51 protein-coding genes and 4 pseudogenes (2 of these 55 cut by a window edge) are annotated in these 57671 nt (G+C 70.5%); 29 read left to right on the forward strand and 26 right to left on the reverse strand.

Features of this window, described 5'->3' with window-relative positions:
- Window position 1: a 1-nt sliver of a DUF4956 domain-containing protein gene (locus GWK25_RS24510; protein ID WP_215452995.1), read on the forward strand. 677 nt of this gene lie to the left of the window's left edge; a 1-nt sliver of its 678-nt coding sequence is all that appears in the window; its start codon lies off the left edge, out of view; its stop codon straddles the left edge of the window (only 1 of its three bases is visible, at window position 1).
- Window positions 1–1797 (forward strand): CotH kinase family protein, encoded by a 1797-nt coding sequence (locus GWK25_RS24515; protein ID WP_215452999.1) that lies wholly within the window; start codon window positions 1–3, stop codon window positions 1795–1797. Before GWK25_RS24510 ends, GWK25_RS24515 begins: the two co-directional genes overlap by 1 nt.
- A gap of 86 nt (window positions 1798–1883) precedes the next feature.
- Window positions 1884–2630: a response regulator transcription factor gene (locus GWK25_RS24520; protein WP_215453001.1), complete on the forward strand. Its 747-nt coding sequence runs from the start codon at window positions 1884–1886 to the stop codon at window positions 2628–2630.
- Window positions 2627–4198 carry a cell wall metabolism sensor histidine kinase WalK gene (locus tag GWK25_RS24525; protein ID WP_215453002.1) on the forward strand — a complete coding sequence of 524 codons (1572 nt, stop codon included), beginning with the start codon at window positions 2627–2629 and terminating at the stop codon, window positions 4196–4198. The genes GWK25_RS24520 and GWK25_RS24525 overlap by 4 nt, the downstream gene beginning before the upstream one ends.
- Window positions 4199–4229: 31 nt before the next feature.
- The gene (locus GWK25_RS24530; protein ID WP_215453003.1) at window positions 4230–5066 is read left to right on the forward strand and encodes a fumarylacetoacetate hydrolase family protein; all 837 of its coding nucleotides are present in this window, start codon (window positions 4230–4232) and stop codon (window positions 5064–5066) included.
- 152 nt (window positions 5067–5218) lie between these two features.
- Entirely contained in the window at window positions 5219–6508 is a 1290-nt protein-coding gene (locus GWK25_RS24535) for a glycosyltransferase (protein ID WP_215453004.1), read from the forward strand.
- A gap of 17 nt (window positions 6509–6525) precedes the next feature.
- Complete coding sequence (locus tag GWK25_RS43690) at window positions 6526–7824, forward strand: glycosyltransferase family 39 protein (RefSeq protein WP_251829018.1); 1299 nt, start codon at window positions 6526–6528, stop codon at window positions 7822–7824.
- Window positions 7748–8785 carry a hypothetical protein gene (locus GWK25_RS43695; RefSeq protein ID WP_251829019.1) on the forward strand — a complete coding sequence of 346 codons (1038 nt, stop codon included), beginning with the start codon at window positions 7748–7750 and terminating at the stop codon, window positions 8783–8785. The genes GWK25_RS43690 and GWK25_RS43695 overlap by 77 nt, the downstream gene beginning before the upstream one ends.
- A 50-nt stretch (window positions 8786–8835) precedes the next feature.
- Window positions 8836–9579, forward strand: coding sequence for a response regulator transcription factor (locus GWK25_RS24545; protein ID WP_215453005.1), 744 nt, complete (start codon window positions 8836–8838; stop codon window positions 9577–9579).
- Window positions 9576–11111 carry a cell wall metabolism sensor histidine kinase WalK gene (locus GWK25_RS24550; protein ID WP_215453006.1) on the forward strand — a complete coding sequence of 512 codons (1536 nt, stop codon included), beginning with the start codon at window positions 9576–9578 and terminating at the stop codon, window positions 11109–11111. The genes GWK25_RS24545 and GWK25_RS24550 overlap by 4 nt, the downstream gene beginning before the upstream one ends.
- 444 nt (window positions 11112–11555) lie before the next feature.
- The gene (locus tag GWK25_RS24555) at window positions 11556–11783 is read left to right on the forward strand and encodes a hypothetical protein (protein ID WP_251830814.1); all 228 of its coding nucleotides are present in this window, start codon (window positions 11556–11558) and stop codon (window positions 11781–11783) included.
- A gap of 234 nt (window positions 11784–12017) precedes the next feature.
- A complete protein-coding gene (locus GWK25_RS24560) occupies window positions 12018–12737 on the forward strand; it encodes an IS6 family transposase (RefSeq protein ID WP_215453007.1) in 720 nt (239 codons plus the stop codon).
- Between the two features lie 236 nt (window positions 12738–12973).
- On the opposite strand, the gene GWK25_RS24565 is transcribed toward GWK25_RS24560, so the two are convergent.
- Entirely contained in the window at window positions 12974–13114 is a 141-nt protein-coding gene (locus GWK25_RS24565) for a hypothetical protein (RefSeq protein ID WP_215453008.1), read from the reverse strand.
- Between GWK25_RS24565 and GWK25_RS24570 the strand changes: the two genes are divergently transcribed.
- Complete coding sequence (locus GWK25_RS24570) at window positions 13107–13229, forward strand: transposase (RefSeq protein WP_215453009.1); 123 nt, start codon at window positions 13107–13109, stop codon at window positions 13227–13229. The genes GWK25_RS24565 and GWK25_RS24570 overlap by 8 nt on opposite strands.
- A 150-nt stretch (window positions 13230–13379) precedes the next feature.
- Here the strand turns inward: GWK25_RS24570 and GWK25_RS24575 are convergent, their stop codons facing one another.
- The gene (locus GWK25_RS24575; protein WP_215453012.1) at window positions 13380–14078 is read right to left on the reverse strand and encodes a GntR family transcriptional regulator; all 699 of its coding nucleotides are present in this window, start codon (window positions 14076–14078) and stop codon (window positions 13380–13382) included.
- Between the two features lie 71 nt (window positions 14079–14149).
- Between GWK25_RS24575 and GWK25_RS24580 the strand changes: the two genes are divergently transcribed.
- The 7 genes and pseudogenes from GWK25_RS24580 to GWK25_RS44810 all read left to right on the forward strand — a co-directional run.
- Window positions 14150–16975 (forward strand): aminotransferase class III-fold pyridoxal phosphate-dependent enzyme, encoded by a 2826-nt coding sequence (locus GWK25_RS24580; protein ID WP_215453014.1) that lies wholly within the window; start codon window positions 14150–14152, stop codon window positions 16973–16975.
- A gap of 72 nt (window positions 16976–17047) precedes the next feature.
- Window positions 17048–18682 (forward strand): amidohydrolase, encoded by a 1635-nt coding sequence (locus GWK25_RS24585; RefSeq protein WP_215453016.1) that lies wholly within the window; start codon window positions 17048–17050, stop codon window positions 18680–18682.
- Window positions 18679–19515 (forward strand): SDR family NAD(P)-dependent oxidoreductase, encoded by an 837-nt coding sequence (locus tag GWK25_RS24590; RefSeq protein ID WP_251829020.1) that lies wholly within the window; start codon window positions 18679–18681, stop codon window positions 19513–19515. Before GWK25_RS24585 ends, GWK25_RS24590 begins: the two co-directional genes overlap by 4 nt.
- Window positions 19516–22398, forward strand: a complete 2883-nt coding sequence (locus GWK25_RS24595; RefSeq protein WP_215453020.1) for an aminotransferase — start codon at window positions 19516–19518, stop codon at window positions 22396–22398. It abuts the gene before it with no gap.
- A gap of 29 nt (window positions 22399–22427) precedes the next feature.
- Window positions 22428–23861 (forward strand): aminobutyraldehyde dehydrogenase, encoded by a 1434-nt coding sequence (locus GWK25_RS24600; protein WP_215453028.1) that lies wholly within the window; start codon window positions 22428–22430, stop codon window positions 23859–23861.
- A 219-nt stretch (window positions 23862–24080) separates the two neighbouring features.
- Window positions 24081–24428, forward strand: a pseudogene (locus tag GWK25_RS24605) (IS5 family transposase); the annotation flags it as partial.
- A gap of 94 nt (window positions 24429–24522) precedes the next feature.
- Window positions 24523–24744: pseudogene (locus GWK25_RS44810) on the forward strand (hypothetical protein); the annotation flags it as partial.
- 487 nt (window positions 24745–25231) lie between these two features.
- On the opposite strand, the gene GWK25_RS24615 reads toward GWK25_RS44810, so the two are convergent.
- The 9 genes from GWK25_RS24615 to GWK25_RS24655 all read right to left on the reverse strand — a co-directional run bounded on the left by GWK25_RS24615 (window position 25232) and on the right by GWK25_RS24655 (window position 33878).
- Window positions 25232–25870, reverse strand: a complete 639-nt coding sequence (locus tag GWK25_RS24615; RefSeq protein ID WP_286014657.1) for a CoA transferase subunit B — start codon at window positions 25868–25870, stop codon at window positions 25232–25234.
- A gap of 20 nt (window positions 25871–25890) precedes the next feature.
- Complete coding sequence (locus tag GWK25_RS24620) at window positions 25891–26646, reverse strand: CoA transferase subunit A (protein WP_215453034.1); 756 nt, start codon at window positions 26644–26646, stop codon at window positions 25891–25893.
- Between the two features lie 46 nt (window positions 26647–26692).
- Window positions 26693–27400 carry an SDR family NAD(P)-dependent oxidoreductase gene (locus GWK25_RS24625; protein WP_215453035.1) on the reverse strand — a complete coding sequence of 236 codons (708 nt, stop codon included), beginning with the start codon at window positions 27398–27400 and terminating at the stop codon, window positions 26693–26695.
- Between the two features lie 38 nt (window positions 27401–27438).
- Window positions 27439–28410: a fumarylacetoacetate hydrolase family protein gene (locus GWK25_RS24630; protein WP_215453036.1), complete on the reverse strand. Its 972-nt coding sequence runs from the start codon at window positions 28408–28410 to the stop codon at window positions 27439–27441.
- Window positions 28411–28533: 123 nt separating this feature from the next.
- Entirely contained in the window at window positions 28534–29472 is a 939-nt protein-coding gene (locus tag GWK25_RS24635) for a VOC family protein (protein ID WP_215453037.1), read from the reverse strand.
- A gap of 12 nt (window positions 29473–29484) precedes the next feature.
- On the reverse strand, window positions 29485–30510 hold the full coding sequence (locus tag GWK25_RS24640) for an amidohydrolase family protein (protein WP_374200639.1): 1026 nt from the start codon (window positions 30508–30510) through the stop codon (window positions 29485–29487).
- Window positions 30507–31673, reverse strand: a complete 1167-nt coding sequence (locus GWK25_RS24645) for an FAD-dependent oxidoreductase (RefSeq protein ID WP_215453038.1) — start codon at window positions 31671–31673, stop codon at window positions 30507–30509. The genes GWK25_RS24640 and GWK25_RS24645 overlap by 4 nt, the downstream gene beginning before the upstream one ends.
- Before the next feature lie 256 nt (window positions 31674–31929).
- Window positions 31930–32901: a cyclase family protein gene (locus tag GWK25_RS24650; protein ID WP_215453039.1), complete on the reverse strand. Its 972-nt coding sequence runs from the start codon at window positions 32899–32901 to the stop codon at window positions 31930–31932.
- Entirely contained in the window at window positions 32898–33878 is a 981-nt protein-coding gene (locus GWK25_RS24655) for a fumarylacetoacetate hydrolase family protein (RefSeq protein WP_215453041.1), read from the reverse strand. The genes GWK25_RS24650 and GWK25_RS24655 overlap by 4 nt, the downstream gene beginning before the upstream one ends.
- 121 nt (window positions 33879–33999) lie before the next feature.
- Here GWK25_RS24655 and GWK25_RS24660 point away from each other — a divergent pair, with 121 nt between their 5' ends.
- Window positions 34000–34965, forward strand: a complete 966-nt coding sequence (locus GWK25_RS24660; protein ID WP_215453042.1) for a LysR family transcriptional regulator — start codon at window positions 34000–34002, stop codon at window positions 34963–34965.
- Between the two features lie 102 nt (window positions 34966–35067).
- Here GWK25_RS24660 and GWK25_RS24665 read toward each other — a convergent pair whose 3' ends face one another.
- On the reverse strand, window positions 35068–36339 hold the full coding sequence (locus tag GWK25_RS24665; RefSeq protein WP_215453043.1) for an MFS transporter: 1272 nt from the start codon (window positions 36337–36339) through the stop codon (window positions 35068–35070).
- Window positions 36340–36599: 260 nt separating this feature from the next.
- On the opposite strand from GWK25_RS24665, the gene GWK25_RS24670 reads away from it, so the two are divergent.
- Together GWK25_RS24670 and GWK25_RS24675 are read left to right on the forward strand one after the other, a co-directional pair.
- Complete coding sequence (locus tag GWK25_RS24670; RefSeq protein WP_215453044.1) at window positions 36600–36845, forward strand: hypothetical protein; 246 nt, start codon at window positions 36600–36602, stop codon at window positions 36843–36845.
- Window positions 36846–37114: 269 nt separating this feature from the next.
- Window positions 37115–37733, forward strand: a pseudogene (locus GWK25_RS24675) (LLM class flavin-dependent oxidoreductase); the annotation flags it as partial.
- A 32-nt stretch (window positions 37734–37765) separates the two neighbouring features.
- Here the strand turns inward: GWK25_RS24675 and GWK25_RS24680 are convergent.
- The 9 genes from GWK25_RS24680 to GWK25_RS24720 form a co-directional block, all read right to left on the reverse strand.
- Window positions 37766–38611, reverse strand: coding sequence for a class III extradiol dioxygenase subunit beta (locus GWK25_RS24680; RefSeq protein WP_215457553.1), 846 nt, complete (start codon window positions 38609–38611; stop codon window positions 37766–37768).
- A 1-nt stretch (window position 38612) separates the two neighbouring features.
- Window positions 38613–38969, reverse strand: a complete 357-nt coding sequence (ligA, locus tag GWK25_RS24685; RefSeq protein ID WP_215453045.1) for a protocatechuate 4,5-dioxygenase subunit alpha — start codon at window positions 38967–38969, stop codon at window positions 38613–38615.
- A 32-nt stretch (window positions 38970–39001) separates the two neighbouring features.
- A complete protein-coding gene (locus GWK25_RS24690; protein ID WP_215453048.1) occupies window positions 39002–39739 on the reverse strand; it encodes an SDR family NAD(P)-dependent oxidoreductase in 738 nt (245 codons plus the stop codon).
- Window positions 39736–40017 (reverse strand): muconolactone Delta-isomerase family protein, encoded by a 282-nt coding sequence (locus tag GWK25_RS24695; RefSeq protein WP_215453050.1) that lies wholly within the window; start codon window positions 40015–40017, stop codon window positions 39736–39738. The genes GWK25_RS24690 and GWK25_RS24695 overlap by 4 nt, the downstream gene beginning before the upstream one ends.
- A gap of 20 nt (window positions 40018–40037) precedes the next feature.
- Complete coding sequence (locus GWK25_RS24700; RefSeq protein WP_215453052.1) at window positions 40038–40754, reverse strand: alpha/beta fold hydrolase; 717 nt, start codon at window positions 40752–40754, stop codon at window positions 40038–40040.
- Window positions 40751–41794, reverse strand: coding sequence for an aromatic ring-hydroxylating dioxygenase subunit alpha (locus GWK25_RS24705; RefSeq protein WP_215453054.1), 1044 nt, complete (start codon window positions 41792–41794; stop codon window positions 40751–40753). Before GWK25_RS24705 ends, GWK25_RS24700 begins: the two co-directional genes overlap by 4 nt.
- 27 nt (window positions 41795–41821) lie before the next feature.
- Window positions 41822–42835 carry a PDR/VanB family oxidoreductase gene (locus GWK25_RS24710; protein WP_215453056.1) on the reverse strand — a complete coding sequence of 338 codons (1014 nt, stop codon included), beginning with the start codon at window positions 42833–42835 and terminating at the stop codon, window positions 41822–41824.
- A 145-nt stretch (window positions 42836–42980) separates the two neighbouring features.
- Entirely contained in the window at window positions 42981–43310 is a 330-nt protein-coding gene (locus GWK25_RS24715) for a hypothetical protein (protein WP_215453059.1), read from the reverse strand.
- Window positions 43307–44056, reverse strand: coding sequence for a PIG-L deacetylase family protein (locus GWK25_RS24720; RefSeq protein ID WP_215453061.1), 750 nt, complete (start codon window positions 44054–44056; stop codon window positions 43307–43309). The genes GWK25_RS24715 and GWK25_RS24720 overlap by 4 nt, the downstream gene beginning before the upstream one ends.
- Window positions 44057–44260: 204 nt before the next feature.
- Between GWK25_RS24720 and GWK25_RS24725 the strand changes: the two genes are divergently transcribed.
- Together GWK25_RS24725 and GWK25_RS24730 are read left to right on the forward strand one after the other, a co-directional pair.
- Window positions 44261–44944: a 4-carboxy-4-hydroxy-2-oxoadipate aldolase/oxaloacetate decarboxylase gene (locus GWK25_RS24725; protein ID WP_215453063.1), complete on the forward strand. Its 684-nt coding sequence runs from the start codon at window positions 44261–44263 to the stop codon at window positions 44942–44944.
- A 60-nt stretch (window positions 44945–45004) separates the two neighbouring features.
- Complete coding sequence (locus GWK25_RS24730; RefSeq protein WP_308404308.1) at window positions 45005–45658, forward strand: GntR family transcriptional regulator; 654 nt, start codon at window positions 45005–45007, stop codon at window positions 45656–45658.
- A gap of 158 nt (window positions 45659–45816) precedes the next feature.
- Here GWK25_RS24730 and GWK25_RS24735 read toward each other — a convergent pair whose 3' ends face one another.
- The gene (locus tag GWK25_RS24735; protein WP_215453064.1) at window positions 45817–47448 is read right to left on the reverse strand and encodes an AMP-binding protein; all 1632 of its coding nucleotides are present in this window, start codon (window positions 47446–47448) and stop codon (window positions 45817–45819) included.
- A 354-nt stretch (window positions 47449–47802) separates the two neighbouring features.
- Between GWK25_RS24735 and GWK25_RS24740 the strand changes: the two genes are divergently transcribed.
- The 3 genes from GWK25_RS24740 (at window position 47803) to GWK25_RS24750 (ending at window position 50675) form a co-directional block, all read left to right on the forward strand.
- On the forward strand, window positions 47803–49455 hold the full coding sequence (locus GWK25_RS24740; protein WP_251829022.1) for an ATP-binding protein: 1653 nt from the start codon (window positions 47803–47805) through the stop codon (window positions 49453–49455).
- A complete protein-coding gene (locus GWK25_RS24745) occupies window positions 49443–50090 on the forward strand; it encodes a response regulator transcription factor (RefSeq protein ID WP_308404494.1) in 648 nt (215 codons plus the stop codon). The genes GWK25_RS24740 and GWK25_RS24745 overlap by 13 nt, the downstream gene beginning before the upstream one ends.
- Before the next feature lie 354 nt (window positions 50091–50444).
- The gene (locus GWK25_RS24750) at window positions 50445–50675 is read left to right on the forward strand and encodes a hypothetical protein (protein WP_215453066.1); all 231 of its coding nucleotides are present in this window, start codon (window positions 50445–50447) and stop codon (window positions 50673–50675) included.
- Window positions 50676–51217: 542 nt separating this feature from the next.
- Here GWK25_RS24750 and GWK25_RS24755 read toward each other — a convergent pair.
- The 4 genes from GWK25_RS24755 to GWK25_RS24770 are packed head-to-tail and all read right to left on the reverse strand — an operon-like array spanning window position 51218 to window position 57068.
- Window positions 51218–51775, reverse strand: a complete 558-nt coding sequence (locus GWK25_RS24755) for a hypothetical protein (protein ID WP_215453067.1) — start codon at window positions 51773–51775, stop codon at window positions 51218–51220.
- Window positions 51772–53961 (reverse strand): hypothetical protein, encoded by a 2190-nt coding sequence (locus GWK25_RS24760; protein ID WP_215453069.1) that lies wholly within the window; start codon window positions 53959–53961, stop codon window positions 51772–51774. The genes GWK25_RS24755 and GWK25_RS24760 overlap by 4 nt, the downstream gene beginning before the upstream one ends.
- Before the next feature lie 24 nt (window positions 53962–53985).
- The gene (locus tag GWK25_RS24765; protein WP_215453071.1) at window positions 53986–55767 is read right to left on the reverse strand and encodes a hypothetical protein; all 1782 of its coding nucleotides are present in this window, start codon (window positions 55765–55767) and stop codon (window positions 53986–53988) included.
- Window positions 55764–57068, reverse strand: a complete 1305-nt coding sequence (locus GWK25_RS24770; protein WP_215453072.1) for an integrase — start codon at window positions 57066–57068, stop codon at window positions 55764–55766. The genes GWK25_RS24765 and GWK25_RS24770 overlap by 4 nt, the downstream gene beginning before the upstream one ends.
- 221 nt (window positions 57069–57289) lie before the next feature.
- Between GWK25_RS24770 and GWK25_RS24775 the strand changes: the two are divergent.
- Window positions 57290–57671: pseudogene (locus GWK25_RS24775) on the forward strand (OB-fold nucleic acid binding domain-containing protein) (its annotated part continues 1169 nt past the right edge of the window); the annotation flags it as partial.

The following is a 57671-nucleotide window of genomic DNA, read 5'->3' on the forward strand; positions in this document are numbered from 1 at the left end:
ATGGCCGGCGGCAGCGAGGCGGTCCCCACGGCCGCTGTGCGCAGGCCGCGGCGGATGCGGGACCGGGTACCCGTACGGCTGCGGCACCACTGGAAGCCGGCCGGCGGCGTCTGCGCGGGACTGGTGGTGATGCTCTATTTCTTCGGCGACGCCCGAGTCTCGCCGTACGTCACCTCCTCCTCCCGCGTGGAGGCGGACGCCATCACACAGAACGTCGAGGGCACGGTCGACCTGTACGACACCTCGGTCTCCCACTCCATCCAACTGGAGTACGACCAGACCGACTTCACGAAGATGATGAAGGAGTTCCGCGAGGACGGGACCAAGGACTACATCGAGGCCGACCTCACCATCGACGGGGTCTACCTCGAGGACGTCGGAATCCGCCTCAAGGGCAACTCCACACTGTCGTCCCTGCGCGGAAGCGGCCAGGGCAGGCCCGGTGGCGGCCGGGCCATGCCCGAAGGCGCCGAGCAGGGCGCCCCGGAGGCGCGGCAGGACGGCGCGACCGGGGGCCGGGACCGCGGCCAGGCCAATGGCGGCGGTCCCGGCAGGGCCGGTGGCATGGGGGGCGGGATGACGCAGTACAACCTGTCCGAGAAGAAGCCCGAGGAACTGCCCTGGCTCATCAAGATCGACGAGTTCGTCGAGGGCCGCGCCTATCAGGGCGAGCGGGAGATCTCGCTGCGCCCCGGAAGCAACGGGCAGGTTCCGGTGAACGAGGCCCTCGCGCTGAGCCTGACGGACACCACCGGTCAGAAGAACGAGCGGTACGCCTTCACGTCGGTACAGGTCAACACCCGCCCGGTCGCCACCCGGTTGATGGTCGAGAGCCCGGACACGGATTATGCGGAGTCCATTGCTGACGGCAACGGCGTGCTCTACAAGGCGCGGGCCGGCGGCAGCTTCGAGTACAAGGGTGACGACCCGACCGACTACGAGGAGTCGTTCGAACAACTCAACAAGGTGGGCAGTCAGGACCTGGAGCCGGTCATGAAGCTCATCAAGTGGGCAAACGAGGCGTCGGACGAGGAGTTCGAGAAGGAACTCGACCAGCACGTGGACGTCGAGTCCCTGGCGACGTATCTCGCCGCGCAGAACCTGCTCATGAACTTCGACGACATGGCCGGACCCGGCAAGAACTATCTGCTGTGGTACGACCTGGACACCAAGAAGTTCTCGGTCCTGGGATGGGACTACAACCTCACCTTCAACGGTGACGCGACCTCGGGCCCGGACGACGACACGGGCATGGGGGGTGCCTTCGGCGGTGGCGCTGGAGATGCCACTGGGCAGAGCAGCCAGGGCAGCCAGAGCAGCCAGAGCAGCCAGAGCAGCCAGGGCACAGGTGGCCAAGCCGCGCAGAACATGCCCTCCGGGATGCCGTCAGGAATGCCCGAAGGGACGCCCGAAGGAATGCCTTCGGGGATGCCCGAGAATCTGCCGGAAGGCATGCCGTCCGAAATGCCTTCCGGTCTGCCGGGCGGTCAGAACGGCCAAGGCGGTCAGGGCGGTGAGGGCGAAGGCCGTGGGTTCGCCGGCATGATGGGCCACCCGTTGAAGGAGCGCTTCCTGGACTCGGACACCTTCGATTCCGTCTACAAGAAGGCGTACAAGGAGCTGTACGAGAAGTTCTACGGCTCCGGGACCGCCCTGAAGGCGCTGAACGCCATCGCCGAACAGGCGGGGAAGGCCGGTGCCGACGGCAAGGAGCTGGACTCCGCCGTCGAGAAGCTGCGCAAGACGGTCACCGAGCGTACCGCGGCGCTGGCCAAGAACAAGGAGGTGACCGGCTGATCACCGGTGCCCGGACGGCGGTCCCCCGTGGGGCGCCGTCCGGGCGTTCGGCGCACTGCGAACGCCTCACCAGCAAAGGAAGGTCCATGCCCGTCGCGCCGTCGGCGCCCGCGCCACCCCCACACAATGTGCTCGTCGTCGAGGACGACCCCAGCATCCGCACCTTGCTCTCTTCCGCCCTGCACGCCGCCGGCTACTCCGTGAGCACCGCCGACACAGGCCAGACCGCCATGTTCGAGGCCGGTCGCGGCCAACCCGACCTGATCGTGCTGGACGTCGGCCTTCCGGACATCGACGGCTTCGCGGTGACCCGTCATCTGCGGGCTGAGGGCGTCTATACGCCTGTGCTGTTCCTGACGGCGCGTACGGACGTCGAGGACCGCATCATCGGCCTCAGCTCCGGCGGCGACGACTACGTCACCAAGCCGTTCCACGTGCAGGAGGTGCTGCTGCGCATCCGTGCCATCCTGCGGCGCAGTGACATGCCACCGGGCGGAGGGACCAGGAGGCCGCCGCTGCGGTACGCGGATCTGGTGTTGGACCAGCAGACCCACGAGGTGCGCCGGGCCGGGCTGCCCATCCAACTGTCGCCCACCGAGTTCCGGCTCCTGGTCTGCCTGCTTGCGCAGCCTGAACGCGTGGTGGGCAAGAAGGAGATCCTGTCCGAGGTCTGGCACTACGACTTCGCCGGTGACGCCCGCATCGTCGACACCTACGTACGCAACCTGCGGCGCAAGATAGACCGGTTCGAGCCCCAGCTCATCCAGACGGTCCGCGGTGTCGGCTACTGCCTGCGGGCCGCGCGCCCCGGACCGGGGGCGGCGGCGCTGTGAGGCGGTGGCTGCGCCGGCTGAAACCGCGCTCGCTGCGAGCCCGCCTGGTGCTCGGCGTCACGCTGCTGGCCACCTCGGCGGTTCTGCTCTGTCAGGCGGCAGGGCTCGCCCTGCTCCACTCCTGGCTGACGGACCAGGTCGACCGGCGACTGACCCGTTTCCAGCCGGTGCCCCAGCTTTACAAGGACGTGGCCGACGGCCGGACGGCGTCAGGGGAGCCCGGCAGGACGGGCGGCCTCCCTTCGGACTACCGGGTGTACTTCTACGACAGAGGCGGCCACCGGATCGCCATGTCGCTGAACGGCGACGGGGGCAGTGCCGGGCCGCGACTCCCGAAGGCGGAGGCGGAACTCGGCCTCAAGAACGGCCGCCCCGCCACGGTCGCCGCGACCGACGGCGGCAGTACCTGGCGGGTGATCGCCCGGTCCGGCACCGACGGCACCCGGGTCGTGGTGGCGCTGCCGCTGAAGGAGGTGGACGAGGCGACCTCCCGGATGCTGTGGTTCAGCCTCGCTATCGGGGTGGCCGTCGCAGCGGGGGTCGTCCTCTTCGGCACACTCGCTGTGCGGCTGGGACTGCGGCCGCTGGTCGGAGTCGAGCGCACTGCCAGGCGCATCGCCGAAGGTGAGTTGGAACTGAGTGTCCCGGACCGGCACGCGGTCACCGAGGTCGGCCACCTCAGCAGTGCCCTGAACACGATGCTCGACCGGCTGCGCAGCGCGCTGCGTCGCACCGAGGCGTCGGAGCAACGGCTGCGCCACTTCCTGGCGGACGCCGGCCATGAACTGCGCACTCCCCTCACGTCTCTGCAGGGCTTCGCCGAACTCCTGGTGCAGGAGCCGGAGATGAGCCTGGAACGACGCCAGGAGGCGCAGCAGCTGATCGTGCGGAACGCCGACCGGATGAGCCGTCTCATCGAGAGCCTGTCCCAACTGGCCAGGCTCGGTGAGGTACCCGCGACGCGGTGGCAACCAGTCGACCTCCTCTCTCTCGTGGCCGACGGTATCGCCGCCGTCGCCGTGCGCCACCCCGGGCGCAGCATCGGACTCGGTACTCTCGCCGACCCCGAGGACGACGCCCGTGCAAACGAGCTGGATGTCGTCGACGCCGTCGGCGACCCGCATCAGCTGGCGCAGATCCTGTCGAATCTGCTCACCAACGCGTGCGTCCACACTCCGACCGGTACACACATCCAGGTGCGCGTCGGCACCCTCCGAGTCCGCCCACACGGGCCGGGCACGACGGGACAGGGCCGCACCAGCGCCAACGCTCCGCTCACACCAGGCACTCGGGTCTGTGCCGTCGAGGTCGCCGATGACGGGGCCGGCCTTGCCGAGTCGCACGCGCGGCGGGTGTTCGAGCGGTTCTACCGCGCTGATTCGGCCGAGCGGGCCGCGCCGGCGGGGTCCGGCCTGGGGCTTGCGATCGCCGCCGGCGCCGCGGAGGCCAACGGCGGACGTCTGGAACTCGAGGCCAGGCCGGGTGAAGGCTGCACATTCCGTCTGCTCCTGCCGTATCAGCCCGCCGTTGCAGCGACGGCTGCCCCGGCTCCCTACACCTGCGTATAGGGCCGCATCGCTACCAAAAGGAGTGCCACCGGTGAAGCTCAGCACCGTACGACTGGGACAAGGCCGTACAGCCGCCGCACGTCTGCAGAAGAAGCACTGCGTGGTGCTGCCCTACCGGGACGTCGGGGCGCTGATCGCCTCCGGCGAGGACTGGCGGGCACGAGCCGCTGAGGAAACCGGTGAACGCCACCGGCTGGACGACATCTCCTACGCGCCCCTCATCACCCGGCCGAGCAAGATCGTTCGTGTGGGACCCAACTACGCCGCACGGGTACGAGAGACGGGCACCTCCTTCCCCACCGTTCCGGTGTTCTCCGTGCGGCAAGGCGGCGAAGGCGTTGCCGGTGCCCGCGACGCCATCTGCCTGCCGGCCGAGGGACGGAACGTGGACTGGGGCGTGGAGTTGGGCCTGGTGATCGGGTGCCGGACCCGTGGGGTCACGGCCCGGACGGCGCTGCGCCATGTCGCGGGCTACACCGTCGTCAACGGCGTCGCCGCGCGGAGCGACTCGGGAAGCGCCCCCGCGGCGGGACTGTCCACGGACGTCACCCTGGTGGGACCCGCCATGGTCACCACCGACGACGTGCCGATGGGCGGCCGCGGTCTGACGATGAGCTGTGTCATCGACGGGCGGGTCCGCCAGAAGGCGAACACCTCGCAGCTGATCTTCGACGTCGCCACCGTCATCGCCCAGGTCAGCACCGTGACCACGCTGCTGCCCGGAGACCTGATCACGATGGGCACACCGGCCGGACCCGGCACCGTTGGCGAACCCGAGGTCCTTCTGTACCCCGGTGCGGACATGGTCACCGAGATCAAGGGTGTCGGGGAACTCAGGAACTCCGTGGTGCGGTCGTGTCCGCAGTGAACCGTGGGAGCACTTTCGGCCATAGATCTGACTCCCCGTCAGTTCCCAGCATTCTTTCCCCGCCTCCACAGGCAGGGCGGCAACAGTGAGGCCGCGGCCCGGACCAGGGCCTCAGAGCCGCAGTCTGCCGTCCCCTCACGCCTGAGGAAGCCATGACTCCCACCCCCCACCTCACCGAGACCACCGCCCGCCCGGAGCGCTTGGCCCCGTTCCAGCAGGTCGAGCGGTCCCTTCATGCCCAGACCGGTACCGCGACGGTCGACATCGTCGTGCCGGTCCACAACGAGGAACGCGCCCTGCCCGGCTGCCTTCGCACACTCCACGCCCGACTGGCGGCAGACTTCCCCTTTCCGTGGCGGATCACTGTCGCCGACAACGCCAGCACCGACGAGACCCTCGCCACCGCCCGTCGTCTCGCCGAAGAACTGCCGGGCGTCGGCGTCGTCCACCTCGACCGCAAGGGCCGCGGACTCGCCCTGCGCACCGTCTGGGGCGCCAGCGACGCGGACATCGTCGTGTACATGGACGTGGACCTGTCCACCGGCCTCGACGGGCTGCTGCCGCTGGTCGCGCCGCTGGCCAGCGGTCACTCGGACCTCGCCATCGGTTCCCGGCTGGCACCTGGGTCGCGCACGGTGCGCGGCCCGCGCCGCGAGTTCATCTCCCGCTGCTACAACGGCATCATCCGGCTCACGCACGGCGTCCGGTTCACCGACGCCCAGTGCGGATTCAAGGCGGCCCGCACCGAGGTGCTGCGGCCGTTGCTGCAGGTGACCCGCGACGACGCGTGGTTCTTCGACACCGAGCTGCTGCTGCTCGCCGAGCACAACGGACTGCGTGTCCATGAGGTCCCCGTCGACTGGGTCGAGGACGTCGACACCAGGGTGGACGTGGTGAACACCGCCACCGACGACCTGCGGGGCCTGTGGCGCATGGCGCGGCTCAAGGCATCCGGAGGCGCTCGGGTCGCCGTACCGTCTCGCCCCGCACCGGCCGCCGAGCACCCCGACGCGGTCCTCGCACCCGCTGCCCGACGTGGCGCGCTGTCGTGGGAGGTCGGCTGCTTCCTGGCGATCGGCGTCGTCTCCACGGTCGGGCAGGCGCTGCTGTACTGGCTGCTGCGCGGTTGGTGGAGCCCGGCCGTCGCCAACCTGCTCTCGCTGTCCGTCCTCACCGTCCTCAACACGGAGGCGAACCGACGCCTCACCTTCCGGTACTCCACTGCTCCGCCCGCGCGGGCGCACCTGGGCGCCGGGGGCCTGTTCATCCTGGGGTACCTGGTCACCTCCGGTGCGGTGCTGTGGTTCAAGTCGATCGCCCCCGGGGCCTCGACAGCCGCGGAGACCGCGATCCTCGCCACGGCATCCGTCGCGGTCACCTGCGTGCGCTTCGCCGTGCTGCGGCTGGCCGTCTTCACCAGCGCCCCCCGCCGTACCCGTTGACGAGAGCGACTTCCGACATGAGCAATCCCACGCACCTCAAGCCCGTACCGGCCGCGTCGACCCCCGACGGTCCGCCTGCGTTCGTCCGCTCGCTGCCCGCCTGGGCGGCACCGGCCGCACTCGGAGCGATCCTCGTGCTCGCGGCCGTCCTGTACGGCTGGGCACTGGGTTCCCTGGGCTGGGCCAACAGCTACTACTCAGCGGCCGTGAAATCGATGGGGACGAGCTGGACCAACTTCCTCTTCGGCTCCTTCGACCCGGCCGGGGTGATCACGGTCGACAAGCCGCCGGCCGCGCTCTGGCCGCAGGTGATCAGCAGCAAGATCTTCGGGCTGCACGGCTGGGCGCTGGTGCTGCCTCAGATGATCGAGGGAGTGGCCGCGGTGCTCGTCCTGCACCGCACCGTGCGGCGCTGGGCGGGGGAGGGGGCGGCGCTGGTCGCCGCACTGGTGCTCACTCTCACGCCCATCACCGTGGCCATCAACCGGGACAACAACCCCGACACGCTGCTCGTCCTGCTGCTGGTGTCCGCTGCGTACGCGCTCACCCGCGCGTTGCAGGCCGAGGGCAGGACCGCGACCTGGTGGCTGTGTGCGAGCGGCTTCCTGATCGGGTGCGGATTCCTCACCAAAATGCTCGCCGCCTGGATGGTCATTCCCGCGTTCACCCTCGCCTGGCTCGTGGGAGGAAGCGGCCCCTGGATACCGCGAGTGCGGCGTCTGCTGGGCGCGGGGGCCATCCTGGCGGCGTCCTCCTTGTGGTGGGTCGCCATGGTCGCCCTGTGGCCGGGCGATCGCCCCTACATCGGTGGCAGCAAGGACGGTTCGGCCTGGGATCTCGTGGTCGGCTACAACGGGCTGGGCCGTGTCTTCGGCTCGAGCGACGGAATGTCCCAGAGCATGGGCGGGTTCGGCGGCGGGTTCGGCGGCGCGTCCGGCCTGGGCCGGTTGTTCAACGCGCAGGTGGGGCCAGATCAGCTGGCTGCTGCCGGTCAGCGCACTGGCCTTGGCCGTCGCCCTGGTCGGCGTGGTGATGCGCCGACGCGGCCTGCTGTCCGCCGACGCCCTGCTGCCGCCCTCCGGCTGGCTGCTGTGGGGGACCTGGCTGGTGGTCTGCGCAGCCGTGTACTCGACACAGAAGGGCATCTTCCACCCCTACTACACCACTCAGCTCGCTCCGGCGATCGCCGCCCTGTGCGGCGGACTGATCGCCGCCTTGACCCGTGTCCACCGTGCCGGCGTGCGCTGGGCGCCCCTGGTGGGCGTGGCCGCGGTCGTGGTCAGCGCGGTCTGGGCCGTGGCACTAATCCGCCGTGACTCCGACTGGAACGGCTGGCTGGTGTGGCCGGTCCTGCTGCTCGGCTGCGCCGCGGTCGTCCTGCTGCTCCTCGCGCGGCGGCGTGGCCGGCTGCTGACAGTCGCCGTGGGTGCCGCAGTCGCGTCGGTCCTGGTGGCCCCGGGAGCGTGGGCGGTCAGCGTACCGGGCTCGACATCCGCGATGGGCGGCTCCAACCCGACGGCCGGTCCGACGACGTTCGGCTTCGGCGGGGGCGGCCGCATGCCCCGGCAGAGCGGGAACGACGGCGACCTTCCCTCGTCGGGGATGCCGTCGGGGATGCCGTCGAGCTTCCCGGGTGGTGACGCACCTTCGGGACGGTCCGGTCAACCCTCCTCCGGCGATGTTCCTTCGGGAATGCCGTCAGGCATGCCGTCCGGTATGCCCACAGGGGGAGCGGACGGCATGCCCGGCATGTCCGGAGGCTCGACCTCGGGAGACAGCGACATGCCGTCACTTCCCGGCGGCGGCTCCGGCAAGACCCCGAGCGGACGCGGCGGCTCCGGCGGCGGCGCGGAACTCACCAGCGAGCAGCGCAAGATCCTCGACTACGCCGTGGAGCACGCACCTCAAGCCCGCATCAAGCTCTCCGTCGAAGGCGGTGCCATGGCCGTCAGTTCCTTCATCCTGGGCTCGGACGAGACCGTCATCGGCATGGGTGGTTTCATGGGCAGCGACAACGCGCCGTCGGTGGACCAGATGAAGGAGTGGACGAAGAGCGGGGAGCTACGTTACGTCCTGGGCTTCGACACGAACAGCGGCGGCAGGCCGGGCATGACCGGGTCGGGCAACTACAGCAAGCAGCGTTCCGACTGGATCGCCGACAACTGCACCAAGGTTCCGGCATCGGCGTACGGCGGCACGTCGTCGAAGAACAGCAACGGTAGTGCGATGGGCTTCGGAGCAGGAGCCGACGTGCTCTACGACTGCGCCGCCACGTAGGCGACGCCGGGCAACGGGGACCAACTGGGAGAACGGACCAGCATCACGTCATGACCGAGCAGTCCGCAACGACTCGTCCGCGACATCGGCTTCTCGTGGTCGAGGACGAGCCCAGCATCCGCACCCTGCTGGAGGCGACGCTCCGCCTGACCGGATACGAGGTGAGCAGCACCGACACCGGACAGTCCGCCCTCGTCGAGGTCGAACGCCTGCGACCGCACCTGGTGCTGCTCGACGTGATGCTGCCCGACCTGGACGGCTTCGAGGTGACCCGCAGGCTGCGGGCGGCGGGGGACGAATGTCCGATCCTGTTCCTGACCGCCCGCACCGGCACCGACGACCGTATCCAGGGCCTGAGCGTCGGCGGCGACGACTACGTGTCCAAACCGTTCAGCATCGAGGAGGTGCTGCTGCGTATCGAGGCCATCCTGCGCCGCACGGCACCGGTGGACGCGGCACTCCCACCGCCGAGCGTCCTGCGCTACGCCGACCTCGAACTCGACGAGGGCGCTCACGAGGTGCACCGCGCGGGACAGTACATCGCCCTGTCCCCGACCGAGTTCAAGCTCCTGGCCTACCTCCTGTCCAACGCCGGCCAGGTGGTGAGCAAGGTCCAGATCCTCGACCACGTCTGGGGCTACGACTTCGCCGGTGACGCCAGGATCATCGAGACGTACGTCCGCTACCTGCGCAGGAAGATCGACTCCTTCGAGCCGCCGCTCATCCAGACCGTGCGCGGCGTCGGCTACTGCCTGCGGCTGCCTCGCGACCACGAGGGGACGCCGGAGCAGTGATCCCCCGCCTGCCCCGGCCACCCGGCTCACTGCGACACCGACTGATCCTCGGCGTCACCGTTCTCGCCACGGCGGCGGTGCTGACCTCCCAGGCCATCGGCTACGTGGTGCTCCGCTCCTGGCTGCTCGAACGCGTCGACCAGCAACTGGTGGAGTTCCACCCCCCGACACCGGCCTTCTACGACGCCCTCCGTGGCGCATTCCCCGCGCCGGCCGAGCGTCTGGACGTACTGCCGTCGGATTTCCAGGTCTACTTCTACGACTCCTCCGGGCATCGCCTGAACAACTCCCTCGGCACGGAGGAGAAGCCGGGGCCCAGGCTGGCCGATCAGGCGCGGGACCTCAGCCTGAGGGACGGGCACCCGGAAACCGTGTCCGCCACCAGCGGTGACGGCCGCTGGCGGGTGTTGCTCATTCCCGGCCCGGACGGCATGAGCGCGGTGGTCACCCTGCCGCTCGACACCGTCGACGGCGCCACCTCGAAGCTGCTGTGGCTGAACGCCGTGCTGCTCGCCGTCACGATCGCCGGCCTGCTCGCCCTGGGCCGGTGGGTGGTCAGGCTGGGACTGCTGCCACTGACCAGAACGGAACGAACTGCTCAGGACATCACCGCGGGCCGGCTCGACCTGCGACTGCCGGACACCGACCCGCGCACCGAGATCGGACGACTCGGGCGGGTGCTGAACTCCATGCTCGACAAACTGCAGACCGCCCTGCTGGCCCGCGAGACCTCTGAGGCACGGCTGCGCCGGTTCGTCGCGGACGCCGGGCACGAACTGCGCACTCCGCTCACCGCCATCCAGGGGTACGCCCAGCTCGCGCTGCGTCCGGAGCGGCGCCCGGAGCGTGAGCTGCGGGAGGCCAACCGGTTCATCGCGCAGAACGCGGAGCGCATGAGCCTGCTCGTGGACGACCTCCAACTGCTTGCCAGCCTGGACCGCGAACCCTCCTACGGGAGGGAACCGGTCGACCTGCTCTCGCTCGCGGCGGACGCGGTGAGCGCGGCCGCCGTCCACAGACGCTCCCACCCCGTCGACCTCGGCCCGCTGTCCACTCCGGCAGATCCGGGCGGCACCGAGGAACTCGACGTGGCCGAGACCGTCGGCGACCCGCGCCGACTGGGCCAGATCCTGGAGAACCTGCTGTCCAACGCCCGCATCCACACGCCGCCGGGCACCCGTGTCCACGTACGGGTGGGCACGACAGAGACCGGACCCGGAACCGGCGGCACCGACCGGCCGGGACGCACCTCCGCCTCGCCGCCGCTCCCTGAGCGCCTCCCGGTCAGCGTGATCGAGGTGGCGGACGAAGGACCGGGCCTCGCCCCCGTCGACGCCGAGCACGTCTTCGAGCGCTTCTACCGGGCAGACCCCGCCCGTTCCCGCAGCCACGGCGGGAGCGGCCTCGGTCTCGCCATCGCCGCGGCCATCGCCCAGGGCCATGGCGGCCGTCTCGAACTCGATACCGTCTTGGGCGAGGGCTGCACTTTCCGCCTGCTCCTCCCCGCAGCCGACTTCGGGCGGTGCCGTTGATGAGTCGGTGCCTTCGGGTGCCAGAGGTGATGCGCGGTGCTCGACACGATCTCGGCGATGCACGCCCAGAGGGCGACTGGCCTGGGGGTTTCCGGAAGTGTCAGTCCAAGTTTGTGGAGCTCTTCGATATCCGCATTCCGCCACAGACGTCCTGCCCCCCCGTCCGCGTGAAGTCCGCCTGCCGAGGCGGCGTTCCGGGACGAGCGCGGTCAAGCCGCAGCCGACCAGGGTGAGCAGCCCGACAGACGCGGCAGTCAGTTCCGTCAGCGCGAAGTCGCTGCGGTCACCGTAGAGGTTGAGTGCAGAGCTGAGGGAACGTCACTCCCTGCTGCAAGACTGGAAGGCTTACGCGGACGCACAGGAATCTGAGTGGGCCGCCTCCGCTTCCGGTGTAAACGGCACCGGGTCTGGGCGTTCGTGATGGTGCTGCCCTGTTCACGGCACATGTTCGTGCGGTCGGTCCTGCACCTGGACCAGCACGCGTGGACCGAGGCACACGTCGCGGCCTTCCGCTACTTCGGCGGCGTCCCGCGCCGGCTGGTGCCGGACAACCTGAAGACCGGCGTCGACAAGCCCGGCCTCTACGACCCGAAAATCAACAAGGCGTATAAGTGCCGGCCGCTGGGCGGCGCGGCCCCGATGGCCGTGTTCGGCGCGGTCGAGGCACGATGAGCGTGATGGACACCGCCCTGCGCGAGTCCCTGAGGCTGTCTGGGATGCTGGAGACTCTCGACGCCAGCCTCGCCCGGGCCCACGGCGGCGAACTCGGCCACCTCGACTTCCTTCAGGTCCTCTGCCAGGACGAGATCGCCCGCCGCGAGACTGGCGCCTTCCAACGCAGGGCACTGTCACGTTGGCTGACTGGTGGGATGATCTTCTGGTTGATCAGGCGGGGAGGGGTCGTCGGTGGGGAGCGCGTCGCTGTCGAACAAGGGGCACCGGTACCCGGTCGAGGTGATCTCCCACTGTGTGTGGCTGTACTTCCGCTTCCCGCTGTCATTCCGCGAGGTCGAGGAGCTGATGCTCGAGCGCGGGATCGTCGTCTCCTACGAGACGGTGCGTCGCTGGTGCGCCAAGTTCGGGCAGGCCTACGCGGGCGCGCTGCGCCGCCGGCAGCCACGGCCCGGTGACAAGTGGCACCTGGACGAGGTCTTCATCAAGATCAACGGTGAGCAGAAATACCTGTGGCGGGCCGTCGACCAGGACGGCAACGTCCTCGACATCCTGGTGCAGAAGCGCCGGGACAAGGCCGCGGCCAGGCGCTTCCTCCGCAGGCTGATGAAGAAGACGCGCATGGTGCCGCGGGTGGTCGTCACCGACAAGCTCCGCTCCTACGGCGCCGCCCACCGCGAGGTCATGCCCTCGGTGGAACATCGCTCGCACAAGGGCCTGAACAACCGGGCGGAGAACAGCCACCAACCCACCAGACAGCGCGAACGCGCGATGAAACGCTTCCGCTCCGCGGGCGGAGCACAGCGGTTCCTGTCCGCGTTCAGCGGCATCTCACCCCACTTCCGACCCCGACGCCACCGGCTGTCCGCACACCACTACCGAGCCGATATGACCGTCCGCTTCGCCATCTGGGAGCACATCACCGGCGTCGCCAGCCTCGCCACCGCGGCCTGAACACAGCCCGGAACCAGGTCACACCACACCACACCACGACGCGCCGTCAGGCAGTCACACAGCCAACAACGTGACAACGCCCACGAGACTGCCGACCCCGTCCACCTGATGCGCGTCTTCGGGATCGCACCCGACACCGCGATGAAGTACGTCAAGGCCGCCCATCCGCACCGTTTCATCAAGGACCCCACAAAGGCGTGACGAGCTGGAAGCTGGTTCGCGGCCCCGCCTGTCACTCAGCGATGGGCCCGCCGACGTGGGCCAGCGTTGTCGGCCAACTCCTTGGGGGACAGCTCGCCGTCCAGGAATACGGTGTCGCTGGGCAGCGTGTCCATCCCGACCGTGCACGCCTCGATCTTGCCTTGAGGAGTGCTCATCGACCCCGAGGACCTGGCCGCCATCACCCCGTACATCACCAGCCGCATCCGCCCCTTCGGCGACTGGAAACTCGATTTGACCCCACCGGCGGCGCTGGATATCGAGGTGCTGTGATGGGGGGCGGCGATCTACTACCTATCAACAGCCCCGTTCGGTCCCATCTGGGATCCGTCCCCGCACCATGCGCTGACCACGGCGCAGGCGCAGGTGATCGCCGCCGCCGAGCTCGCAGGCCTGCTCGGGTCGTGAGGCGGCTCGTCGACGTCAGCTCGGGTCGGGCTGGGCCAGCGCCTTGACCAGCAGCTCCTCGTTCTGGCGGGCGTGCTCCTCGACCAGCCGCTCGGCGAGCCCGACGTCCCGTGACGCGAGTGCGGTGTAGATGGCCCGATGCTCCTCCAGCGCCTCGTCGGGTCGCAGCTTCGACTCGGCGTACGCCGACTCGAGCATCGCGATCGCGTAGCGCATCTCCACCGCGATCGCGGTGAAGAACTCATCGAAGCGCGCGCTGCCGAGGATCGCGACCACCGCGCGGTGGAACTCCAGGTCACAGCGGACGATCTCGGCCGCGACACCGGTAGCGGTGGCGCGGGCCAGCTCGTCGAAGGCGCGCTCCAGCTTCTCGAGCTTCTCGCCCGACGCCCGGCGCACCTCGCGTGCCGCCGCACCCTCGAGGGTCCGCCGGACACGGTAGAGGTCGCGGATGTCCTGCTCGGTGAACCGCACCACCCGCGAGCCGCGATGCCGGTAGTGCCGCACGATCCGCTCATGGGCGAGGATGCCCAGCGCGTCGCGCACTGTGCGACGGGAGACCTCGAACCGCTCCGAGAGGTGCTCCTCTCGCAGCTGCTCCTCGGGCGCGAGTGCGCCGGTCATGATCATTTCGCGGAGTACGGTCGCGAGCTCCTCGGCGGTGGTTCCCCTGCGGAGCGACGCGAACTGGTCCATCGAACCTGCGGCAGCCATGCACGCACTCTACCGGCGAAGGCACAGACATGTAGCATTGCTGCATTGGTCACCAATCAAGGAGTGCGCACATGAGCCACCCGGATATCCGCCCTCCGGCAACCGAGTGGAGCGCGGAGACCGTCCTCGAGTCGTTGCGCGACCGGTTCGGGCTCGACGGGACCGACCTCGAACCGCTGGGTGGCGAGCTGGACCAAAACTCCGTCGTCCGGCTCGCCGACGGCCGACGGGTCGTGGTCAAGGTCGCCTCGCCCGGCGCCGACGTGGCCCACATCGCCTGGCAGCACGAGCTGATGCGCCGCGCGGGTGCACCCGGACGGCTCGGCGGTGTGCTGGTCCCGACACCAGCGCGAGCGTTGAACGGCGAGACTGTCGTCCTGGTCGACGGAGAGGGTGGCCCGCGGGCGCTGACCGTGCAGAACTGGCTGGACGGATCGACCCTGGCCGGGCTCGGCCACCACTCGCTCGAGCTGCTCGCGGAACTGGGCGCGACAGCCGCCCGCATGGTCGCCGCGCTCGCCGACGCGCCGGGCCCTCCGACCGGCGAGACCCATCACTGGGACCTGGTCCGCGCGGGGTCGGCGGTCGCCGCCGGGCTCCCGGCGGTCGCCGACCCGACCCGGCGCGCGGCCGTGACCACACTCATCGAGCGCCACGCTGAGGCTTTGGCGACCCAGGTGGAGAAGCTGCCGGTGGCGGTGCTCCACCACGACCTCAATGACTTCAACGTGCTCGCCCGGCGCGCCCCCGACGGAACCCACCACGTGCACGCGGTCCTCGACTTCGCCGACGCCCTGCGAACCACACGAGTGAGCGAGCTCGCCGTTGCGGTCGCCTACGCGATGCTCCGTGAGCCCGACCCGCTACGCGCCGCCTCGACGGTCGTCGCTGGGTACGCAACCCACGGTGAGCTCACCGAGGCCGAGCTCGCGGTGCTGTTCCCCATGGCCGCCGCACGGCTCTGCGTCAACGCGGTCACATGGACGGCGCGCAGCGCGGGTCAGGAGTCCGGCTACGGCCAGGCTCGGATGCGGCACACCTGGCCCACCATCCAGCGGTTGGCGGCCATACCAGTCGAACTCGGGACCGCGATGCTCCGCGCCGCGGCGGGGCGCCCTCTCGAGCCGGTGCGCCCCCCGCGTCCTCAGGTGCGCGCGCTGGAACACAACACTCCTGACGACGTCGGTGGCCACCTCGAGCCGGCGGAGCGCCGGCGGCGGACCAGCGCCACAGGGGAGCCGGAGACGCTGCGGCTCGGGACCTCGGTCGACGCGCGCGCGCCGTTCGACGTGCGCCTCCCGGCCGACGGCGTCGTGGAGCCGGGCGGCGAGCCGGCGCTGCTGCTCCGTCATGTGCCGGCGGACGGCGCGCCGTACTGGTCGCGCTGGCACGGGGTGGCCCCACAGGACGGCGCGCTCGCGGCAGGTGCCTCGCTCGGCACGGCCACACGCCTCCAGGTCGGGCTGTTCCCGAGCCTGGCCGCGGCCCAGCTCGCGGGGCGGCTGGTGCCGGCCGGCGAGCTCACAGGCTGGGCTGCCGTGTCTCCCGACCCTGGACCCTGGCTGGGCCTGACCGTCGCCCACGAGCCCAGCCGACCCGACCGCGTCTGGGACGCCGCCCACGTGGTGGCCGCGCGGGACCGGCACTTCGCGCGCTCGCAGCGGTCCTACTACCGCCGTCCGATGAACCTGGTCTCCGGTCGGGGCAGCTGGCTCTACGACGACCTCGGCCGCGGCTACCTCGACGCGATCAACAACGTCACCCACGTCGGACATGCCAACCCGCGAGTGGTGGCGGCTGCTGCTCAGCAGTTGGGCTGGCTCAACACCAACAGCCGGTTCGTCTACCCCGGCATCGCCCAGTACGCCGAACGGCTCACCGCGCTGCTCCCCGAGGGGCTCGAGGTCGCCTTCCTCGTGTGCAGCGGCAGCGAGGCCAACGACCTGGCGATCCGGATGGCCCGCCAGGTCACCGGCCGCCGCGACGTCCTCGTGGTTGACGGCGCCTATCACGGCAACACCTCTGTGATCACCGGCCTCAGCCCCAACCGCTACAAGGGCCCTGGAGGCACCGGTCCGGATCCGACGACCCACGAGGTGGTGCAGCCCAACCTTTATCGCGGCGAGTTCGGCTACGACGACCCAGCGGCGGGGGAGCGGTACGCCGCGGACGTACGGCGCCAGGCTCGTCGCCTGGTCGCGGAGGGGCGGCCACCCGCGGCGTTTATCGCGGAGTCCGCGATGGGCACGGCGGGCAGCATCTTCTACCCCGACGGCTACCTGCGCGAGTCCTTCGCGGCGGTGCGCGAGGCCGGAGGGCTGTGCATCTCCGACGAGGTGCAGGTTGGCTTCGGCCGTTTCGGCGACGCGTTCTGGGGGTTCGAGAGCCAGGGCGTCGTCCCGGACATCGTCACGATGGGGAAGCCGATCGGCAACGGCCACCCGATGGCCGCGGTCGTCACCACCCGGGAGATCGCGGACGCGTTCGACTCGGGGATGAAGTACTTCAACACCTTCGGCGGCAACCCGGTCTCGTGTGCGATCGGGCTTGCCGTGCTGGACGAGATCGAGGCCGAGGGCCTCCAACACCACGCGGCCGAGACCGGGCGGCACTTCCGGGCCGGGCTCGAGACGCTGCGTCGCCATGAGCTGGTGGGGGACGTCCGCAGCCACGGTATGTACCTCGGCGTCGAGCTCGTCCGGGACCGCGTGACCCTCGAGCCGGCCACCGAGGAGGCGTACGTCGTCAGCGAGCTGATGAAGGACGAGGGGGTGATCGTCTACCCGACGGGGGCGGACAACCACGTGCTCAAGATCAAGCCGCCGCTCACCTTCACGGCGGGGGATGCCGACCTCTTCGTGAGTGTCCTGGACGAGGTGCTCGACCGTGACTGGTGACCTCTGGACAAGATTGGTCACCAATTCTACAATCACCAAAGTACGGACCGCCGACGGCAAGAGGAGCAAGGCATGCGGACCATCTTCAGGGACGCGCACCTGCCAGGTGCGAGCTCGCCGTCCTCGGTGGCGGTGCTGGACGACCGCATCGAGGTGGTCGGTCCGACCGCCGACGCGCTAGCCGCGGACCGCGTCGTTGACGTCGCCGGCGGCTACCTGGGGCCGGCCTTCCGGGACGGCCACGCGCATCCCGACGCCGCCGGCTTCGAGCAGACCGGGCCGAGCATCCGCGGCTGCACCTCGGTGGAGCAGATCGCCGCCGCCGTCCGCGAATACGCCGACAGGCACCCCGAGCTGGAGTGGATCAGGGGCGGCAGCTACGACGCGACGATCGTTCCCGGCGGCCTGTTCGACGCGGCCTGGCTCGACGCCGCCGTCTCCGACCGGCCCGTCGTCCTGCGAGCCTGGGACTATCACGCGATCTGGTGCAACAGCGAGGCGATGCGGCGCGCTGGGCTGGACGCCTCGACTCAGGACACCCGGCGCGGCTCCTACCCGCGGCGCCCGGACGGGAGCCTGCTCGGCACCATGCTCGAGCGGGACGCGGTCGAATCGGTCCTCGACGCCGCTCCGCCGTGGACGCTCGAGGAGCGGGTGCGGGCGCTCGCGACCGCGACAACAGAATTCGCCCGGGTCGGGGTCGCCTGGATCCAGGACGCCTCGGTCGAGCACGCGGACGTGGACGGCTACCTGGTCGCCGCCGAGCGCGGCGTGCTCGGCACCCGTGTCAACCTCGCCTTCCGCGCCGACCCGGTCCGGTGGCGCGAACAGCTCGCCGAGATCGAGGCCGACCGCGAGCGGGTACGCCTGCTCGGGCACGACCGGTTGACGGCGCAGACGGTGAAGTTCTTCGTCGACGGCATCCTCGAGAACCACACCGCGATGCTCATTGAGCCGTACGCCGACGACCCCTGCGCCCACGGCATGGAACTGTGGGACGAGGCCGAGCTGCGTGCGGCGATGGCGCACGTCGACGCGCTGGGGTTCCAGTGCCACCTGCACGCGATCGGCGACGCCGGCATCCGCCGCGCCCTCGACGCCATCGCCCACCTCGACAAGGTGAACGGGCCGCGGGATCGGCGGCCAGTGATCGCACACGTGCAGGTCGCCAACCCGACCGACCTCTCGCGATTCCGCGAACTCGGCGTGATCGCCAACTTCCAGCCCATCTGGTCCCAGCTCGACCCCGTGATGGAGCTGCTGACCCGGCCGCGGCTCGGCGAGGAGCGGTTTGCGCTGCAGTACCCCATCGGCGCACTGAGCCGGGCCGGCGTCGCCATCTCTTTCGGCAGCGACTGGCCGGTGAGCGACCTACGGCCGCTCGTGGGGTTGCCGGTGGCGATGACGCGCGAGACAGCCGCCGGCCTGCCGGCGGGCGGGTGGCTGCCCGAGCAGCGGATCGGGATCGAGGAGGCGCTCGCGGCGTACACCACCGCTGGTGCCCACCAAGCCTTCGAGGAGCGCGTCCGCGGGGCGCTCGTGCCGGGTCAGCTCGCCGACCTGGTCTGGCTCTCCGCCGACCCGCGGTCGGTCACGCCGCAGCAGCTCGGCGGCATCGACGTCCTGGCCACGCTCGTCGCCGGCCGGGTCACCCATCTCCACCAGTCCGTCTCGGGGACTCTTGCCGCCGACGAGCTGAGCGTATGACCATCGAACCTGCCCGAGAGCATCGCCAGGCCGCGATGCCCCCCTTCGACCTCACCGGCCGCGTCGCACTGGTCACCGGCGCCGGAAGTGCCTGCGGGATCGGGCACGCCACCGCCCGGACCCTGGCCGGGCTCGGCGCCTCGGTGGTCGTGTCGTCGACCACGGAGCGGATCCATGACCGGGCCGCGGAGCTGCCGGCAGGGACGGTCGCGCTCGTCGGCGACCTGACCCTCCCCGAGACCGCGGACGTGCTGGTCGAAACCGCGCTCGATCGGCACGGGCGGCTGGACGCGGTCGTCAACTGCGCCGGCATGACGTCGGTAGCCCGGCCCGATCCCGAGGCAGGCCGCATCGAGGAACTGGCCCCCGATACCTGGCGCGCGGCCCTGGCACGGAACCTCGACTCCGCCTTCCTTCTCGCGCGGGCCGCGGTGCCGGCGCTGGTGGCCTCCGGCGCCGGTCGGCTGGTGATGGTCTCCAGCCTCACCGGCCCGGTGATGGCGATGCGCGGCGAAGTGGCCTACGCGGCCGCGAAGGCCGGCCTCGTCGGCCTGGTCCGTGGCTTGGCGGTCGACCTCGCGGACCGTGGGGTCACCGTCAATGCGGTCGCGCCCGGCTGGATCGCGACCGGCTCGCAGACCGAGAACGAGCGGCGCCAGGGCGAGGTGACGCCGACCGGCCGCAGCGGTACGCCGTACGAGGTCGCCAGCCTCGCGGCGTACCTCTGCACGCGGGAGGCGGGCTACCTCACCGGGCAGTGCGTCGTGGTCGACGGTGGGAATTCGATCGCGGAAGAGCGAGCATGTGCACCCTCCCCAGGACAGGAGACCTGAATGTCGACCAGCTTCAACTTCTTCGAGCGCGGCGCCTTGCCGAGGCCGGAAGTCTCGCCTGCCGAGGCCGAGGAGCTGGTGCGAACCAGGTTCGGCGTCGAAGGCCGAGCGGTCGAGCTGGGCAGCCAGCAGGACGCGAACTTCCGGATCGACACCGACGCCGGGACGTTCGTGCTCAAGGTGTCGAATCCAGCTTTCGGGGCCGGCGACCTCGATGCCCAGGACCGGGCCGCGGCGCACGTCGCCGCGCTCGAACCGGACGTGCTGGTGCCCGAGGCGGTGCCAGGCGTCGACGGCCGGACCCTGCAGCCGATCGACGTCGGCGGCGAGCCGACGACCGCGCGGCTGGTGCGCTACGTCGAGGGCCGGATGCTGAGCGAGAGCGCCTACTTGGCGCCGCCGATCGTCGCCGCGCTGGGCGACCTCGCCGGGCGGACCACGCGGGCGCTGGCCGGCTTCGAGGCCGAACTGCCGCAGCGCGAGCTGCAGTGGGACCTCCGGCACGCCGAGGAGGTGGTGACCCGGCTCGCGTCGTACGTCGGCGTTCCCGGTGGCAGCGAGGCGGTTCAGCGCGCGGCCGCCGAGGCGGGCGGCGCGCTCGTCGCGCTCACGCAGGTGCTGCCGGTCCAACCGATCCACGGCGACCTCACCGACGACAACGTCGTCGCGGTCACCGACGACGACGGCCGGTTGCGACCGGTGGGTGTCATCGACTTCGGAGACCTGGTCCACTCGTGGGCCGTCGGCGAGTTGGCGGTCACCCTCTCCTCGGTGCTGGCCTACGCCGGCGACGACCTCGCCCGGCTGCTGCCGGCGGTGCGCGCCTTTGATGCCGTCCGGCCGCTTTCCGACGCCGAGCTGGCCGCGCTCTGGCCGCTGACCGTGCTGCGGGCCGCAGCACTGATGGTGAGCGGGCAGCACCAGGCGAGCATCGACAGGGGCAACGAGTACGCGGCGAAGAACCTCGACCGCGAGTGGCAGATCTTCGAGGTTGCGACATCGGTTCCCCTGGCGGTCGGCACCGAGCTGCTGCGGTCGGCGGTCCGGGCGGCGAGACCGTCGACGCCGATCACCGGAACCCGGCTGCTGGAGGTCCCCGCGCGGGCGGTCGACCTCTCCACCACCTCGCCCGAGCTCGACGGCGGTGTCTTCCTCGACGACGAGGACGCGCTGCTCGGCCGGCTGCTCGGCGGCGAGGGCGTCGTGCACACCCGCTACCTCGAGCCGCGACTGACCCGGACTGCGATCAACTCACTTACCGCGCCGGCCACCGTGCCGCTCGGGGTCGACGTACTCTCGGTGTCTCGGATGGCGGTTCGCGCACCGTGGGCCGGCCGACTCTCCCGGCGTGACGGCGCGGTCACGCTCGAGACCGCCGGCCGGACCCTGTGGCTGGACGGTGACCTCGACAGCGTCGCCGACGGCGACGTCGCGGCAGGGGACACCCTGGGCGACGTGACGGCGCTTCGGGTGCAGCTCGGCACCGGTGCCGAGCGGCCGCCGTACTTCGTTCCTGCCGGCGTCGCCCACGCCTGGCGCGTCGTCTGCCCCGACCCGACACCCCTGCTCGAGCACGCCGCCAGCGAGGGCGACGGGAGCAACGCCGAGGAGTGGCTGGCCCGCCGCGACGCGGCGTTCGCCACCGTGCAGGAGCACTACTTCGTCGACCCGCCGCAGATCGAGCGCGGCTGGCGCCAGCACCTGTTCGACGTCGAGGGCCGCTCCTACCTCGACATGCTCAACAACGTCTCGATCCTGGGGCACGGCCATCCCCGGCTCTCCGACGCGGTCGAGCGGCAGTGGCGCCGGCTCAACACCAACTCGCGGTTCCACTACCGCGCGGTCGCCGAGTTCTGCGAGCGGCTCGCGGCGCTGGCTCCGGACCCGCTCGACACGGTGTTCCTGGTCAACAGCGGCTCGGAGGCGGTCGACCTCGCGCTCCGGCTCGCGTGGGCCAACGCCGGCCGTCGCGACGTGGTCTCGATGCGCGAGGCCTACCACGGCTGGACCGACGCGACCGACGCCGTCTCCACCTCGGTGGCCGACAACCCCAACGCGTTGGAGACCCGCCCGCCGTGGGTGCACACGGTGCCGTCGCCGAACCCCTACCGCGGCGCGCACCGCGGTGCCGAGGCGCATCGGTACGCCGCCGAGGCGGTCGCCGACATCGAGGCGCTGGTGTCCGCGGGCCACCCGCCAGCGGCGTTCCTGAGCGAGTCGTTCTACGGCAACGCGGGCGGGATGGCGCTGCCCGACGGCTACCTGGCCGCGGTCTACCCCGCGGTCCGCGCCGCCGGCGGGCTCTGCATCGCCGACGAGGTACAGGTCGGCTACGGCCGGCTCGGTGCCCACTTCTGGGGCTTTGAGCAGCAGGGCGTCGTCCCCGACATCGTCACCGTCGCCAAGGCGATGGGCAACGGACACCCGCTCGGCGCGGTGATCACGACCAGGGTGATCGCCGAGGGCTACCGGAGCCAGGGCTACTTCTTCTCCTCGGCCGGCGGCAGCCCGGTCAGCTGCGTCGTGGGAGCGACGGTGCTCGACATCATGCGCGACGAGGCGCTGCAGGAGAACGCCCGCGTCGTCGGCGCCCACCTTCGGCAGCGCCTCCTCGAGCTGGCCGACCGGCACGAGCTGATCGGCGCGGTGCACGGGATGGGGCTCTACGTCGGCGTGGAGCTGGTCCGCGACCGCGAGACCCTCGAGCCGGCGGCCGAGGAGACCGCCGCGATCTGCGAGCGGCTCCGGGAGCTGGGCGTGATCATGCAGCCGACCTCCGACCGGATGTGCGTCCTCAAGATCAAGCCACCGCTAGGCATCGGCACCGCCGACGCCGACTTCTTCGCCGACGCCCTCGACCGGGTGCTCAGCGAGGGCTGGTAGTCAGGCCGACCCCACCAGAAGGGAACCCGATGACCTACGTCCACAACTTCGTCGACGGCCAGTACGTCGAAGCCGCCGGCGGCGAGACCTCTCCGCTGGTCGACCCCGCCACCGGGTCGAGCTACGGCACCGCCGGGATCTCGAACGAGGCCGACGTCGACCGCGCCTACCGGTCGGCCGAGCGCGCCTTCGCGGAGTGGCGGCGTACGACTCCGTCGGACAGGCAGAAGGCGCTGCTCGCCTTCGCGGACGACGTCGAGCGGCACGGCGACGAGCTGGTAGCGGCCGAGGGGCGCAACACCGGCAAGCCGGACCACGTCACCAAGGCGGAGGAACTGCCGCCGATGGTCGACCAGATCCGGTTCTTCGCCGGCGCGGCGCGGGTGCTCGAGGGCAAGTCCGCGGGCGAGTACCTGGCGGGCCACACCTCGTGGGTCCGGCGCGAGCCGGTCGGCGTGATCGGCCAGGTCACGCCCTGGAACTACCCGATGATGATGGCCATCTGGAAGTTCGTCCCAGCGGTCGCCGCGGGCAACACGGTCGTCCTCAAGCCGAGCGACACGACACCGGTCACCTCGGTGATGCTCGCCGAGATCGCGGCACGGCACCTCCCGCCCGGCGTACTCAACGTCGTCACCGGCGACCGCGCGACCGGTGCCGCCATCGTCGCCCACCCGACACCGCAGATGGTCTCGATCACCGGCTCGGTCGCCGCAGGCCGCAGCGTCGCCGCCAGCGCGGGGGAGCGGCTCAAGCGCACCCACCTCGAACTCGGCGGCAAGGCGCCGGTGATGGTCTTCGCCGACGCCGACCTGGCCAAGGCGGCAGAGGGGATCGCGGTCGCGGGCTACTTCAACGCCGGCCAGGACTGCACCGCCGCCACCCGGGTCCTCGTGCACGCCTCGGTCGCCGACGACTTCGCCGCCGCGCTGGCCGCGCAGGCCGCTGGCGCGGTCACCACCCAGGGCCGGGCCACCGGCGACGAAGACGCCTGGGTGTCACCTGTGAACAACCAGCACCAGCTCGACCGGGTCCTCGGCGCCCTGGACCGGGTGCCCGACCACGCGACGGTCCTGGTGGGCGGGGCGCGTCAGGGCGACACCGGCTTCTACGTCGAGCCGACCGTCATCTCCGGGCTGCGCCAGGACGACTGGCTGACCCAGAGCGAGATCTTCGGCCCGGTCATCACACTCCAGACCTTCGAAGAAGACAACCAGGCGGTCGCCGCGGCGAACGGCGTCGAGTACGGCCTGGCTTCCTCGGTCTGGACCCGGGACATCACCCGCGCGCTCAACGTCTCCAACGCTCTGGACTTCGGCTGCGTCTGGATCAACACCCACATCCCGCTCGTCGCCGAGATGCCGCACGGTGGTTTCAAGTCCTCCGGCCACGGCAAGGACCTCTCGGCGTACGGGCTGGAGGAGTACACCCGGCTCAAGCATGTCATGGCCTCGCTGAGCTGAGTCAGGGTCGAGTCGAGCGCTGACCCGCCGGCAGAGAACGGGCGGGTCAGCGTCGGGTGGTGCCTGGAGAAGAAGGGGGGATCAGGCTCAGGCTCTCCGCGATGGCCGCGTTCGACACCCCGTGCGCGGCCTGCACGGCGAAGGCCAGGCGTGGAACAACCTCGGCATCGCCCTAGGGTGTGTTTCAGAAGTGGATCTTGATGTGTCAAGATCCACTTCATGGGGAGGCACGATCTGACGAATGCGCAGTGGGCGAAGCTGGAGCCCCTGCTCCCCGTCGGGAAGAAGTCCGGACGACCGCCGGTCCACACCAAGCGGCAGTTGATAGACGGCATACGCTGGCGCACCCGCGCCGGTGCACCGTGGCGGGACGTGCCCGAGCGGTACGGCCCGTGGGAGACGGTGTACGGACTGTTCCGGCGTTGGCAGCGTGACGGCACCTGGCACCGCATCTTCGAGCAACTGCAGGCCCGGGCCGACGCCGAAGGGCTGATCACCTGGGACGTCTCGGTGGACTCCACCATCGCCCGGGCCCACCAGCATGCCGCCGGGGCCCGCAAAAAGGGGATCTGCAGATCGAGCCACCCGGTGGTGTGTTCACCGAGCCCGACGACCACGGGCCTCGGCCTGCACCATCGGATAGCCGCCCGGGGTCGGTACCGAGCACCGCTTCGACCGGGACGAACTCGACCCCGGCCAGCACCGTCGCAGCCTGCTCGCCCTGGCCGTCCAGCTCGGTGCCTGGCTGCGGGACGAGGACCAGGTGACCGGCCGCCTCACCCTCACCATCCGCTACGCCGACGAACAGACCACCACCCGCAGCCGCACCCTGCCCGAAGCCACCGCCGACACCGCGCTGGTGGCCCAGGCCGTGTACGGCCTCTACAACAGCCTCGGCCTCCAACGCGCCCAGGCGCTGGACAAGGCCGCGCTGATCGACGCCGTCGCCGATCGCGCGCGCTGGCGCTACGGAACCGGAGTGATCCTGCCCGCCGCGCTGGCCCCGCCCCCGTCTCAACGGCCGACCCGACCGGCACCGGACGCAAACGCTGGACCATGCGCTGGAAGGCCGCGCTCCAAGCTTTCGACATCACCTTCGACGGCCGGCTCACCGCCGGACGCCGCTGAAAAATCCGTCCGAGTTCCACCGTTCGCGGCTCTGTCCCGGGCGTCGGCGGGTGACCTGCGGTGAGCGGCGTCGTGGTCCTGCTCCTGATGCACGTCGTGGTCGTGGTGGTCGCGATCTTCGTCTGTCGCAAGTGCCCTTGGCGTAGGGGCGGTGAGAACGGGGGAACAAGGACGAGAACATCGGGCGGGCAGGGACCGTGGTCCCTGCCCGCCCGACGCGTCCATGGTCCTTTGCTTACCGATCAGAGGGGCGTGAGGATCAGCGGGGCGTCGGTACAGGCCTCGATGTTCTCGGCGGTCACACCCGGCCCGCATTCCACGAGAGCGAGGCCCTCGGACGTGACGTCCAGGACGCCGAGGTCGGTGATGATGCGGTGGACGCACCGCTCGCCGGTAAGAGGGAGGGTGCACTCCTTGACGATCTTCGGGGTGCCGTCCTTGGCAGTGTGTTCCATGAGGACGATGACGCGGCGGGCACCGTGGACGAGGTCCATCGCGCCGCCCATGCCCTTGACCATTTTTCCGGGGATCATCCAGTTGGCGAGGTCGCCGTTCTCCGACACCTGCATCGCGCCGAGCACGGCGGTGCCGATGTGGCCGCCCCGGATCATGGCGAAGGACAGGGCCGAGTCGAAGAAGGAGGCTCCCGGCAGGACGGTAACGGTCTCCTTGCCCGCGTTGATGAGGTCGGGGTCGACCTGGTCCTCGGCGGGATAGGGGCCAGTGCCGAGGATGCCGTTCTCGGAGTGGAGAACGACATGGACGTTCGGCGGGAGGTGACCGGGGATGAGGGTGGGCAGGCCGATGCCGAGATTCACGTAGGAGCCGTCGGTGAGTTCAGCGGCTGCGCGGGCGGCCATCTGGGCGCGGGTCCAGCCCAGTTGCGTGCCGAGGGTGGTGCTCATGCGCGTACGGTCCTCTTCTCGAGCTGCTTGTCGGCGACCTGGGCCGGAGTGAGGGGCACGAGCCGCTGGACGAAGATGCCCGGCAGGTGGATCTCGTCCGGGCTCAGCTCGCCCGGCTCGACGAGTTCCTCCACCTCGGCGACGGTGATGCGGCCGGCCATTGCCGCGAGGGGGTTGAAGTTGGCGGCCGCCTTGCGGAAGACCAGGTTTCCGTGGCGGTCGCCGCGCCAGGCCCTTACGAGGGCGAAGTCGGTGGTGATGCCGTGCTCCAGGACGTACGTCCGGTCGGCGAAGTCGCGGGTCTCCTTGGGCGGGGAGGCCACAGCGACCATGCCGTCGGCGGCGTACCGCCAGGGCAGTCCGCCGCGGGCGACCTGGGTGCCGACCCCCGCAGGGGTGTAGAAGGCGGGGATGCCCGCTCCACCGGCACGCAGGCGTTCGGCCAGCGTGCCCTGCGGCACCAGCTCCACCTCCAGCTCGCCCGACAGGTACTGGCGGGCGAACTCCTTGTTCTCGCCCACGTAACTGCCCGTCACACGTGCGATGCGGGCGTCGGTCAGCAGGACGCCCAGTCCGCGCCCGTCCACCCCGCAGTTGTTCGACACGACCTTCAGACCGGTGGCGCCCTGGGCGTGGAGGGCCTGGATGAGTACGTCGGGGATGCCGCTGAGGCCGAAGCCGCCGACGGCCAGCGACGCCCCGTCGGGGATGTCGGCGACCGCCTCCGCGGCGCTCGCACAGACCTTGTCCATGGAGGGAGGGCCTTTCTGTCGTGTCTGTCGTTGCCTTGCTGCTGGTTCAGACGTCCGGGCGCAGGGCGTCCGAGATCGGCTTGGCACCGCCGTGCGCGGTGAGGCCGCCGTCGACGGGGATCTCGGCTCCAGTGATGAAGGACGCTTCGTCGGAGAGGAGGAAGGTGACGAGCGGGGTGATCTCGTCGACGGTTCCGGTGCGGCCGAGCGGTGTCTCGCGGATGTTCGCCTCGCGGAACGCGGGCGCGGCGCAGGCGGTCATCTCCGTCTCGATGAATCCGGGGTGGATGATGTTCACGCGGATGCCACGAGACCCCAGTTCCATGGCGGCGGTCCTCGACAGGCCGCGCAGCGCCCATTTGCTCGTCGTGTACGCGACCGGGTAATGGGCGGTCAGCGCCGCCGACGAACCCACGTTCACGATCGACGACCCCGGGCGCATCAGCGGCACCAGGTGCTGGATGCCCAGGAGCGGCCCGGTGACGTTGACGGCGTGGACGCGGGCCATGTCCTCGGGCCGTACGTCGTCGATCCGGGCGCGCCAGGTGATGCCCGCGTTGTTGACCAGGCCGTGCACCTGCCCGTACGCCTCGTTCAGTTCGGCGGCGAGCTCGGCCCAGGCCTTCTCGCTGGTGACGTCGAGGCGGCGGCAGCCGGGTGCCTCCGTCACGTCGGCGGCGATCACCCGGGCGCCCTCGCGGGTGAGTGCCTCGGCCTCCGCGGCGCCCTGGCCGCCGGCCGCGCCTGTGACCACGACGACCTTGCCGGCGAGCCTCTTGGCGTGGAGGTTGGTTACGGCCGCTCCCGGGGGCGGCGCCGGGCGACGGGAACCGGCAGCGGGTCGGTGCCGGGCACCACGGTGTTGGCGACGGACCCGATGCCCTCGACGGTGAGCGTGACCGTGTCGCCGGGTTTCAGCGGCGGCGGGTCCTGCTTGCCTCGTACGCCCCACAGTTCGGCGAGGCAGCCTCCGTTGCCGCAGGTGCCGGAACCGAGGACGTCGCCGGGGCGAACGACCGTACCGCGCGAGGCGTAGGCGACCAGTTCCTCGAAGGTCCAGCTCATATTGGACAGCAGGTCCTTGCCCACGACCTCGCCGTTGACCTGCGCCGTCAGTGCCAGGCGCAGGAAGCCGTCCGCGTCCCGGTACTGCTCCAGCTCGTCGGCGGTGACCAGGTAGGGGCCCAGCGTGGTGGCGGTGTCCTTGCCCTTGCAGGGGCCGAGGCCGACCTTCATCTCGGCGTACTGCAGGTCACGGGCCGTCCAGTCGTTGAAGACGGTGTAGCCGACGATATGGTCGCGGGCCTGCTCGGGGGTGAGGTCGCGGCCCTCCTTGCCGATCACGGCGGCGACCTCGAGCTCGAAGTCGAGCAGGCTCGACCCCGGGGGCACGGGGATGTCGTCGTGCGGGCCGTACACCGCGTAGGGGTTAGTGAAGTAGAAGGTCGGCGCCGCGTACCACCGCTCCGGCACCCCGGCGGCCCCGTCCACGGAGCGCCGTACGCCCTCGACGTGTTCCTCGAAGGTGACGAAGTCCCGCACGGTGGGCGGCTGGAGCGGCGGCAGCAGCCGCACTTCGGAGACGTGGGGACCGGCCTGGGCGTCAAGCAGCCTGGTGCCCGCGTCGAGCAGTTCCGGCATGCTGCCCGCCTCGGTGAGCAGTCCGGTCAGGCAGTGGACACCGGACAGGGGGCGGAGGGTGCCGTCCTTGTCGACGACGGCCACATGGTGTTGGTCGCGGTGTTCGTACGTGGCGAAGCGCATGGGAGGGGTCCAGTCGGCGTGGAGCGGGCGGGCACGAAAGGAGCCGGGGGCGCGGCGTGCGGTCACGGCAGGACAGCGGATCACCGCGCCCCCGGTGGCTGGAGGACTCTGCCGGCCGGGCGGTCAGACCGGCGGCGCGACGAACACGCCGCGGTCGACGTCGTTGAACGACTCCTTGACGATGAGTTCGTTCATCGGGTTCGCGGTGCCCCACTGGTCGGAGACCTCGGGCTCCGAGAAGTCGTAGACGTGGGGGTGCCAGGTGTCCTCGTCCAGTTCCTCCAGCTCGGTGGTGTACTCGACGGTGTTGCCGTGCGGGTCGAGGAAGTACGTGAAGGTGTTGTCGCCCGCCAGGTGCCGGCCCGGGCCCCAGAGTTTGCGGGCGCCGGAGCGCATCACGCGGCCCGAGCCGCGCATGTACTCGTCCAGGCCGCGCATCTCGAAGGAGACGTGGTGCAGGGAGGTGTGCGGGCCCTTCGCGATGGCCATGGAGTGGTGCTGGTTGCTGATCCGCATGAAGTGCATGACCTCGCCCATGTGCGGCGAGCCCAGCGTGTCGGAGAGACGGAAGCCGAGGTGGCGCTCGTACCACTCGCGGGTCCTGTTCAGGTCCGGGGAGTTGAGCACCACGTGCGACAGGCGGACCGGGATCGCCTCCTTCTCCTCCACCCTGCGGTGCTGCCTGGCCTCGACGTCGGCGGAGACCTCGATGGTGCGACCGTCGACGTCGAAGAAACGGAAGCCGTAGCCACCGCCGAGGGTGTCCACCTTTCCCGGCTGGGAGATCAACTGCACGCCCTGCGAGAGGAGTTGCTCGGCCATCGTGTCGACGTCGGCCGGGCTGCCCGCCCCGTACGAGACCAGGTCGAGGCGCTTCTCGTCGGCCTTGCGCAGCCGTACGACGTACTGTTCGGGGCTGCCCTCGGCGGCGAGGAAGGAGATCCCGGAGTCCTCGGCGACCTTGGTCAGGCCCCAGACGCCGGCGTAGAAGTCGAGCTGCTTGTCGTAGTCGGGCACGGCGAGGTCGACGTGCCGGAGATGGGTGAGCAGGCGGTTGCTCATGGGGGTTCCTCCTCAGGCGAGGTTGAGCAGGGCGGCGGCGTTTTTGCTGCGGATGGCTTGGAAGTCGGCGTCGGGCAGGTCCGCGGCGTGCAGCGCGCCCAGCGGGTCCTCGGTGCCCATGTCGAAGGGGAAGTCGGAGCCGAGCAGGACCCGGTCCGGACCGGCGGCCCGGACCAGCTCCCGCAGCACGTGCGGGTCGTGGACGAGGGAGTCGAAGTACAGCTGCTTCAGGTAGCTGCTCGGCTCCCGGGCACAGTCCCGGGCGTCGGGGCGGGCGCGCCAGGCGTGGTCGGAGCGGCCGATGTGGGTGGGAAGGTAGCCGCCGCCGTGCGCCGCGATCAGCTTCAGTCCCGGATGGCGGTCCAGGACGCCGGAGAAGATCAGGTGGGAGAGGGCGACGGCGTTCTCGGTGGGCTGGCCGACGGTGTTGGACAGGTACCACTGGTCCAGTCGCTCGTCGAGCGTGCAGCCGAACGGGTGCAGGAAGACCAGGGCGCCGGCCTCCTCCGCGCGTGCCCAGAAGGGGGTGAGCCGCGGGTCGGAGAGTTCCACCGCTCGGGTCCCGCCCGGCCCCGGCGCGTGCGAGGACAGCTCCACGCCCCTCAGGCCCTGGTCCAGTGCGTGGTCGAGCAGGGCGACGGCGAGGTCGGGGTGTTGCAGGGGAACCAGCCCGAGGCCGTGAAGCCGGTCGGGGGCCTTGGCGCGGTGTGCTGCGGTCCCCTCGTTGGCCAGGCGGCAGACCCGCTCGGCCAGCCGGGGCTCGGCCCAGTAGTGGTAGTGCGATGGCGAGGGGCTCACCAGCTGCACGTCCACGCCGGCCGCGTCCATGGCCGCGAGGCGCACGGTGACGTCCGTCAGCTTCGGCACGCGTGCGCCGACCATGGGACCGTTCACGGCCAGGGCAGCTGACCCGTTGCGGCGGGCGTCGAGGTCGCGGGCCTCGGCGAGGCCGGGGTGACCGGCGACGGCCTCCTCGACCTCCGGGAGCAGGAGGTGGGCGTGGACGTCGATCGTCGGTGTCTGCAGGGGCGCGGTCACGGGAGTTCCTTCAGCGCGTTCATGGTGCGGCCCACCAGTCCGGGCACGTCCGCGTCGCGCACCCCGTCGAGCAGCCACTGGCCGAGCTGGACGGAGGCGTCGACGACCATGCGTACGCGGGGCAGGCGCCGTGCGTGGTAGTTGGTGAAGAGCTGGTCGTCCCAGTCGCTTCGGGTGGTGAGCAACTCGGCGAGGACGGAGGCGTCCTCCAGAGACATCGCCGCGCCCTGGGCGAAGGTGGGCGGGCAGCAGTGGGCGGCGTCCCCGACCAGCACGACCCGGCCGCGGTGCCACGGGCCCTCCACGAGGTGGCGGTGGAACCAGGTGTAGTTGACCTTGGCCGGGTCGTCGATGTGTTTCGTGATCTCGGGCCAGAAACCGCCGTAGGCCTGGGCGAGCCGCCGCATCTCGTCCGCGTACGTGGCCGGGTCGATGGAGGCCCGGTCGCGGCTGGCCTCGACGACGTACGCGTAGATGGTGTTCTCGCTGGTGGGGCAGTAGCCCGCGATGTAGGCCGGGCCGCCGTACGCCAGGTCGGTGCGGTCCAGGCCCTCGGGGCGGGGGGCCGCTATGCGCCAGATCGCCATGCCGGTGGGCTCGGGTGTGTCGGTGATGCCGACCGCGGCGCGGGTGGCGGAGTTCAGGCCGTCTGCGGCGATCACCAGGTCGTAGCGGCCCTCGGTGCCGTCGCTGAAGCGGACCGAGACGCCGTCGTCGTCCTGCTCCAGGGTGTCGACGGTGGTGCCCAGGCGGACGATGGCGCCGGAGGCGCGGACCGCGTCGATGAGGATCTGCTGGAGCTGCGGGCGCTGCATGCCGAGGGTGGCGGGCAGGTCGTCGCCGCCGGTCTGGAGGTCCTCGGCCACGAAGAGGACGGTGCCGTCGGGGGCGGTCATGCCCAGCGAGCCGAAGGCGAATCCGGAGGAGCTGACCTGCTCCCACACGCCCAGTTCGCGCAGGACGCGCAGGGCGTTGCCCTGGAGGGTGATACCGGAGCCCGTGGTGGCGTTCCAGTCGGGCTGGGCCTCGATCAGGTCCACGCTGATACCGGCACGGCGCAGCAGGATGGTGACGGCGTTTCCGGAGGCGCCGCCGCCGATGACGAGGACGGTGGGGCTCCCCCCGCTCGAGCGAGGTCGAGAGTGGGTGAGGGTGTCAGCCATGTCGGGGAAACCTCCCGAGGTTGGGCCGCGCGGCTTCGAGCGGCGGTGTGCGGCTCGCCCGCTGGGAGCGCGGGCCGGAGGTGGGGACGGGGTGCGAGGTGGGGACGGTGTGCGGGGCCGGATGCGCCGCTGCTGTCAGGGGAGGGTGGCGGCGCATCCGGCGGGTGAGCGGGTCGGCGCCGATGGCCGGCGGCCGAGCGGGTCGGCGGCTGGGTGCCGGGGCGGTCGGCGAGCGCCGGGGCGGCGGCCGGGCGGATTACTTGACGGCGATGGGGCTAACCGGGGAGCCGACGGCTCCGGTGATGGGCAGCGGTGCGGCGGTCAGCCAGAACTCGTACACGCCGTCCTCCGCGCAGTCCTCGGCGAGGGCGTCCAGGTCCCACATCTCGCCGATCAGCAGGCCCATGTTGGGGATGACGACCTGGTGCAGCGGCTGGAAGGCGCCCTCGAACTCGTTCGGCCGTACCTCGAAGCCCCAGGTGTCGGTGGCGATCCCGGCGATCTCGGTACGGTGCAGCCAGCCGGCGGTGGTGAACGACAGACCGGGCGCGGGGCCGCCCGCGTAGTCGCCCCAGCCGTCACGCCGGGCGCGGGCGAGGCGCCCGGTGCGGACGAGGACGATGTCGCCGCGGCCGACGCTCACGCCGTGGGCCTCGGCGGTCTCGGTCAGGTGCTCCGTGGTGATCGCGAAACCGTCGGGCAGTTCCGGCCTGCCGTCGTCGTCACCGATGACCCGGCCCACGTCCAGCAGTACGCCGCGACCGGCCACGTACGGGGCCATGTGCTCGATCCCGGTGACCAGGTCGCCGGCGGAGGTGACGACCTTCTCGGCGTCACGTCCGTTCCACGCCTTGCCGTGGTCGAAGATGTGCCCGAGGCCGTCCCACTGGGTGGAGCACTGCAGCGGCATCGCGATCACGTCGTCGGCGCCGCCGATACCGTGCGGGAAGCCCTGGTTGCCCAGCGCCGCGTCGGTGCCGGTGTCGAGCATGGTGTGCACCGGGTTGGTCCGCCGGCGCCAGCCCTTCTGCGGGCCGTCCATGTCGAACCGCTGCGAGAGGGAGAAGCTCAGGCCCCGGCGCACCAGTGCCGCGCCTTCGCGCCGCTTGGCCTCGTCGAGGAAGTTCAGCGTGCCGAGCACGTCGTCCTCGCCCCAACGTCCCCAGTTGGAGTACGCCTTGGCGGCCTCGGCGATCGCACCCTCCGGGTCGTGGCGGTCCAGGCTCATGACTTCTCCTCCACGCAGCGGGTGCGCTGCATACCCAGCCCGGTGATGGACCCCTCCATGACGTCACCGTCGCGCAGCAGCCGTCCCCAGTGGATGCCGTTGCCGGCCGGGCTTCCGGTCAGCACCAGGTCGCCGGGCAGGAGTCGGGAGGTCTGCGAGATGTACGACACCAGCCGCGCGACGCCGAAGAGCATGTCCTTGGTGGACTCGTCCTGCATGGTCTCGCCGTTCAGCTTCAGCGTCACCCGCAGGTCACCCGGGTCGGAGACGGACTCGGCGGGCACGATCCAGGGCCCGAGCGGGGTGAAGCCGGGGGCGTTCTTGCAGCGCAGCCAGTCGGTGCCGATCGCGGGCATGTCCCGCCGGAAGACGGTCGCGCGGTCGGTGAGGTCGTTGGCGATCGTGTAGCCGGCGACGTACTCCAGGGCCTCCTCGACGGAGACCCGGTAGGCGGACTTGGCGATGACCGCCGCCAGCTCCAGCTCCCAGTCCGGCTTCTTCGCCCAGGAAGGGAGTGCGACGTCGTCGTACGGGCCCGCGATGGTGCTGGGCAGCCCGATGAACACGTACGGCAGGTCCTCGGCGGCCCGGCGGTCCATGACCGCGGCGATCTCCGCGCGGGCCTCCTCCACGGTGCGCGGGTCGTCGGGGGAGCGGTGGGCGGCCTCCAGGTCGATCACGTGCTGGCGGTAGTTGGCGCCGGACTGGAAGATCTGGCGGGGCTCCAGCGGGGCGTGCACGTGCAGGCCGTCCAGTGGCCGCCAGTCCAGGGCGTCGTCGTCCGCCAGGGCGTACAGGACGGGGAGGGTCTCCTCCCAGCGTTCCAGTACGGCACGCACGCCGGACGGTGCCCAGTCCAGGGCTTTGCCCAGGTCGAGCACCCGCTCCTTGGCCAGGAGACCGGGAAACGGCTCCCCGTCCGGAACGGAGACCGTGCCGAGCGCAAACGGGCCGGCAGGTTGCACGAGCGTTGCCATCAGATTTCCTCCTGCTGGGTTGCGGTCTACTGTGGCCTCGATCGGCGGATCACGGAAATTGCTCCTGTGGATGCGCCGAATCCATGACGTGGATGGCTCTTGCTCGCCCAGGTGGTGCCCGATGAACCTGTCCCGACTCGACCTCAATCTGGTCCTCGCCCTGCGCGCGCTGCTGGAGGAGCGCAATGTGACCCGGGCCGGCGAGCGCGTCGGGCTGAGCCAGCCCGCCATGAGCGCGGCGCTGTCCCGACTGCGCCGCCATTTCGACGACGAATTGCTCGCCCGCACCGGCAACAGCTACGAGCTGACACCGCTCGGTGTCGCCCTGCGCGACCGCAGCGCCACCGCGTGCGACCTGCTGGAGCGTGTCTTCTCCAGCCAGGCCGACTTCGACCCGGCCGCCGAGACCCGCGAGTTCACCCTGCTCGCCGCCGACTACGGCGCGGCCGTGTTCGGCGCCGCTCTCGCCCGCGTCCTGCACCAGGAGGCGCCCGGCCTCCGGTTCACCTTCCAGCACCCGGCGCCCTCCGTCACGGAGAACACCGCAGCCCTGCTGAGCACCGTCGACGGACTGCTGATGCCGCACGGCGTCATCGATGGCTTCCCCTTCGTCGACCTCCACCAGGACCGCTGGCTGTGCATGATCGCCGACGACCACCCCGAGATCGGCCACGAACTCACCCTCGACCAGCTGGCCCGCCTGCCCTGGGCCGTCTACCAGCGCCCCTACGACGCCCCGGCCGCCCGCCAGCTCAGCATGCTCGGCATCAGCCCCCGGGTGGAGGTGTCCGTGCAGACCTTCCAGCTGCTGCCCCACATGGTCGAGGGCACCCGCCGGATCGCGATGATCCAGGAGAGCCTGGCCCGTAAGGCGGTCCGTTCCGCCGCCGTGCGGGTCCTGCCCTGCCCGTTCGAGGCCGTGCCGGTGCAGGAGGCGATGTGGTGGCACCCGGTGCACACCCAGGACGCCGCCCACATCTGGCTGCGGCAGAAGGCCGCGGAGGTGGGCGCGACGCTGACGGGATACGGCACGGCGAAGGCACCGTCCGCCGGACAGGGCGCCGGGCCGGCGCCGGGCCGGCTCTGACCACGGCCCGGGACCGACACGACCCGTCCCCACGGGTCGCCGTGGGGACGGGTTCCGCGGCGTGCGGCCAGTCCACTGCCACGTCTGCAGCGTCCGCTGTGTTCAGGCCGCCTGCTCCGGCAGCGGCTGGGGGGCGACGGCGTCCGCACGGCGGCGAGCCGCCAGCAGTCCCGCCGCGACAAGGGCCGCGGCCAGCCCCAGCATGCCGACCGCACCGGCGAGAGAGCCGACCGCCGACTCCAGGCCGAGCAGCACTAGCGGACAGACGAACGCACCGCCGAAGAAGGCCGACGTCCACAGCCCCGTGCCGCGGCCGCGGTCCTCGAACGCCAGCCGGGACATGGCACTGGTGAGGAGGGCGGGCAGCAGCATGCCCGTACCCAGACAGTTGACCACCGCCCCGATGACCAGCAGCGGGGCGCTGCCGGCGAGGAACATCACCCCGAAACCGGCCGCGCAGACCGCGAAGACCGCGGGCAGCAACGGGTCCGGGGAGCGCTTCAGCCGGGCGAAGATCACCGCTCCGGCCACGGTGGCGGCACTCGCGATCGCCGTGGCCAGACCGATGACGCCGGGGCCCTCCACACCGAGGTCGTCGAGCAGGTACGCCATCTCCACCGGGACCGTGTAGAAGACCATCGCTCCGAAGAAGGTGAGGGCGCAGATCCCCGCCAGCGGCCGCCAGGGGAACGGACGACGGGTCGTGGCCACCGCCGGGGCCTCGTGGGTGGCCGCGCGGGCCGCCGGGTTGGGCAGAGCGGCGGCCATCAGTGGGGCGATCACCAGGCTCACGGCGTAGATCCAGAAGGGCACGCGCCAGCCCGCCGCGCCGACGGCGCCGCCGACCACGAAGAAGGCGGTGGCCGACGCGGAGGTACACACGGCCTGCAGCGCCAGGTACTTCGCCCGCTGCCGGCCGCTGTAGTAGTCGCCGATCAATGTGGTGCAGCAGGTCATGATGGCGGCCTCGGCGACACCGACCAGGGCGCGGCTGGCGATGATCGCGCCCAGCGAGTCCAGCCAGAGCGGCGCCGTTCCGAACACGGCGTACAGGACGGTCGCCACGATCAGCAGGCGCTTGCGGCCCAGCCGGTCCACGATCACCCCGGCGAACGGTGCCAGCAGTGCCAGCGACAACGCCGGAACCGTCAGCGCGAGGGGCACCAACGCCTTCGCCCCCTGCGTCGAGGTGAAGTGGTCCTGCATCCTCGGCAGCACCGGGGCGATCAGCACCGCACCCAGGACCGGCAGACAGCTGCCCGCCATCAGCAAGGTCAGGCGCACCACATGAGCGGGGCCCGACACGGCGACGGGTGACGGAGCACCGTCGTCGACCGCGGCGGAGGGCGGGGTCGGGGACACGGAACCGGGCATGGCGACTCCAGGGGACGGCGTACGTGGGCGGGCATGCCTTCTCGGGCGCCGACGGCGCACGGCATGCTGGGGACGACCGCACGTCGGCGGCTGGTCCGGACAGCGGCGTGCGGGTAGCGACGACTATGGGCCGCCGGGGGCCGCACCACCACCCTCCGCGCGATCCGGATCCCGTATCCGGCCCATCCACCGCGTGGATGGGCCGGCCAGTGGGGCGCGACATCCTTGCGGAGGCTTGTCCGCATGCGGGAGGTGATGTTGTGCTTCGCCAGGGCTTCGAGTGCCGCTCCGGCGAGCGCCGAACCGGCTTGATTCAGGACGAGCTCGATGCTGCTTTCGACAGATCTGACCGGTGGACGGGGTGGGCTCTCAAGTCGGTCGAGCCGGACGTCGCGTACCTGCCCCGCGGCAGCGATCGCGGCTGCGGCGATGGGTCGTATCGACTGGATCCGCGCATGCCGCTCGTCGCCGACCACCAGCGCCGCTACGGCGTGAAGCGGCTCTGACCATCCTCGGCGTCGCCCGCTCCAACTTCTACTACTGGCGCCGCACCGCCGCGGACCGGGCCGCCCGGCAGGCGGCCGACGCCGCTCTCACCGTACGGATACGGGCCGTGCACCGTGAGCCGGACGGCACCTACGGCGTCCCCAGGATCACCGCCGCGGGTGCGTTCGGCGGCGGTGCGCGTCGATGACCCGCACTTTCACGGTGCCGATCACCGACAGGTAGGAGCCATCGACGAGGCGGCTGAAGACCGGCGCAGCGGGGTGACGTCCGTCATCCCGGGCTGCTGGCCAAGATCGTCACCACGCTCGACGTGCTCTCCGGCGGCCGGGCCTTCCTCGGGCTCGGCGCCGCCTGGGACACACGTGAGCACATCGGCATCGGAGTGCCGTTCCCGCCGGTCGCCGAGCGTTTCGAGCGGCTGGAGGAGACGCTGCGCATCTGCGGGCAGATGTGGGACCCGCAGAACAACGGCCCCTTCGAGGGCAGGCACTACCACCTGGCCGAGACGATCTGCGCCCCCGCACCGGTGAGCACCACGCGCCCGGAGATCATGATCGGCGGGGGCGGGGAGAAGAAGACCCTGCGGCTGGTCGCCCGGTATGCGGACGCCTGCAACCTCTTCGTCTCCGACGTAGGAGAGCGTGGCGCACAAGCTGAAGGTGCTGCGCGACCACTGCGACGACGTCGACCGCGACTACCGAACCATCCGCAAGACCGTCCTCTGCATGGACCCCAGCGGTACGATCGACGGCTTCGCCGAGGCCATGCCCGAATACGCCGACCTGGGCATAGAAGAGGCCATCGTCGCGCCGCCGGACGGCGCCGCCGCCCAGTGGATCGAGCTCTGCGCCGGGCCGGCGGCGAAGGCGGTGGCCGAGCCGGGCTGACGACGCGAGGCGCATGAGTCACCGGACATCGGTCAGGAACGGACGCTCAGGTTCTCGAACAACACCATCCCGGCCGCGGTGTTCGACGCGGGCACGTGGTACGTCTCGTGCACTCGGCGGATCCGTGGACCCAGCGCGCCGCGCATGATCAGCCACATGATGAGTTCGATGCCCTCGGAGCCGGCCTCGCGGATGTAGTCCTCGCGCGTCAGCGCGGCCAGCTTCTCCGGGTCGTGCTCGATCACGTCGAGGAACATCCGGTCGAAGTCCTGGTTGATCAGCCCCGCGCGGGCGCCCGCGAGCTGGTGGGACATGCCGCCGGTGCCGAAGACTGCGACCTTCAGGTCCTCCGGGTGGGCGCGGATCGCCTCGCCGAGCGCGCGGCCGAGTGCCAGGCACCGCGCGGCGGTCGGCTGCGGGTACTGGATGACGTTCACCAGGAGGGGCACCACCGCGCACGGCCAGCGTTCGCCGGGGTCGGGGCAGTACACCGACAGCGGCACGGTCAGGCCGTGGTCGACATCGAGCTCCTGGTACACCGTGAGGTCGAACGAGGCGTCGATCAGGCTCTTGACCAGGTGATCGGAGAACTCCGGGGCGCCGGTGACGGTCGGCACGGGACGGCTGCCCCACCCTTCGTCGGCCACCTGGTACGACGGGGCCGAGCCGATCGCGAAGGTCGGCGTGACACTCAGATCGAGGGCGTTGGCGTGGTCGTTGTAGACGACGACGGCGATGTCGGGGGTGTGCCGGGCCATCCACTCGCGCGCCGGTGTGTATCCGTCGAACAGCGGCTTCCAGTAGGGGTTTTCGGTCTTCCCGTGGTCCATGGCAGCACCGATCGACGGTACGTGCGAGGTGGCCAGTCCCCATATCACCTCAGCCAAAGCTCCGCCCTCCCCCTTTGAGTGCCTCCGCGAACTCCTCGGGGGTCATGCCGGTGAAGACCCCGCCGAGGTACTGCATGGATTTCCCGTCGACCATGGCGAGCTTGAAGACGTAGAAGATGGAGCCGCCCAGCTCCATCATCCGGTTCCAGTCGCGTTGGAGAACGGCGTCCCGTTGCTCCGCCGTGAGCTCGTACGCCGCGCAGTACGCGGATTCGTCGGCCTTGAACCTCTCCCGGTTCTCGGCGTACTTGAGGGACCCGCAGAGCTGGTTCAGTGCCCGTCCGCGGCGACTCTCGGCGGCGTCGAAGACGTAGGTACCGGGTACCTGGGGTGTGCTGCTGGACATCCCGTTCCTCTCCTGTGTGGTTGCCGTGACGGTCAGTGCAGGAGTCCGCCGCCGTCGCAGACGAGCGTCTGACCGGTGACCATGACCGCGTCCGGTGAGGCGAGGTAAGAGACGAGCCCGGCGAAGTGCTCGGGGGTGACGAACTCCTTGATCGCCTGCCGGCTCATGGTCTCGGCGAAGACCTCGTCGCCGGAGTGCGCCCGGGTGCCCGGGGTGGCCACCTGCGCGGGCGCCACCGCGTTCACCGTTATCCGGTGCTCGCCCAGTTCACGCGCCATCACCCGGGTCATCCCGAGGAGCGCACCCTTGGCGGCCACGTAGGCGATCTGACCGGGCGCCCCGGTGAAGAAGGTGCGGGACGCGACATTGATGATCCGCCCGCGGTGCGGGCTGCCGCGCAGATACGGCACGCACGCCTGCACCATGAGCAGCGGGCCGACGGCGTTGACGGCGAAGAAGCGGTGCAGCTCCTCGGGGGTCGCCTCCAGCAGCGGCACACGGCCGGACAGCAGACCGGCGTTGTTGACGAGGACGTCGACTCCGCCGTATGTCTCGGCGACCTCGTGCACCGTCTGACGGGTGGCCGCCGGGTCGCTGACATCGCAGCGCCACGGCCGCACACCGGCAATGTCACCGGTGCCGTCCGGTTCGGCGACGTCGAGTGCGGCGACCGTGAATCCGTCCGTGGCCAGTCTGCGGACGATGGCCTGCCCGAGGCCGCCGGCGGCGCCTGTGACGACCGCGACCCGAGGGCTCTTCTGGCCGGTCATGGCGCCTTCTCCTGCGGATGGGTGGCCAGGGCCTCCACCGTGATGTCCATCCACTTCCACATCGGCAGGGACGCCAGGGCGTCGTGCAGCTCCGCCGGGTCGGCAGCCTCGTACAGGCCGATGGTGGCGTTACGGCCAGGGACCCGCCACAGCCGCTTGAGGATTCCCGCCTCCCGGAGCTGCATGGCCCGTTCGCGCTCGCCCTTGCGCAGGGCTTCGCGTACATCGTCGGGGGTGTCCGGAGGCAGGGTGTTCTCGGTGCGGACGAGGAATTCCATGGGGCGTCCCTTCGGCGGGGTCAGGCTGCTGCGATCTCCAGCAGCAGTTCGGCCAGTTCGGCGGGGGCGGTGACCATGGCCTCGTGTCCGGTGGCGATCTCGTGGACCGGCCAGCCGAGGGCGGCGGCCCGCTCGGCGTGCGGGGTGAACACCCGCATCCAGTCGGTGCATTCGACGAAGACACCGGGGACCTGGGCAGCCTTGCCGGTGAGTCGCAGCGGCTCGGTGTAGGTGAGCCACGGGTGTGGGGTCAGCCGCGGGCCGAGCCAGTCGAGGTCCGCCTGTTCGGCGACACCGAGCACGCTCAGCGAGCGCACCGGGATGAGCCAGCCGAAGCCGGGTCCGGCCACGGACTCCCGGTAGTGCCCGGCGATGCGTTCGGGAAGCAGGTCGATCGCCGCGTCACCGTCGTCGCCGACGAAGGCATCGAGGTGGATCCGCTTGGCCAGCCGGTCCGGGATCCGGTCCGCGACCCCGGTGACGACCTGGCCGGCGTAACTGTGCCCGACGAGCACGACATCGCGGGCGTCGTGGGCCTCGATGAGCGCCACGACGTCCTGGACGTGCGTGGTGAGCCCGACCTGCGGGTTGAGCAGATGGGCGCGGTCGCTGACCCCGGTCAGCGTGGGTGCGTGCACCTCGTGCCCGGCCGCGCGCAGCAGCGGGGCGACGCGCTGCCACGCCCAGCCGCCGTGCCAGGCTCCGTGGAGCAGTACGAAGACGTGGCGGCCGCTCATGCGGACGCCCGGGGTCGCGTGCCGCCGGTCTGCTGTTCGCGGGCGAGCATCTTCGCCACCGCGCGACGTCCGCGCAGTGCGGCGAGGTCGGACCTGATGCTGGACTCGGCGGTGCCGCCCGGATCGGTGGCGTACATCACCTCCTGGGCCTCCAGGGCGTCGATATCCTCCTGCATCACGGCGAGTTGCTGCTCGTGCTGGAACTTCGTGAGCTCCTGGTCGTCGATGAGGTAGTCGCGGCCCAGCGCGTAGAAGTCGTGCGTCTCGTTGCCACGCCCCGGCGTCATCCCGTACAGCACCTTCATGTGGAAGCCGTCCGGCTCCTCGGTGCCGGTGGCCGCGACGCGGATGTTGAGGACGAAGATGCCCGGCGGGTAGAAGTCGCCGTCCTGCCAGCGGTCCACCGGAGAGGTCAGTCCGCAGGACTTCTCGTAGAACGGGGGCGCCTCGATGCCGACCATGCGGCGGCTGAAGCTGACCCGGTCGCCGTCCACTGTCACGTCGATCGGGGTCGCGGCGACGGCGGCGTTGCCGATGCTCGTCGGGTGCAGGAACGTCTCGTGGGTGAGGTCGAGCAGGTTTTCCAGGAGCAGCATGTGGCGGGCCTTCAGCGGGACGACGCCGTGGACATGGGTCCAGTTCGGGTCGGTGAGCCACGAGGTGTCGGGCAGCAGGCTCTCGTCGGCGAGCTCCGGGTCACCGGGCCAGATCCAGACGGCACCGTCCCGCTCGACCAGCGGGAACCGGCGCAGCGCCGCCTTGGGCCGGTCGGCCTGCTCGGCGACCCCGACGCACACGCCCTGGCCGTCGAAGCGGTAGCCGTGGTAGTCGCACTGGAGGACGCCCTCGTCGTCGAGGTGGCCCAGGGACAGCGGGTACTTGCGGTGTGGGCAGCGGTCCTCGACGGCGGTGACGGTTTTGTCGGGAAGCCGGTAGAAGCAGACCGGGAGGTCCGTGATCCAGCGCTGCTTGAGTGTCCGGCCGATCTCGTCGGACCAGGCTCCCAGGTACCAGCCGTTGCGTACGTGCGGTGTCAGCATGGCGGGTCTTTCCTTTCAGAGGTCCAGTCAGAGGTCGAGGACGAGGCGGCCGCTGCGGGCGCGGGAGACGCAGATGAGCATCGTGTCGTTCGCGGCGCGCTCCTCCTCGGTGAGCAGGGAGTCGCGGTGCTCGACCTCGCCCTCGAGGACAGCGGTCTCGCACGAGCCGCAGATGCCCTCCTCGCAGGAGGACAGGACCGGGACGCCCGCCTGCTCCACAGCCTTGAGGACCGTCAGTTCCGGCGGCACGGTCAGCGTCACCCCGGACGCCCGCAGCTCCACCTCGATCGGTTGCCCGGCCGTAGTGTCTGCGGGGATCCGCCCGCCCGCCGCGGCGAACCGCTCGACATTCAGCGCCCCGGTCGGCCACGTGGCGCAGTACGCCTCGACCGCGTCGATCAGTCCTGCCGGACCGCAGCAGTACACCAGGGCGGACGGGTCGGGATCGCCGAGGAAGCTGGCGAGGTCGAGCAGCCCGTACTCGTCCTGCGGGCGCACGGTCACACGCTCGCCGTAGCGCTCCAGTTCGGTCAGGAACGCCATGGACGTGCGGCTGCGGCCGCCGTAGAGCAGGAACCACTCGGCCCCCACTGCCTCGGCCTCGGCGATCATCGGGAGCAGCGGGGTGAGGCCGATGCCGCCGCCGACGAACAGGTACTTCGGCGCGGTGCGCAGGGGGAAGTTGTTGCGGGGACCGCGCACCGTGAGTTCGCCGCCCTCGTGGACGCTGTCGTGGATCCATTGGGAACCGCCGCGTCCATCCGGCTCCCGCAGCACCGCGATGCGCCACCAGGCCGTGTCCTGTGCCGGGCCACACAGCGAGTACTGGCGGGTGACACCCGTGGGCAGGACGACGTCGATGTGCGCTCCCGGCTGCCAGGACGGCAGCGGACCGTCGTCACCGGAGCGCGGTGCGAGCTCCAGTGACACGACATCGTCCGCCACCGTCCGACGGGTCAGTACGGTGACGGTGCCCTCGAACTCGGCGCCGGTGGTAGCGAGAGTGCGCGTGTCCGGGGCGGCGGCTGATGGGCTCGTCACGTTCGTTATCTCCTCGGCACGGTCGATTCGCGGACCACTTCCGCCGTGGATCGGCGGCCGCAACTGACGCTAGCCACCGGGGAACGCGCAGGTCATCGCTCGAATGACCGGAACGGGGCGGCGCATGGTCCTGGCCCGGACTACGTCATCCGTCGCGCGTGCCGGCGTCCCGGCCGGGACGCGGCGTCTGGTCGAGGTGGATCCGCACCTGGCGGTCCTCGCTCCAGAGGGCTTCGACCACGGCGTGCAGCCGCCGGACGTCGATGCGCCACATCGGTGTGCCGTAGCGGTCGTCGGGCGTGATGCCGTCCTCGGGGACGGCGGCGGCCAGCACGCTCCGGTGATCTGGCGTCCGGGCGGTTTCCTCCGTCCCGTCCGCGATCTCGTTCGCGTAGTCCACGTAGAGGGACGTGTCGCGGAACGGAACCCAGATGTGCGTGGTCCCGCGGCCACCGGTCCTGAGCGGCGCCGTCATGCCAGCACTCCGGTCGTCTGCGGGTAGAGCCGCACGTACGCCTCGCCCATGGTTCCGTGCGAGAGGCCGAGGTTGGGGCCTGCGTTGCGCTTCAGCTGTACACCGCGCCGCTTGGCGAGGTCGGTGTAGTAGTCCCACATGTGCTGCTGGGCGGCCAGGCACTCCATGGCCTTGCGCTTCTTGTCGAAGACCGACGTGATGTCCAGCAGGACGTTCGGCTTGAAGTCGCACTGCTCTGGCTGGTGCGGCTCGAAGAAGAACACCGGGGGAGCGCCGAGCGGTTCACCGGGCGCGTCATAGCCGACCGCCTGGGCGAGCACGCGTGCCTGGAGCGCCATGCGGGCGGCTGCCGGGTGGTCGCCGTTGTAGGGGTCCGTGAGGGTGTGGGTGAGGACGACCGCGGGGTCCACCTCCCGGTACACGCGCACGATGCGGTCCACCAACTCCGGGGTTTCCAGCAGCGGATAGTCCCCGGCGTCCAGGAACTCGATCTCCGCACCCAGCGCGGCCGCGGCGTTTGAGGCCTCCGTGCGGCGCAGCTCCTTGATCTCGCCGAGGCGCAGGCCGTCCCGCCAGGCACGGGCGGACTCGCCGCGCTCGCCGAAACTCAGGCACAGCACCTTCGCACGCTGACCGCGTTCGGCGGCCAGCGCGATGGCGCCGCCGGCCCGCCAGACGAAGTCGCCGGCGTGCGCGCTGACGACCAGCAGCGCACCTTCGGGCGGAGTGGGGGTGTCGAGGGTCATGAGGACTCCTTGGGATCGAGAGGGGAGAGGCGGGTCGACCCGGGCCACGCGAACTCCGTTGCCGCAGCGCGGTTTTCACATCAGGAGTGCGGGACGAAAGAGGGCGAAACTGCTGAAGTCACTATATAGTCGAGGAATTTATTGACAATAGCGCTTATGTAAGTAATTCTCCTGACACCAGCCCTGCAGCCCCCCGGAGGAGACATGCCGAACCGTCATGTCGTCGTGAGGAACATCGACCGGCCCGCCGCCGACGTCGTCGCCCGGCTCGCTGAGGCGGGGGTGTCCACCGTCCACGAGGCCATCGGCCGCCGTGGCTTCGCAGGAACCGGTCTGCGGCCGAACCAGCAGAACGTGCGCATGGCCGGCCCGGCGGTGACGGTCAGCTCCCACCCGGGGGACAACCTGATGATCCACGCCGCCGTCGAGGTCTGCCGGCCCGGGGACATCCTCGTGGTGACGACCACCTCGCCGTCCACGGACGGCATGTTCGGCGAACTGCTGGCGACCTCCCTCGCCGCGCGGGGCGTCATCGGGCTCGTCACGGCGGCCGGTGTGCGTGACACCGTCGAGCTGCGGGAGATGGGGTTCCACGTCTGGGCCCGGTCGGTGTCCGCCCAGGGCACGGTGAAGGCGTCCCCGGGATCGGTCAACGTGCCCGTGATGCTCGGTGGGGTGACCGTCTCCCCCGGTGACGTCGTGGTCGCCGACGACGACGGCGTGGTCGTGGTGCCCCTCGCCGAGGCGGAGGAGGCGGCACAGCTCGCCGAGAAGCGGATCGCCAAGGAGGCCGCCACCCGGGAAGTCCTGCGCTCCGGGACGCTGGGCGTCGACTACTACGGACTGCGAGCCAGACTTGCCGAACTGGGCGTCACCTATCAGGACTGACCGCCGATCTTCTCGACTGTCTTCTTGACCTGGACCCGTGGTGGATGGTGGCTGAGCACGGTGAGCACTTCTGTGGGTACCGGCGTCACCGATGCGATCCGGGCCGCGCTGCTGCGCGGTGACTACGTGCCGCGACAGCGCCTGATCGAGGCGGACCTCTGCGACGAGTTCGGCGCCAGCCGCTCCGGCGTCCGGTCGGTACTCCAGCAACTGCCGGTGGAGGGCCTGGTGGAGATCCAGTGCATCCGCGGCGCCCGCGTCCGGGAGAGCTCCTTCGCCGAGGCGGTCGAGGTGACGGAGGTTCGGATGGTCCTGGAAGGCATGATCGCCGCTCGCGCGGCGGCACGGGGCGACCCTGCGCAAGCCGAGGAACTGCGCGGGATCGGCGCGGACATGGCCCAGGCGGTCGCCGACGGCGAACTGATGGCCTACAGCGACCTCAACGCCTGTCTGCACCGCCGTGTGCGCGACATCGCCGGCCACGAGACGGCCAACCGGGTCATTCAACGGCTGCGGGCCCAGGCGGTCCGGCACCAGTTCATGCTCTGCCTGGTGCCGGGACGGGCTCGTGTGTCGCTGCCTCAGCAGCAGCGGATCATCGGGGCGATCGTCGCCGGCGACCCGACGGAGGCCGAAGCGGCCATGCGGGACCACGTGGCCGGCGTGGTGGAGGCGCTGTGGGCGCTCGAAGCCCGCCAGGAGCGCGTGGGCTGAAACCCGACAGGGCGGCAGAGCATGACGTACGCCGCCGCTGTCCAGGTGCCGCCGTCCCGAGGCGTGCATCTCCCGTGAACCGGCGGTGCCGCCGGGCATCCGCATGCGCGTCCCAGCGGCACCGCGGCTGCTCAGAGCGGCCTTCTCACACCCGACTGTCACGTTCCGTCGCCCGTGCCGGAGTCCCGGACCGTCTTCCTGGCCCAAGCGATTTCGAGCTTGCCGGTCGGGGTGCGCGGCAGGGAGTCCGTCAGGGCGACGCAACGCGGCACCTTGTAGCCGGCGAGGCTGAGCCGCACCCAGTCACGCAGCTCCTCGCCGGTGACGGCCGCGCCGGGCGGGACCGCCACGACGGCGGCCACCCGTTCTCCCCAGGTCTCGTCGGGGACCCCGACGACGACGCAGTCCTTCACCGCGGGATGCGAGAGCATGACGCTCTCGACTTCCTGCGGGTGCACCTTCTCCCCGCCCGTGTTGATCACAGCCGACCCGCGTCCGAGGAACCGGATCGCGCCGTCGGCCTCGATCGTGGCGAGATCGCCGGGGATCGCGTACCGCACCCCGTCGATGGTGCGGAACGTCGCCGCGCTCCTGGCGGTGTCCTTGTAGTAGCCGAGCGGCATGGGCCCGCAGTAGGCGAGGGTTCCGACCTCGTTACTGCCGGGTTCGACGAACCGGTCGTCGGGGCCGACCACTTTCGTCGCGGGCACGGGGAAGAAGCGGGCGGGCAGGTCCCGTACCGACGAGGTGATCGCGAAGGCGAAGGGACCGCCTTCACTGGACGCGATGGCGTCGATGACGGTGACGTCGGCACGCTCGTGCAGCGCCCTCTTGAGTGGGTCGCTGAGCGCGGTGCCGGAGCTGAGGATCCGGCGCACGGAGCTCAGGTCGTGCGGTGTCCCGATCCCTTCCGCGTGGGCGAGCTCATCGACGAGTGGTCGGCACACGGCGTTGCCCGCGACGATGACCGTCTCGACTCGCTGCTCGGCGACCGTGTGCCAGACGTGCTCCGGGTCGAGGCCGCCCGGCCGCGCGGTGACGGCCCGGCCGCCCACCATCAGGGCGCCCATGGTGTTGAACAGTCCGGTGGCGTGGATGAGCGGCACGACGGGCATGGTGGTCGGCGCACGGCCTTCGCCGCGGGCCTCGACCGCGACGGCCACGGCCTCGTCGAGCGTCGAGGGGAGCTCGGTGACACCGAGCGGATGGAAGATCGGGACCACCAGGGAGTGCAGCAGATCGCTCTGCCGCCACACCACGCCCTTGGGCCTGCCCGTGGTCCCGCCGGTGTACATGAAGAGCCGGTCCGAGCCGGGCCGCGCCCGCGGCTCCCGTGGTGCGTGGGCCGCCAGCAGCGCCTCCAGCTCGGGCACGTCGGGGCCGTCGGCCGGCGGATCGCCCGCCCGCACGAGCAGCTTCAGCGTGCGTACGTGGCCGGCGGCGTGCGTGACCCGGTCGGCCAGGGCACCACTGAAGACGACCGCGGCCGCGTCGGCGTCGGTGAGGAGTTCGGAGAGCTCCTCACCGGTGTAGCGGTAGTTGGCGTTCACCGGCACCGCGCCGAGCTTGAAGGCGGCGAAGACCGTCTCCAGGTAAGCGGAGCCGTTGAACAGGTAGCAGGCCACGGTGTCGCCTTCGCGCACCCCGGCCACCTCCAGCGCGGCGGCCAGCCGTGACGCGCGCTCGTCGAACTCCCGGTAGGTGATGTCACGTCCGGGCTCGGTGATGGCGACGGCATCGGGCAGGGCCCGGGAGACCGCCTCCCAGATCGTGCCGATGGACACGTCCATACCTCAGACCTCCTCGTCCTCGGGGCATGGGCAGACCGCACGGCCGGGCACGCGGCCGGGGCCGCTGTCTTGGGGGAGCAGCGATCCACGGGCGCTCTTTCCTCACGGTAGGCGGGGCGCAGCCCAAAGGAACGCGTGCAATGACTCGACCGGCTCGGCGCTTCGACGGGGCGGTCAACAGGACGAATGACGTAGACCCGCGCCGAATCCGCCGGGCTACGATGCTGTGACCGGCCAGGCGCCCCCTGCCCCGCTCACCATCGACGCGTTCTCCGGGCGCATCGCCTCCGGCACGGCGGTCCTCGACGGCAGGTCCGTCGCCCGTCGATCATGACGATGATGAGGAGATCGGTCATGTCCGCATCACCGCTCGTGGGGTGGGACGAGGTCGCCGCCGTCGCGCCGGACGGCCTGGCGGTCGTGGACTGCGGGGGCCGGTTCGTCCGCGTCAACCGCGCGGGGGCCGCGATGTGCGGCGCACGCGAGGAGGCCGACCTGCTCGGTACGACGTCCCCGTTCACGCTCGGGGAGGGGGCCAGTGGGGAGTGCCGGGCAGGGCTGCTGGAGGAGCGGTCGGACGAGAGCATCGTCCACTGGGAGCCCGCCTCCGGCACCCGGCGAGAGTTCGCCTACCGCGCCCGCGGCCTGCCGGACAACCCGAAGCTCATGGTCGTGTCGTTCCGCGACGTGACCGCCGCATGGCACCGGCAGCGCAGGATCGCGGCGATCGCCCAGACGTCGATCGCCCTTGCCTCGGAAGGCTCGCTCGGCTCGATCCTGGACTCCGTGGCCCGGCAGATCGTCCAGACCGATGGCCTGGCCGGTGTGCAGATCCTCATCCTTGACAGCACCGGCCGGGAACTGCGGCTGATGGGCTCGGCGGGGCTGCGGCACTGGGACGCGTTCCTCGACCGTCTGCTGGAGTGCCGCGACCGAGGCGCCCGGCTGTGCATGCTGGACACCCTGAAGGAGCGCAAACCGATCGTCGTCCCCCATCGCTGGGCCCAGATCCGCGAGGACCCGACCTGGGAACCGCTGCACGCCTACCTCGGCGAGCTCAACTGGGACTCCTTCGTCAGCGTTCCGCTGATGGCGCGCGGCCGTCCCGAAGGCGTGCTCAACGCGTACTTCGCGCCCGGGCAGGAGATCGGCGGCCGGACGCTGGAGTTCCTGGCCGCCATGGCGGAGCAGGCCGCGCTCGCCGTCGACTACGCCACACTGCTGCAGCGCGAGCGCGAGGGGGCCCGCCGCAACGAGCGCCAGCGCCTCGCCCGGGACCTGCACGACTCGATCGTCCAGCAGGTGTTCTCCATCGGCATGCAGGCCAACGCGGCCGCAGTGCTGGGGGCGCGTGGCGGACCGGTGCCCGCGGAGGCCGTCCAGCAGTTCGCGGACGAGATCGGGGCCCTGTCGCGGACCGTCCTCGCCGACCTGAGGGCGATGGTGCACGAACTGCGTCCGTCCTCCTCCACCCGGCTCGGCCTGGAGGACGCGGTGAGCGCGCTCGTCAAGAGCACCGAGAACCGGACCGGCCTCAGCATCCGGCTGCTGTGCGGAGCGGATCTGGACGCCGTCGAACGGGACCTGGCCGAGGATGTGTACCGGATCGTCGCGGAGGCCATCCACAACGCGGTCAAGCACGCGGAGGCCACCAGCGTCACCATCCGACTCGGCGTGCGCGACCACGCTCTGACCGCGAGCATCCGTGACGACGGTCGCGGCCTCGCGGCATCCGGTGGGCGCGGGGCCGTGCCGGAAGGGAAGGGCAGCCGGACGACCGGCTCGACCGGCGGCCAGGGCTACGGACTGACGACCATGCGGGAAAGGGCGGAGCGATGGGGCGGCACCATGAGGATCAGATCCGGGAAGAGCGGCACGGCCGTACGGGTCGTCATACCCCTCCCCGTACGGGTAACGGAGTCGCCTCCCGCGGACCCGGAGTCCCGCAGTGCCCCGACGGCGGTCCCGCTCCGGGAGCCGGCGGACCCCGTCCGATCCGGGTCCTGATCGTAGACGACCACGCCGTCGTACGCCGTGGAATCCGCGCCTACCTCGAGGTCCTGGATGACATGGAGGTGGCCGCGGAGGCCGCCGACGGTGAGGAGGCCCTCACCAGACTGGACGCGATGGCCGCGCACCGGGAACTGCCGGACGTGGTACTGATCGACCTGCTCATGCCCAAGATGGACGGGGTTACGGCGATCGGAGTGATCAAGCAGCGCCACCCCGGGCTCCGGGGCGTGGTGCTCACCAGCTTCGGTGAGATGGAACGCGTCCACGCCGCGCTCGCGCAGGGAGCCGTCGGCTACCTCCTCAAGGACGCCGAAGCGGGTGAGGTGGTCGCCGCGATCCGCGCGGCCGCCCGGGGCGAGGTGTTCCTGGATCCCGTGGTGGCCAGGGGACTCACCCAGGAGATTGTTTCGCCACCGACCGGGCTCGCCTCGCTCACCGGCCGGGAACGTGACGTCCTCGTCCTGGTCGCCGAGGGGCGGTCGAACCAGCAGATCGCCGACGAACTGGTGATCAGCGAGCGCACCGCCCGCACCCACGTGAGCAACGTGCTGCGCAAACTCCGGTTCACCTCACGGACCCAGGCCGCGCTGTTCGCGGTGCGGCAGGGGCTGGTGCGGCCACGCGGCTGACAGGGGCAGGGGTGATGCAGTGGCGGGTCGGCCGTCGTGCAGGGTGATGGCGCGGGGGTAGCGCCGTGCGCGCTCCCGTCGTTCAGATTCCAGCCCGCCACCGGTTCGGCGCCGGGCTGTGCCGCTATGGGGTCGACCCCCGTGTCGACCGCGACGGATGACCCGGGCCGACAGGGACACAGGCCGCCAGCAGGTGGCGTCAAGACTTCGCACTCAACCTCGTCTACACTCATCTCTTTCCGCACTTCTACGTGCCCAGGCATGGAGCCGAGCCCCTCTGGCACAAGGGCGACGGAAGGTCGTCGAACGGGCCACCCAACGGGTCGAGGACACCCTGCGCAACAACCTCGTGTGGTGGCACTACAGGCCCCACCACCCCAGACGAAGAAGTCAGTAGAGGACATCAACAAACTGCACGCGTTCCACGCCAAGCGATACCCGGGCAACCTCGCCCACCAGGACGACTACGTCTACACCCTCGCCTTCAGCGCCGCTTCGCTGCACCGCTTCAACCTGAAACTCGGCCTGCCCGGCTACACCGAAAAACAGAAAATCGCCGCCCACCATTTCTGGAGGGAAATGTAAACTGTTCGTCGACGAGCAGGGCAACGCAATCCTCGAGTTCCCTGCGGACTGGGACGCCATGATGGCCTTCCTGGACGACTTCGAAAACCGTCCTTGGCCCGAACATGAAGAAGGACGCCTGGTCACCCACGCGATCCTGGACCAGTTCGCCCACCGCTACTTCCCCAGGCCCTTGCACCCACTGGCTCGGGCCCTCGCCGTCTCCACCATGGAGCCCACCACCTGGCGCGTACACGCAATGGCCCCGCCTCCCGCGCCCGTGCGCGCAGTGCTGCTGAAGACAACCGGAGTCATGCTGCGGGCTGGCAAAGCCTTGGCTCCCGATCCAACGGTGAACTACCAGCAGCAACTCGAGGCCCTGGAACGTCAGGAGCGCGTAGCGTGCGGCCGCGATCCGCCGTCTCGACTCGGACTTCCCCGCCTTCTTTCCACGCCACGGCCTGCCCGCCCGAAGTACTGCCGTGGACACTGCAATTCCCGGCGAGACATCCTTCTCAGGTTGACATGCCACAACACGAGGCGGCGGCACGAAGCCGCACCGGTTAGCGTGCCGAGGGGCGGTGCTGGGTGGGAAGCATTCGAACGACGCCGGCGCTGCCGGCTGTCTCGCGCAGCTGCTGGTTTTCTACCTCCAGGACGTGTACGACCCGCACCAGCTGCTGAACGTCCGTACGCAGCCGGTCGCGCTCGGCCCGTAGGCGTGCGAGTTTCTGCTGCAGCTCGTCATTGGTCCGCTTCAGGTCGTCGACGACCTTCGGCCGGGTGTCCTGCATGCGCACCAGGGCGTAGAACAGGTCCTTCAGCCTGGTGTGCTTGTGGGTGAGCTTGTTGCGTTTGAGGCCCGCCTCCTGGGCGAGGGACTTGATCGTCAGCTGGCCGTCCGAGCGCAGAGGAGTGCCGACCAGCAGTCGGATCATCGCGTCGGTGATCGCCTCGATCTCGGTGGCATCACCGGGGCGCGACGGGCTCGCCGCCGCGGCGGCCATCGCGAGCACCCGGCCCACCGTCTCGGCGATACCTGCGGCGGCCGGCGCCGCGGGTGCTTCTGTGCTGTCGACCGGCTCGCCGAGGGTCGGAGAGTCGTCCTGGGCGGTCGTCATGTGCTGTCCTTGCCAGCCGTCCGCTCGACTGCGGTCTCATGCTGCTGAATGATCTTCTCTGTGCTCGCGCGGCAGAGCTCGAGTCGGCGCCGTATCGGGTGGGGCAGGTGTGGGTCGGCGCAGTCGGCGTCGATCTGGGCAAGCTGCTCGCGGGCCCGCTGCATGTGGGTGTCGGTGCGGGAGATGTTCGCGCAGGCGGGGTTGCAGCGGTTCCAGTTCGGGGTGCGCAGGGACGGCTTCGTGTCCTTGGCCAGGTCGGGATCGCACAGCGCCTTGTAAGGGTCGAGGTTGCAGGTCAGCAGAGCTTGCGGGTCCTCGAAGATCTGCAACCGGGGGTTGTTGCGCAGCGCCTTCATCTGGCCCTTCGTGGCGAACCCGCCCGCGTAGCGGTCGGTGAACTCGTCCGCGGCGGCGATGTAGCGGCCGGCGGCTGGCCCGCTGACCGCTTCTCCGGCGGATAGCCGGTCGCTGGCCTCCGCCAGCGCGTCGGCCAGGGCCAGGGTCTTCTCGAAGTCGAGGATCTCCAGCATGTCGGCCTTGGTGCGCCCGCCGTACGACTCGGCCAGGGAACTTCCGACATGTCCGTACTGCAGGCCGAGGGCGATGCGGCCGCCGGGACGGCGGTAGATGAACCAGGCCACGGTGCGGCGCAGGCGGCGCAGCGTGATCGGTCCGTGGGGATCGGCCGGGATCAGCTCGTGCGGGCGGGCGAGCCGGGTGGCGGTCGCGTTCGCCCAGGAGATGAACGACTTGATGCGCGCGATGAACCGGTGCGGGTTCAGCCCCTCGGCGCGAATCTCGACCGGGGCGGGCTCGAGGGTTCGGACAGTCATCGACCGAGGAAACAGCAGGCGTTGGTCGTGGAGTTGCTCCAGGACTCGCACAGCGCGGTCGACGAGTTCGATGACAGTCCAGGGCTCGGGGCGGATCTCGCCTTGGGGCAGGCTATTGCCTTCTTCATCGGTGACACCCTTGAAGTGCCGACCGGTGATGCGGTACCGGACAGGTCCGTCCTCGCGTTCCTCCTGGCTGGAGCAGCCGCGTTCGAGATGGAGGACTTCCTCGGGACGCATCCCCGAGAGGTAGCCGATAGTCAGCATTGCGGCCGTCATCAGATGGCCCGCGAGCGACTGGGCCTCGGTGAAGTCGATGGCGCTCGCCCAGACCTTGCCATCGATCCGGCCGGTCACGTCGACCGGGAGCGCCGCCCCATCGGCGACGGGCAGGCCGCAGAGGTCAGGGCCCGGCTCGAGCAGGCCCGTCTCGACCTGGTGGCGGGTCACGCCCAACTGCCCCGCGAGGTAGGAGATATTGATCAGCGGCCGCTCGCCCGCCGCGCCGGCCCGCCAGTGGTTCCCCAGGCGCTGGCCAGTATGGCCGATGTACGCCGGCAGCGTCCCGCCGCTCGCCTTCAGGTGCTGCAGGTGGGCGCGGACGAGCCTCAGCCCGTCCGCGGACGCGGCGTTGCTGGGACGGATGTTCAACTTGAGCCGGCGCCAGGCCCAGTGGGCGTCGATGATGTCCGGCGCGAAGTCAAGGACGCAGCGCAGCGCCCAGACCAGGAGCGGGGACATGGTGGCCGGGTGGATGACGACCTCCTTGTTCTCGCCTCTGTCCCGGCTGAAGTCGTCACCGAGGAAGTCGATGATGGCCGCGCCCGGGTCCTCCCATGGCGGCATCACCAGCCGGTCCTCGGGCAGCAGGTGAGGCGCGTACGCCCACACGCGGGTCAGGGCGAACAGTTGGCGCTCTCCGTGCACTCCGGTGGAGCCCTTCTCCCCCAGGTGCGCGGCGTAGTGCGCCAGCATTTCCTGGTCGACGTCGGTGAGCCGCGTGACGCCCCTGGCATCGAGCCAGCGGGCGAACTTTCGGAACCCGGTCAACGTGGTCATCAGCGTGCTGGCCGAGACCACCGCCCGCGACCTGGCGCCGAGCCGGGCATGCAGCACATCGGGGGTAGGGATGTTGATCAGCGTCCAGGCGATGCGCATGAACGAATCCCGCAGCGAGGCGGGGAAGTTGGACCACAAGAACGCCTTGGTGCTGGCAGTGTCCGTGTGCTGCAGGTGGGCCAGCTCCCACCGCAGGTCGCCGAAGTGGGAGACCTCGTCCTCCCGCACGCCGGGCCGCCGCTGCGCCGGCACCACCGGCACATCGGGGCCCGGGGCGACGAGCGGAACGTCCACGCCGACAATGGCGTCGAGGGTGAATCACGGATCGAGTCTCCTTTCCAGCAGACGGTCGACGAGATTCCGCTCGGCCCCGGTGAGCCGCGCCAGCAGCGCCGGGTGCTGCCGCGGATCGGTGTGCTGGTCGAGCAGGTCGCTCACGCGCCGGTGGTGGGCTTCCCAGTCCGCCTTCCACACGGTGGTCGGCGCCACGGACCGCAGGGACTCAAGGGCCTGGAACAGGTAGACGATCCGCGGCAGGTGACGCGCGGTCGCCACAGCGTTGGGGCACGCGAAGCACAGCAGGAAGGACACCCGGCACAGGCTCCCGCCGCTGAGCGGGCTGCGCTCGACGTCCTCGCATGCCCCCACCACCGTATCCAGGTCTCCGGAGGCCACCTGGCGAGCCACGTCCAGCGGGAGACCGGCCCGCTCGGCGATGAGCCCCGCGTCGTCGTGCCCATCCGTTCCTTGCGCGGTGATCACGCGCATCTGCACCGTGGCGCGGGCGTACCGCACCGCGTCCTCGAGCCCGGCGGCCACCACATCCCGGGAATCGGCGATGACCTGCTCGTCCCGGCGCAGGTAGTGCTGGTCCTGGACTGCCCTGGTGTTGTGGCGCGGCCGGCCGTGCAGGACCTGGGCGGTGTGCCGCAGCAACCGGCCATTCAGTCCCGTGGACAGATCGGGGAGCGCCTCGCGCGCCCAGGCGTCGATGGCGTCACGCAGCCCCACCGTGGCGTTGCTGAACATCGGGTGCCGCGCACCGCGGGACCACAACAGCAGGTCGCTGGGCCGGCCGAGCAGGGCCAGGGTCTGGCGGGCCTGCTCGGTCATGGAGATGATCTGCCGCATGGCCTCACCCGGGGAGTCCTCGCCCACGTCGACCAGGTTGCTGCTGGAGTGACGCCGCCGCGTACGCCTCGGTTTGTCGGTGTCCACCCGGTGGATGGCCGGGTGTACCTCGTCGCCGTCGGCGTTCGGCCACTGGCTCGGCACCGTCAGCTTCTCCAGGACCGACAGATTCCAGCCCTCGTGGCAGATCAGCAGGACGGCGGCCGCTGCCTTCTCGCTCACCGACGGGAACAGCTGGGTGACGGCCGGCTGCAGACTCCAGGCACCCAGTCGGCGGCGGCATTCCGCCTGTACCCAGTTGCGGACGAACCCGCTCGGGACCCGCGGCAGGTCCCCGGTTCGGGAAAGGTGATCGAGCAGCTCGCCCCACCGGGCATCCGGATGCCCGTCGAGGTTCCCGGCCCGCCAACGCTCTAGCAGCGCGAGATTGCCGCTGATCCGCCGCTCTGCACGGCGCACCGTGTGCGCGGCCGCGCTGCGCACCCGCCTCATCTCGGCGCTCGACAGACTCTTCTTCGGCCGGGCCACTACTTGGCGGCGGCGCTTGGACATCTGGGCCACCACCGCCTGCGGCACCCCTGGCGCCTGCCGCAGGAGTACGCCCATGTGCTTCGCCCGGATGTACCCGCCCGGCGCTTCCGCCCAGGCCTTCCACACCTCGGGCGTGAGCTCGGACAGCGAGCCCACTGGTGGCTCGACGGCGGCCATGGACCGCAGAAAATGCCGCACGCTGCGGTCGTAGCTGGTGCAGCTCTGCGCGCTGTCCCAGTGCGCCTTCGCCCGCCGGGCGAACGCGGCCGCCACCTCGCGCCGTAGCGTCTGCGACCCCGGCAGCATGGAGTAGTCGTACGTGCCCAGGTCCTCGCCGCCCTGCCCCACTGGCCGCACCACCAGCCCGGATTCGTCCACGAGCTCGCGCCGCCGGTAGTCGGAGGGCGGCAGCGGCGCCCGTCTCCCCGTCGGGCTCACGCGACATCCAAGACCAGACCGGTGCGGCGCGCCAAGTCGGCGAACAGCTCGCTGTTGGAGGGGTTGTCCTCGTCGTTGAGCAGGCTCTCGATCTCCAGCCCGCGCACCGGCTCGAGGTAGATCTCCCGCGTGGTCACCTCCGACCGGTGTCCCAGCAGATCCTTGACCATCGTCCACACCGTGCCGTAGGCGTCCTCGTAATCCCGGCGCTGCGCCAGCGTCAGCCCGAGCCGCCGGTCCAGCGCGTGGTGCAGCGAGACCAGGACCCGTAGGGCCATGCTGTGCCGCAGCATCTTCGGCGTCGCGTACACCTTCAGCCCGGCGCGCCCGCAGCGCTCACTGGCCCGCTCGAAGACCTTCGTCCAGCTCTTGTACGCCATCGGCATCCCGGTCTCGGTCAGCCACAGCATCGCCGGCTCCAGGCCCTCGTCGCCCTCGACGAACATTCGCATGCGCTGCCGGGCCGTCAGCTCGTCAACGTGCGCCTCGAACGTCCGGCCGTCCGGAGCCGTCCACCTCGCCCTGCGATCGCGGGTGATCTCCCGCAGCAGCAGCCGGTCCGCGACCCGGTCATAGCGTCTTCGGCGTCTGGCCCGGCGCACCACTGCGTCCCGTGTGCCCAGCCGGTACAGCTCCGTCTGCTGCAGGCTGGCGTGGCTGACGTAGTAGAAGCGCCCGGCACGCTTGGCCACCGCCTTGCCCACCCACCCCGAGTAGTACCGGCGGCCCATCCCGCTCTCCAGCGGCGGCAACTCCCATACCAGTAGCGTCCCGACCTCCCGCCGCCGCAGGCCACTGGAGTAGGTGAAGTCGGCGAACGCCACATCCCGTCCGTCGTTTCGTCCCGGCCAGCTCTCGTTCTCCAGCCCGCTCGGCAGCATCCCGCCAAGGCCCATGTCCCGCCACATCCGGTAGCCGCGTGGGGAGAGCCACTTCACGTGCGAGCTGCGGACGTCCGTCGGCGCGAGCTCCGCGACCTCGACCGTGCCGCCGTCCGGTGTGGTCACCGTGTGCGTGAGCACGGGGGACGCCTGCATGAAGCCCAGCCCGACGGCGATCTTGTAGAACAAGCCGAGCGCGGCCAGCTCCCGTGCCCACCTCGCCCCGCCGATGGGAGACGGGTTCCCCTCGCCGCGCAGCCGCCAGTCCTCCCAGTCCTCTAGTAAGTCCGCCGTCGCCTCGTCCCAACGAAGTCCGCGGCGCCACAAGTAGGTGAAGAACAGCCGATAGTCCGGTGCGTACGTCTCCTTGGTGCCCTCAGCCTTCCGGGCGAAGTCCCGATGCCGGAAGATCGCGCTCAACCGGGGATCGACGCGGCCGTCCGGTGCGAGAAGGATCGGCTGTCCGGGCCGGATCCCGAGCGATCGCTCCCGTTCGGCCAAGTCGTCCCACGTGCCCAGCGCATCGTCTCGACCGCCATCCGGGGAACCGCCGACTCCGGTCCAGAACAGACGCCACTCATCCACAACTCAGCTCACTCCGTGCGCAACACAACCTGCCACAACACGGGGACCGTACACAGAAGCTCGAATCCCCTGGCCAGCAGGACCTGGTGGGCCGCCTCCAGCCGCGGCACATGCAGGACGTGATCGCCGACATCTCGCTGTTCAGGCCCGGCCCCGTACAGGGTGGCATGCCTGCGATTTTCATCGCGGCACGCCACGGAGCCGCACCGCAGTACGCGCACCCGGACCTGGAGCCGATCCTCAACGACACCTACGGCGTGGTGATCTGGCACGAGCAGATCATCGCGATCCTCGCCCGAATGACCGGCTGCGACCGCGCCGCCGGCGACATCGCCCGCCGCGCCCTCGCCGACCCGGACCGGCTGCCCCGGGTGGAGGCGTGGTTCCGCCGTACGGCCGGTCAGCGCGGATACAGCAAGACCGTGCTGGACGAGGTGT

The sequence above is a fragment of the Streptomyces sp. ATCC 21386 genome (genome assembly GCF_018728545.1).
In the GTDB taxonomy this organism is placed as follows: domain Bacteria; phylum Actinomycetota; class Actinomycetes; order Streptomycetales; family Streptomycetaceae; genus Streptomyces.

Coding starts and splice junctions, on each gene's coding strand:
- GWK25_RS24690 (WP_215453048.1), bottom strand. CDS start 39,739: ATGACCGGCCAGAAGAGCCCTCGGGTCGCGGTCGTCACAGGCGCCGCC.
- GWK25_RS24695 (WP_215453050.1), bottom strand. CDS start 40,017: ATGGAATTCCTCGTCCGCACCGAGAACACCCTGCCTCCGGACACCCCC.
- GWK25_RS24565 (WP_215453008.1), bottom strand. CDS start 13,114: ATGAGCACTCCTCAAGGCAAGATCGAGGCGTGCACGGTCGGGATGGAC.
- GWK25_RS43690 (WP_251829018.1), top strand. CDS start 6,526: ATGAGCAATCCCACGCACCTCAAGCCCGTACCGGCCGCGTCGACCCCC.
- GWK25_RS24635 (WP_215453037.1), bottom strand. CDS start 29,472: ATGAGCAACCGCCTGCTCACCCATCTCCGGCACGTCGACCTCGCCGTG.
- GWK25_RS24645 (WP_215453038.1), bottom strand. CDS start 31,673: ATGGCTGACACCCTCACCCACTCTCGACCTCGCTCGAGCGGGGGGAGC.
- GWK25_RS24595 (WP_215453020.1), top strand. CDS start 19,516: ATGTCGACCAGCTTCAACTTCTTCGAGCGCGGCGCCTTGCCGAGGCCG.
- ligA (WP_215453045.1), bottom strand. CDS start 38,969: ATGTCCAGCAGCACACCCCAGGTACCCGGTACCTACGTCTTCGACGCC.
- GWK25_RS24720 (WP_215453061.1), bottom strand. CDS start 44,056: ATGACCCTCGACACCCCCACTCCGCCCGAAGGTGCGCTGCTGGTCGTC.
- GWK25_RS24575 (WP_215453012.1), bottom strand. CDS start 14,078: ATGGCTGCCGCAGGTTCGATGGACCAGTTCGCGTCGCTCCGCAGGGGA.
- GWK25_RS24660 (WP_215453042.1), top strand. CDS start 34,000: ATGAACCTGTCCCGACTCGACCTCAATCTGGTCCTCGCCCTGCGCGCG.
- GWK25_RS24725 (WP_215453063.1), top strand. CDS start 44,261: ATGCCGAACCGTCATGTCGTCGTGAGGAACATCGACCGGCCCGCCGCC.
- GWK25_RS24520 (WP_215453001.1), top strand. CDS start 1,884: ATGCCCGTCGCGCCGTCGGCGCCCGCGCCACCCCCACACAATGTGCTC.
- GWK25_RS24535 (WP_215453004.1), top strand. CDS start 5,219: ATGACTCCCACCCCCCACCTCACCGAGACCACCGCCCGCCCGGAGCGC.
- GWK25_RS24740 (WP_251829022.1), top strand. CDS start 47,803: ATGTCCGCATCACCGCTCGTGGGGTGGGACGAGGTCGCCGCCGTCGCG.
- GWK25_RS24545 (WP_215453005.1), top strand. CDS start 8,836: ATGACCGAGCAGTCCGCAACGACTCGTCCGCGACATCGGCTTCTCGTG.
- GWK25_RS24650 (WP_215453039.1), bottom strand. CDS start 32,901: ATGAGCCTGGACCGCCACGACCCGGAGGGTGCGATCGCCGAGGCCGCC.
- GWK25_RS24585 (WP_215453016.1), top strand. CDS start 17,048: ATGCGGACCATCTTCAGGGACGCGCACCTGCCAGGTGCGAGCTCGCCG.
- GWK25_RS24630 (WP_215453036.1), bottom strand. CDS start 28,410: ATGCGCTTCGCCACGTACGAACACCGCGACCAACACCATGTGGCCGTC.
- GWK25_RS24620 (WP_215453034.1), bottom strand. CDS start 26,646: ATGGACAAGGTCTGTGCGAGCGCCGCGGAGGCGGTCGCCGACATCCCC.
- GWK25_RS24600 (WP_215453028.1), top strand. CDS start 22,428: ATGACCTACGTCCACAACTTCGTCGACGGCCAGTACGTCGAAGCCGCC.
- GWK25_RS24700 (WP_215453052.1), bottom strand. CDS start 40,754: ATGAGCGGCCGCCACGTCTTCGTACTGCTCCACGGAGCCTGGCACGGC.
- GWK25_RS24715 (WP_215453059.1), bottom strand. CDS start 43,310: ATGACGGCGCCGCTCAGGACCGGTGGCCGCGGGACCACGCACATCTGG.
- GWK25_RS24705 (WP_215453054.1), bottom strand. CDS start 41,794: ATGCTGACACCGCACGTACGCAACGGCTGGTACCTGGGAGCCTGGTCC.
- GWK25_RS24580 (WP_215453014.1), top strand. CDS start 14,150: ATGAGCCACCCGGATATCCGCCCTCCGGCAACCGAGTGGAGCGCGGAG.
- GWK25_RS24755 (WP_215453067.1), bottom strand. CDS start 51,775: ATGACGACCGCCCAGGACGACTCTCCGACCCTCGGCGAGCCGGTCGAC.
- GWK25_RS24665 (WP_215453043.1), bottom strand. CDS start 36,339: ATGCCCGGTTCCGTGTCCCCGACCCCGCCCTCCGCCGCGGTCGACGAC.
- GWK25_RS24555 (WP_251830814.1), top strand. CDS start 11,556: ATGTTCGTGCGGTCGGTCCTGCACCTGGACCAGCACGCGTGGACCGAG.
- GWK25_RS24515 (WP_215452999.1), top strand. CDS start 1: ATGGCCGGCGGCAGCGAGGCGGTCCCCACGGCCGCTGTGCGCAGGCCG.
- GWK25_RS24735 (WP_215453064.1), bottom strand. CDS start 47,448: ATGGACGTGTCCATCGGCACGATCTGGGAGGCGGTCTCCCGGGCCCTG.
- GWK25_RS24590 (WP_251829020.1), top strand. CDS start 18,679: ATGACCATCGAACCTGCCCGAGAGCATCGCCAGGCCGCGATGCCCCCC.
- GWK25_RS24655 (WP_215453041.1), bottom strand. CDS start 33,878: ATGGCAACGCTCGTGCAACCTGCCGGCCCGTTTGCGCTCGGCACGGTC.